48 protein-coding genes are annotated in these 57,671 nt (G+C 62.5%); 38 read left to right on the top strand and 10 right to left on the bottom strand.

Going from position 1 to position 57,671, the window contains the following annotated elements; genetic code table 11:
* Positions 1 to 188: 188 nt before the first annotated feature.
* On the bottom strand, positions 189 to 2,201 hold the full coding sequence (ftsH, locus tag JSS27_00240) for an ATP-dependent zinc metalloprotease FtsH (protein MBS0207355.1): 2,013 nt from the start codon (positions 2,199 to 2,201) through the stop codon (positions 189 to 191).
* 267 nt (positions 2,202 to 2,468) lie between these two features.
* On the opposite strand from ftsH, the gene JSS27_00235 reads away from it, so the two are divergent.
* The 6 genes from JSS27_00235 to JSS27_00210 all read left to right on the top strand — a co-directional run bounded on the left by JSS27_00235 (position 2,469) and on the right by JSS27_00210 (position 8,441).
* Positions 2,469 to 2,927, top strand: a complete 459-nt coding sequence (locus tag JSS27_00235) for an NUDIX hydrolase (protein ID MBS0207354.1) — start codon at positions 2,469 to 2,471, stop codon at positions 2,925 to 2,927.
* A gap of 104 nt (positions 2,928 to 3,031) precedes the next feature.
* Positions 3,032 to 3,349: a hypothetical protein gene (locus tag JSS27_00230; GenBank protein ID MBS0207353.1), complete on the top strand. Its 318-nt coding sequence runs from the start codon at positions 3,032 to 3,034 to the stop codon at positions 3,347 to 3,349.
* 137 nt (positions 3,350 to 3,486) lie between these two features.
* The gene (locus JSS27_00225; GenBank protein ID MBS0207352.1) at positions 3,487 to 4,449 is read left to right on the top strand and encodes an aspartate carbamoyltransferase catalytic subunit; all 963 of its coding nucleotides are present in this window, start codon (positions 3,487 to 3,489) and stop codon (positions 4,447 to 4,449) included.
* Positions 4,450 to 4,615: 166 nt separating this feature from the next.
* Entirely contained in the window at positions 4,616 to 5,920 is a 1,305-nt protein-coding gene (locus JSS27_00220) for a dihydroorotase (GenBank protein MBS0207351.1), read from the top strand.
* 42 nt (positions 5,921 to 5,962) lie between these two features.
* Positions 5,963 to 6,544: an NYN domain-containing protein gene (locus JSS27_00215; protein MBS0207350.1), complete on the top strand. Its 582-nt coding sequence runs from the start codon at positions 5,963 to 5,965 to the stop codon at positions 6,542 to 6,544.
* Positions 6,545 to 7,088: 544 nt separating this feature from the next.
* The gene (locus JSS27_00210) at positions 7,089 to 8,441 is read left to right on the top strand and encodes a VWA domain-containing protein (protein ID MBS0207349.1); all 1,353 of its coding nucleotides are present in this window, start codon (positions 7,089 to 7,091) and stop codon (positions 8,439 to 8,441) included.
* Between the two features lie 227 nt (positions 8,442 to 8,668).
* On the opposite strand, the gene purD is transcribed toward JSS27_00210, so the two are convergent.
* Together purD and JSS27_00200 are read right to left on the bottom strand one after the other, a co-directional pair.
* Positions 8,669 to 9,961 (bottom strand): phosphoribosylamine--glycine ligase, encoded by a 1,293-nt coding sequence (gene purD / locus JSS27_00205; GenBank protein ID MBS0207348.1) that lies wholly within the window; start codon positions 9,959 to 9,961, stop codon positions 8,669 to 8,671.
* A gap of 318 nt (positions 9,962 to 10,279) precedes the next feature.
* Positions 10,280 to 11,371, bottom strand: coding sequence for a DUF4392 domain-containing protein (locus tag JSS27_00200; protein ID MBS0207347.1), 1,092 nt, complete (start codon positions 11,369 to 11,371; stop codon positions 10,280 to 10,282).
* A 1,149-nt stretch (positions 11,372 to 12,520) separates the two neighbouring features.
* Here JSS27_00200 and JSS27_00195 point away from each other — a divergent pair.
* From JSS27_00195 to JSS27_00105, 19 genes are all read left to right on the top strand, one after another.
* Positions 12,521 to 13,084: a ubiquinol-cytochrome c reductase iron-sulfur subunit gene (locus JSS27_00195; protein ID MBS0207346.1), complete on the top strand. Its 564-nt coding sequence runs from the start codon at positions 12,521 to 12,523 to the stop codon at positions 13,082 to 13,084.
* A gap of 60 nt (positions 13,085 to 13,144) precedes the next feature.
* Complete coding sequence (locus JSS27_00190) at positions 13,145 to 13,921, top strand: cytochrome b N-terminal domain-containing protein (GenBank protein MBS0207345.1); 777 nt, start codon at positions 13,145 to 13,147, stop codon at positions 13,919 to 13,921.
* A 106-nt stretch (positions 13,922 to 14,027) separates the two neighbouring features.
* A complete protein-coding gene (locus JSS27_00185; protein MBS0207344.1) occupies positions 14,028 to 15,428 on the top strand; it encodes a hypothetical protein in 1,401 nt (466 codons plus the stop codon).
* Between the two features lie 118 nt (positions 15,429 to 15,546).
* Entirely contained in the window at positions 15,547 to 20,043 is a 4,497-nt protein-coding gene (locus tag JSS27_00180; GenBank protein ID MBS0207343.1) for a c-type cytochrome, read from the top strand.
* Positions 20,044 to 20,080: 37 nt separating this feature from the next.
* The gene (locus JSS27_00175) at positions 20,081 to 20,296 is read left to right on the top strand and encodes a hypothetical protein (protein MBS0207342.1); all 216 of its coding nucleotides are present in this window, start codon (positions 20,081 to 20,083) and stop codon (positions 20,294 to 20,296) included.
* 1 nt (position 20,297) lies between these two features.
* Positions 20,298 to 21,053, top strand: coding sequence for a hypothetical protein (locus JSS27_00170; GenBank protein MBS0207341.1), 756 nt, complete (start codon positions 20,298 to 20,300; stop codon positions 21,051 to 21,053).
* 40 nt (positions 21,054 to 21,093) lie between these two features.
* Complete coding sequence (locus JSS27_00165; protein ID MBS0207340.1) at positions 21,094 to 22,023, top strand: hypothetical protein; 930 nt, start codon at positions 21,094 to 21,096, stop codon at positions 22,021 to 22,023.
* Between the two features lie 69 nt (positions 22,024 to 22,092).
* Positions 22,093 to 23,394 (top strand): c-type cytochrome, encoded by a 1,302-nt coding sequence (locus tag JSS27_00160; protein ID MBS0207339.1) that lies wholly within the window; start codon positions 22,093 to 22,095, stop codon positions 23,392 to 23,394.
* 119 nt (positions 23,395 to 23,513) lie between these two features.
* A complete protein-coding gene (gene coxB / locus JSS27_00155; GenBank protein ID MBS0207338.1) occupies positions 23,514 to 24,263 on the top strand; it encodes a cytochrome c oxidase subunit II in 750 nt (249 codons plus the stop codon).
* A gap of 140 nt (positions 24,264 to 24,403) precedes the next feature.
* Positions 24,404 to 26,203, top strand: coding sequence for a cbb3-type cytochrome c oxidase subunit I (locus JSS27_00150; GenBank protein MBS0207337.1), 1,800 nt, complete (start codon positions 24,404 to 24,406; stop codon positions 26,201 to 26,203).
* Positions 26,204 to 26,251: 48 nt separating this feature from the next.
* Positions 26,252 to 27,265 (top strand): COX15/CtaA family protein, encoded by a 1,014-nt coding sequence (locus JSS27_00145; GenBank protein MBS0207336.1) that lies wholly within the window; start codon positions 26,252 to 26,254, stop codon positions 27,263 to 27,265.
* Positions 27,262 to 28,236 carry a protoheme IX farnesyltransferase gene (cyoE, locus tag JSS27_00140; GenBank protein MBS0207335.1) on the top strand — a complete coding sequence of 325 codons (975 nt, stop codon included), beginning with the start codon at positions 27,262 to 27,264 and terminating at the stop codon, positions 28,234 to 28,236. The genes JSS27_00145 and cyoE overlap by 4 nt, the downstream gene beginning before the upstream one ends.
* Positions 28,237 to 28,572: 336 nt before the next feature.
* Positions 28,573 to 29,283: a heme-copper oxidase subunit III gene (locus JSS27_00135; protein ID MBS0207334.1), complete on the top strand. Its 711-nt coding sequence runs from the start codon at positions 28,573 to 28,575 to the stop codon at positions 29,281 to 29,283.
* Between the two features lie 93 nt (positions 29,284 to 29,376).
* On the top strand, positions 29,377 to 29,850 hold the full coding sequence (locus JSS27_00130; protein ID MBS0207333.1) for a cytochrome C oxidase subunit IV family protein: 474 nt from the start codon (positions 29,377 to 29,379) through the stop codon (positions 29,848 to 29,850).
* 3 nt (positions 29,851 to 29,853) lie between these two features.
* Complete coding sequence (locus JSS27_00125; GenBank protein MBS0207332.1) at positions 29,854 to 30,792, top strand: ATP-binding cassette domain-containing protein; 939 nt, start codon at positions 29,854 to 29,856, stop codon at positions 30,790 to 30,792.
* A 152-nt stretch (positions 30,793 to 30,944) separates the two neighbouring features.
* The gene (locus JSS27_00120) at positions 30,945 to 31,808 is read left to right on the top strand and encodes an ABC transporter permease (protein ID MBS0207331.1); all 864 of its coding nucleotides are present in this window, start codon (positions 30,945 to 30,947) and stop codon (positions 31,806 to 31,808) included.
* On the top strand, positions 31,805 to 32,611 hold the full coding sequence (locus JSS27_00115; protein MBS0207330.1) for an SCO family protein: 807 nt from the start codon (positions 31,805 to 31,807) through the stop codon (positions 32,609 to 32,611). Before JSS27_00120 ends, JSS27_00115 begins: the two co-directional genes overlap by 4 nt.
* Positions 32,612 to 32,640: 29 nt before the next feature.
* Positions 32,641 to 33,090: a DUF420 domain-containing protein gene (locus JSS27_00110; GenBank protein MBS0207329.1), complete on the top strand. Its 450-nt coding sequence runs from the start codon at positions 32,641 to 32,643 to the stop codon at positions 33,088 to 33,090.
* Between the two features lie 47 nt (positions 33,091 to 33,137).
* Positions 33,138 to 33,416 carry a hypothetical protein gene (locus JSS27_00105; GenBank protein MBS0207328.1) on the top strand — a complete coding sequence of 93 codons (279 nt, stop codon included), beginning with the start codon at positions 33,138 to 33,140 and terminating at the stop codon, positions 33,414 to 33,416.
* Positions 33,417 to 33,473: 57 nt separating this feature from the next.
* Here JSS27_00105 and JSS27_00100 read toward each other — a convergent pair whose 3' ends face one another.
* A complete protein-coding gene (locus JSS27_00100) occupies positions 33,474 to 34,298 on the bottom strand; it encodes an alpha/beta hydrolase (GenBank protein MBS0207327.1) in 825 nt (274 codons plus the stop codon).
* A 323-nt stretch (positions 34,299 to 34,621) separates the two neighbouring features.
* On the opposite strand from JSS27_00100, the gene JSS27_00095 reads away from it, so the two are divergent.
* Complete coding sequence (locus tag JSS27_00095) at positions 34,622 to 36,220, top strand: PQQ-binding-like beta-propeller repeat protein (protein ID MBS0207326.1); 1,599 nt, start codon at positions 34,622 to 34,624, stop codon at positions 36,218 to 36,220.
* A gap of 61 nt (positions 36,221 to 36,281) precedes the next feature.
* Here the strand turns inward: JSS27_00095 and JSS27_00090 are convergent, their stop codons facing one another.
* Positions 36,282 to 37,430 (bottom strand): ACP S-malonyltransferase, encoded by a 1,149-nt coding sequence (locus JSS27_00090; protein ID MBS0207325.1) that lies wholly within the window; start codon positions 37,428 to 37,430, stop codon positions 36,282 to 36,284.
* Positions 37,431 to 37,641: 211 nt separating this feature from the next.
* Here JSS27_00090 and JSS27_00085 point away from each other — a divergent pair, with 211 nt between their 5' ends.
* The 6 genes from JSS27_00085 (at position 37,642) to JSS27_00060 (ending at position 44,132) form a co-directional block, all read left to right on the top strand.
* Entirely contained in the window at positions 37,642 to 38,424 is a 783-nt protein-coding gene (locus JSS27_00085) for an SDR family oxidoreductase (protein MBS0207324.1), read from the top strand.
* A gap of 24 nt (positions 38,425 to 38,448) precedes the next feature.
* Complete coding sequence (locus JSS27_00080) at positions 38,449 to 39,861, top strand: dihydropteroate synthase (protein ID MBS0207323.1); 1,413 nt, start codon at positions 38,449 to 38,451, stop codon at positions 39,859 to 39,861.
* On the top strand, positions 39,861 to 41,294 hold the full coding sequence (locus JSS27_00075; GenBank protein MBS0207322.1) for an anthranilate synthase component I family protein: 1,434 nt from the start codon (positions 39,861 to 39,863) through the stop codon (positions 41,292 to 41,294). Before JSS27_00080 ends, JSS27_00075 begins: the two co-directional genes overlap by 1 nt.
* Positions 41,291 to 41,971: an aminodeoxychorismate/anthranilate synthase component II gene (locus JSS27_00070; GenBank protein ID MBS0207321.1), complete on the top strand. Its 681-nt coding sequence runs from the start codon at positions 41,291 to 41,293 to the stop codon at positions 41,969 to 41,971. The genes JSS27_00075 and JSS27_00070 overlap by 4 nt, the downstream gene beginning before the upstream one ends.
* Before the next feature lie 42 nt (positions 41,972 to 42,013).
* Positions 42,014 to 43,585 carry a DUF447 family protein gene (locus JSS27_00065; protein ID MBS0207320.1) on the top strand — a complete coding sequence of 524 codons (1,572 nt, stop codon included), beginning with the start codon at positions 42,014 to 42,016 and terminating at the stop codon, positions 43,583 to 43,585.
* 292 nt (positions 43,586 to 43,877) lie between these two features.
* Positions 43,878 to 44,132, top strand: a complete 255-nt coding sequence (locus tag JSS27_00060) for a BON domain-containing protein (protein ID MBS0207319.1) — start codon at positions 43,878 to 43,880, stop codon at positions 44,130 to 44,132.
* 58 nt (positions 44,133 to 44,190) lie between these two features.
* On the opposite strand, the gene JSS27_00055 is transcribed toward JSS27_00060, so the two are convergent.
* The 3 genes from JSS27_00055 to JSS27_00045 form a co-directional block, all read right to left on the bottom strand.
* A complete protein-coding gene (locus tag JSS27_00055; protein ID MBS0207318.1) occupies positions 44,191 to 44,586 on the bottom strand; it encodes an STAS domain-containing protein in 396 nt (131 codons plus the stop codon).
* 173 nt (positions 44,587 to 44,759) lie between these two features.
* The gene (gene yacG / locus JSS27_00050) at positions 44,760 to 44,927 is read right to left on the bottom strand and encodes a DNA gyrase inhibitor YacG (protein MBS0207317.1); all 168 of its coding nucleotides are present in this window, start codon (positions 44,925 to 44,927) and stop codon (positions 44,760 to 44,762) included.
* Positions 44,928 to 44,981: 54 nt separating this feature from the next.
* Positions 44,982 to 45,323, bottom strand: a complete 342-nt coding sequence (locus JSS27_00045; GenBank protein ID MBS0207316.1) for a zinc ribbon domain-containing protein — start codon at positions 45,321 to 45,323, stop codon at positions 44,982 to 44,984.
* A gap of 458 nt (positions 45,324 to 45,781) precedes the next feature.
* Here JSS27_00045 and JSS27_00040 point away from each other — a divergent pair, with 458 nt between their 5' ends.
* The 5 genes from JSS27_00040 to JSS27_00020 all read left to right on the top strand — a co-directional run bounded on the left by JSS27_00040 (position 45,782) and on the right by JSS27_00020 (position 55,365).
* On the top strand, positions 45,782 to 48,025 hold the full coding sequence (locus tag JSS27_00040; protein ID MBS0207315.1) for a peptidyl-prolyl cis-trans isomerase: 2,244 nt from the start codon (positions 45,782 to 45,784) through the stop codon (positions 48,023 to 48,025).
* A 45-nt stretch (positions 48,026 to 48,070) separates the two neighbouring features.
* Positions 48,071 to 48,583, top strand: coding sequence for a class IV adenylate cyclase (locus JSS27_00035; protein ID MBS0207314.1), 513 nt, complete (start codon positions 48,071 to 48,073; stop codon positions 48,581 to 48,583).
* A 235-nt stretch (positions 48,584 to 48,818) separates the two neighbouring features.
* Complete coding sequence (locus tag JSS27_00030) at positions 48,819 to 50,105, top strand: citrate synthase (GenBank protein MBS0207313.1); 1,287 nt, start codon at positions 48,819 to 48,821, stop codon at positions 50,103 to 50,105.
* A 391-nt stretch (positions 50,106 to 50,496) separates the two neighbouring features.
* Positions 50,497 to 51,570 carry a WD40 repeat domain-containing protein gene (locus tag JSS27_00025; GenBank protein MBS0207312.1) on the top strand — a complete coding sequence of 358 codons (1,074 nt, stop codon included), beginning with the start codon at positions 50,497 to 50,499 and terminating at the stop codon, positions 51,568 to 51,570.
* A gap of 63 nt (positions 51,571 to 51,633) precedes the next feature.
* Positions 51,634 to 55,365 carry a carboxypeptidase regulatory-like domain-containing protein gene (locus JSS27_00020; GenBank protein MBS0207311.1) on the top strand — a complete coding sequence of 1,244 codons (3,732 nt, stop codon included), beginning with the start codon at positions 51,634 to 51,636 and terminating at the stop codon, positions 55,363 to 55,365.
* Between the two features lie 112 nt (positions 55,366 to 55,477).
* Here JSS27_00020 and JSS27_00015 read toward each other — a convergent pair whose 3' ends face one another.
* A complete protein-coding gene (locus JSS27_00015) occupies positions 55,478 to 55,651 on the bottom strand; it encodes a hypothetical protein (protein ID MBS0207310.1) in 174 nt (57 codons plus the stop codon).
* A gap of 175 nt (positions 55,652 to 55,826) precedes the next feature.
* Here JSS27_00015 and JSS27_00010 point away from each other — a divergent pair, with 175 nt between their 5' ends.
* Positions 55,827 to 56,219: a DUF983 domain-containing protein gene (locus tag JSS27_00010; GenBank protein ID MBS0207309.1), complete on the top strand. Its 393-nt coding sequence runs from the start codon at positions 55,827 to 55,829 to the stop codon at positions 56,217 to 56,219.
* A 108-nt stretch (positions 56,220 to 56,327) separates the two neighbouring features.
* Here the strand turns inward: JSS27_00010 and JSS27_00005 are convergent.
* On the bottom strand, positions 56,328 to 57,671 hold a 1,344-nt coding region (locus JSS27_00005; protein ID MBS0207308.1), incomplete at its 5' end, for an ATP-dependent Clp protease ATP-binding subunit.

The raw sequence follows: 57,671 nt of genomic DNA, 5'->3' as shown, positions 1-57,671 counted from the left end.
TCAAGAGGCGTTTGCCCCGCGCGTCGGAAAAAACGCCTGCACTTCTGAACCTGGCTGGAGCGCAATCCCCCCGTCCGTCATTCCCGCGCAGGCGGGAATCTAGGGGGCAAAAGTCTCCACGCTAGATTCCCGCCTGCGCGGGAATGACGGAAGAATTGCGGGTGTTACCTGCCTGCGAGCGTTGTGCGCTACGCCTGCCCGCTCGCCTTCGCCCCCACATTGGCGCCGGTGGCGACGGGATCCAGGCTGCCGCCGGGGGCGATCACCGCGGTATTCCGGCCGTTTCGCGCCGCCGCGGGGCCTAGTAATAGCTCCAAGTCCCGTTCGTCCAGAATCTCGCGCTCTTCCAGCGTCTTGGCCAGCAGGTCGAGTTGCGGGCGCTGCTCTTCGAGCATCTTGAACGAGCGATCGGCCGCCTCGTGGAGTATCTTGGAGACTTCTTCGTCGATCACCTGGGCCATGTGCTCGCTGAACTCGCGCTGCTCGATGATCTCGCGCCCCAGGAACGGGTTTTCTTCGCTCGAGCGATAGGCCACCGGCCCCACGCGCTCGCTCATTCCCCAATGCGTCACCATCCGGCGGGCCAACTGGGTACACCGCCTCAGGTCGTCCTCGGCGCCGGCGCTATACTCGCCAAACACCAGCTTTTCGGCCGCGCGACCACCGAGCATGAACACCAGCCGCGAATGCAACTCTTCCTCGCCGATGTTCATCCGGTCCTCGGCCGGCAAAAGTTGCGTCACGCCGAGCGCGCGTCCGCGCGGAATGATCGTCACCTTGTGGACCTTGTCGGTGCCGGGCAGCAACCACGCCAGCAGCGCGTGCCCCGACTCGTGATAGGCGGTCATCGTCTTTTCCTTGCCGGCCAGCACTTCCTCGCGCTTGGGGCCCATCAGCACCCGGTCCCGGGCAACTTCAAAGTCCTCCATCGTGACGCGGTCTTTTCCTTCGCGCGTCGCCCACAGCGCCGCTTCGTTGACCAGATTGCGAATGTCGGCTCCGGTGAGCCCCACCGTGCCGGCGGCCAGGCGTTCGATATCGACATCGTCAGCCAGCACCACGTTCCGGGTGTGAACCTTGAAAATGGCCACACGACCCGCCAGGTTCGGCCGGTCGACCGTGATGTGCCGATCGAAACGTCCCGGCCGCAACAGCGCCGGATCAAGCACGTCGGGCCGATTGGTCGCGGCCAATACGATCACCGATTCAGTCGGCGTGAAGCCGTCCATCTCGCTCAGAATCTGGTTCAGTGTCTGCTCGCGTTCGTCCTGGCCGCTGCCCAGGCCAGCGCCGCGGATGCGCCCCACGGCGTCGATTTCGTCGACGAACAAAATGCACGGCGACGATTCTTTGGCCGTTTTGAACATGTCGCGCACTCGGCTGGCGCCGACGCCGACGAACATTTGAATGAACTCCGAGCCGCTGATCGAAAAGAACGGCACGCCCGCCTCGCCGGCGACCGCCTTGGCCAACAGGGTCTTGCCGGTTCCCGGCGGCCCCATCAAGAGCACCCCCTTGGGAATGCGCCCTCCCAGGCGTTGGAACTTCTCGGGGTTCTTCAGGAACTCGACCACTTCGGCCAGGTCGTTCTTGACGTTTTCCAGGCCGGCCACGTCGGCGAACGTGATCCGCTGCGCGTTGCTCTCGTAGCGCTTGGCGGGGCTCTTGCCAAAGGCTGACAAGATGCCGCCCCCCATGAACTGGTCGCGCATCCGCCGGACCATCATCCAGACAATGGCCAAAAAGATCAGCGGCACAACCAGATACAAGATCATCTGGGGCACCGTGTTGTCCGTCGGCAAGTTGGCTCGATAGTGCTCGCCCAACTCGTTGCGCAAAATCTCGTCCAGCTTTTCGCCGGCCAGCGGGCTGAGCACCACGGCGAACTTCTGTTGCAGCGGCTGAGTGGCCTTGGACTTCCCTTCGGCGTCGACTTCCTCGGGCGTGGCGGGGATCTTTTTGAACTCGCCGAGCGCTTTGCTGTAGCTGACCAGTTCGACCTGGGCGACGTTATGGTCCTTCAACTGTTGCATGAAGAAGCCATAGCTGATCAGCGACCGGCTGGACCACTCGCTGTAGTTCATGCTGAAGTAAATGGCCATCAGCATCGCGATGGCAAACAGAATGGGCCACATGCCCGACCGGGGGACCGAGGACCGGTTCTTGGATCCCGACTCAGGGCCGGTCGAAGGTTCGCTCATGCCAATCCTTTCCAAACATTTCGCTGCCGAAGGCCATCGTTCACCAGGGTGATCCCTGACCAAGCCGGGGCAAACGTGGTACTTTGCGTAATCAACCGGGTGCCACGGGTGGCTTGTCCATCAGTGCGATGTGGCACCAGGCCGGAACTTGTCATTTGATCCGTAGGCATTCTACTGTCGGCATCGAGACCGATGAACCCGCACGGCGAGCCCAAACCAATGAAATCTGTGTCATCCCGCCACACCGAAGCCCCCCGAGATGATGCCTTGCCCGACGACGAAACGGTGAAAACGCCGCAGCTAGCCTCAGCGTCCGGCGACAAGCCGGTTCGTCGCGGCGTGGTAGCGGTCATCGCCGAGGGGGAGAAGCTGCTGGTGATCCAGCGCGCCCTTTACATCCCTGCGCCGGGGGCCTACTGCTTTCCGGGCGGCCACATTGAACAGAACGAAACCGAAGAAGTCGCCCTGGCCCGCGAGCTGCGCGAAGAGCTGGCCCTCGACGTGCGGCCAACGCGGCAACTGTGGCGCTGGACCACATCGTGGGGCGTCGATCTCAGTTGGTGGAGAGTCTCGGTCGCCGACCTGGCCGTGATGAAACCAAACACGAACGAGGTGCAGAAGGTCGTCTGGTGTACGCCGGCCGAGATTCTGACGCTGCCGAACTTGCTGGAAAGCAACCGGCGATTTATCGACCTGGTAATGACCGGCGAAGTCACGCTGGAATAATTGCCGAGCGTTTTACGCTCTCCAAAGATTCCCGGCGTCAACTTGCCCCAATACCGCCGCCTGGCGTTGGCAAGCAGTTTATGTACCGTAGTAGAATCGGGGGCATGGAATGGTGGAAACTTCAACTCTTGATCTGGTTCTTTTGGATTTTATGGGTGCTTTGCGGCACTGTCGATAAGGGTATCGAGAACATCCGCGATCCGCTGCCAGATGGCAGCCGGCGTGGTTTTAGTTGGATGCCAATTATTCCCGTACTCCCGCTCGCGTTTTGGGGCGTTGCGGAATTGATTGACATTGCAGTCGCGCCGTGGGGTAGCCTCGCGATCGGGCTGCTACATGCAATTCTAGGCGCTTATGCACTCGCCTATTTCATCCTCCGGGCGGCGACATTGCGCACGCTCGCAAAAAATCATTCCGCTTAACAAGGCCAGCTACTGATTCGACTGCCCCATTACCACCAGCCTGCATTGCTTGCAGCCCACGGCTAGATTGTTAGAATCGTTTCCCGGCGATTCGCTCTTGTTTTCATGTTTGGCCCAACCGGGGAGATACTGCGCCCATGAGCCTCGAGACCAGCGCTTGGGAGTCGGCCGCGGCAGCTTGGACGCATCGTCATTTATTGGGCCTCGAAGAGCTGACGGCTGACGAGATCACCCTGATCCTCGACACGGCCGAAAGTCTGAAAGACGCCACCGGCGGCTGTCGCCAGAAGCTGCCCATTCTGGCCGGCAAGACGATGGCCAATCTGTTCTTCGAGAACTCGACCCGCACGCGGATTAGCTTCTCTCTCGCGGCCCGGCGGTTGGGGGCCGACACCATCGACTTTGCCGCCAGTGGCAGCAGTCTTTCCAAAGGCGAAACCTGCATCGACACGGCCAAGAACATCGAAGCGATGGGAGTCGATGTGATGGTCGTCCGCCATCGGACCCCCGGCACGCCTCATCTGCTGGCCGACAATTTGGACTGCGCCGTGATCAATGCCGGCGACGGTCCGCACGAGCACCCGACGCAGGGGCTGCTCGACTTGCTGACTATCCGCCAGCAGCGCGGTTCGATCGCCGGCTTGACCGTCGCGCTGGTCGGCGACATTCAGTTCAGCCGCACCGCCCGCAGCAACATCTGGGGGCTCAAGAAGCTGGGCGCGCATGTGATCCTCTGCGGGCCGGCCACCCTGGTCTCGCCGCGCTGGCGGGAGCTGGGCGTCGAAGTTTCGCACAACCTGGATGAAGTTCTGCCGCGCTGCGATGTGTTGAACCTGTTGCGGATACAATTCGAGCGACAGACGACGCGGCCGTTCCCGTCGGTTCGAGAGTACGCGCTGCTGTATGCGATGAACCGCGAACGGATCGCCCGGGCCAAGGACGACATCCTGATTCTGGCCCCCGGCCCGATCAACCGCGGCGTGGAAGTCACGCCCGAGGTGGCCGACGGCCCCCACTCGGTCATCCTGGAACAAGTCAGCAACGGCCTGGCGGTGCGGATGGCGGTGTTGTGGCTGATTTGCAAACGGCTTGAGATGTAAGACGGTGGCGATAAGCGTAGGTCAGGCCTTGGCCTGACATTATTGTGTCCTGCGGAACAAGCGGTATCGCTGTAAGAAATGGATCCCACATTGATGTCAGGCCAAGGCCTGACCTACAAAGACACAAGCAGACACGTCACTACCGACCCCGAAGGACGGCAAGCGAATGACCAGCATCCTGATTGAAAACGGCCGCGTGATCGATCCCAGCCAATCGATCGACCGCGTGACCAGCGTGCTGATCGTCGACGGCAAGATCGCCGGCTTCGACGTGGCGCGGCAAGCGCACCACGAGGTAATCGACGCTACGGGCAAGATCGTCACGCCGGGCCTGATCGATATGCACGTCCACCTGCGCGAGCCCGGCCGCGAGGAAGACGAGACGATCGCCACGGGGACCGCGGCCGCGATCGCCGGCGGGTTCACCAGCATCGTCTGCATGCCCAACACCGAGCCGCCGATCGACACCCAGGGGACCGTCGAGTTCATCCAGCACCAGGCCGCCCTGGCCGGTAACTGTCACGTTTACGTGGTGGCTTGTGTCAGCAAGGACCGCGAAGGGAAGGAATTGGCCGAGATTGGCCAATTGGTCCAGGCCGGCGCCGTCGGCTTTAGCGATGACGGCGCGCCGGTCCACAACGCCGAGCTGATGCGCCGCGCGTTTGAATATGCCCAGATGTTCGACCGCCCAATCTTGAACCACGCCGAAGTGCCCGAGCTGACCACCGGCGGCGTGATGCACGAAGGGCTGGTGTCGATGATTCTCGGCTTGCCGGGCATGCCCTCGGCCGCTGAAGACGTGATGGTCGGTCGCGACCTGGAACTGGCCGCCACGACGGGCGGGCGGATTCACGTCATGCACATTTCGACCGAGGGGGCCATCGACATCGTCCGCCGGGGCAAGCGGCGCGGCGTGCGCGTGACCACCGAGGTGTGTCCGCACCATTTCGTGCTGACCGACGAAGCGCTGCGCTCGTTCGACTCGAACTTCAAGATGAGCCCGCCGCTACGGGCCGAGAACGATCGCGCGGCCTGTGTCGAAGGCTTGAAGGACGGCACGATCGACTGCATTGTCACCGACCACGCCCCGCACGCGGCCGAGAAGAAGATGCAAGAACTTGACCGCGCCCCGTTCGGCATCGTGGGGCTCGAAACGGCGCTGCCGCTGGTGATCACCCACCTGATCGAGCCGGGACACCTCGACTGGTCGCAGGCGATCGCCAAAATGACGATCAACCCGGCGCGTATCCTGGGGCTCGATCGCGGCACGCTCCGCGCGGGTGCGCCGGCCGATGTGACGATTATCGACCCCGGCTACGAGTGGACGGTCGAGCGCGAGCAAATGCGCAGCAAGAGCAAGAACAGCCCGTTCCAGGGTTGGCGCGTGCGCGGCCGGGCCGACGTGACAATCGTCGATGGCCAGGTCAAGTACCGCGCCGGCGTCGAGAACCTGGCGCTAGCGGGGCGGTAATACGTTTTCGCTCGTTCATTGCTGGCCGGGGAGCACCAGCGGATGGCGTTGCTCATCGACGGCTACAACTTGATCTACGGGGCCGGCATCGTCGGTCGCGGCTTTGGTCCGGGCGGGCTCGAACGCTCGCGGATGGCCCTGCTCAACTCGCTGGCCTCGGCTCTCAGTGACGCCGAGTGCCGCATCACGACGGTCGTCTTCGATGCGTCGCAAGCCCCGCCGGGTCTACCCGACCGGTTGCAACACCGCGGGATCGAAATTCGTTTCGCGCGCGATTACGCCAGCGCCGATGAACTGCTCGAAGAGTTGATCCAGGCCGACACCTCGCCCCGCCGGCTGACGGTCGTGTCGAGCGACCATCGCGTGCAACGGGCCGCTAAACGCCGCCGGGCCATCGCCGTCGACGCCGATGTTTGGTTCGGCCAGTTGCTTTCGCAATTGCCCCACCCGCGCGAGGAACAGTCGTCATCCAAGCCGAGTCAGCCGCACGTTTCGGCAAGCGAAGTGGAATACTGGCTGCGCGAGTTTGGCGGCGAAGTCAGCGAGGCCGCGCCAGACAAAGAACCGAGCGACAGCGACCGCATCTTCCCCCCCGGCTATGGCGAGGACGTCGAGGAGAAGTGAGCGAACGGACGGCGTTCGCTTTTCCCAAGCCGGCGGCTCGGCCGCCACCCAACGGCGACAGAGTCGCCGGCTTGGTATGCCAGAGCGCGCGGCGATGATACTACGAAGGATCACTTCTTCGGCGCGAGTTGCCAGGTAAGCTGCCCGCGGGTCACCCGCGGCTCGATGCCCGACTCAAGAATCAAGTAATGCCCCCGCGAGACGACGAGCGGCTCGGCTCGGCCGGGGACTTCAAGCGGGGCATCTCGGCACTCATCGGCGGGTGTCAATCAGAGGGCGTCGGGCGAGCACAGGCAAACGTCTCACCTAAAGTCCGCCCTTCACGGCCAAACCCAACGGACGAAACGCCCTTTTTTCACGTGCCGCTCGATACGGCGTTGGGTTTTGTACGTCGGGACGGAATATACTACATCATCAGCCCCTGGCTCGGCCCATTCAATTGACAACTTGGCGCAGTTGCCGGGACAATTGGCCGTAGGTTGGGGCGTTACGGGAACAGATTGCCGCTGGGCTAGCGAGCAACGGAGATGCGGAGGCGGAAGTGATGCGAGCCCTCAGGTTAGCGCTAGCGGTCTGGCTGGCGGCATTGGTCATTGGCACGTCGTGGGCCGCTCCTCCGGCCAAGCCGACCAAGCCCAGCGACAAGGAACGCGCCCAGGCGATCAACAAGCTGCGCTCCAAGACCGAGGCCACGCGCCACGACGGCGTGCTGCAGCTCGAAGCCTTCAAGGATCCCGAAGCAGCCAAGCTCCTGTATCAATACGGCCTGCACGACCCGACCGAACGGGTGCGGCTGGCGGCGTACGAAGTCTTGATGAAGTTCAAGGACGAGCGCCCGGTTTGCGACTGGCTGGTCGAGCAATTGAACCAGGAGTCGCGCCGGCCGACGCCCAATCAGTATTCGCCGCTGTTGCTCAGTGTGCTGTTGAGCAGCGATCTGGCCGAAGTGCAACAGACGTCGATGCGCTACTTGAATGACCACCTGGCCAACGCCCGCGGCGGGGACTTGTTCATCGTCTCGATGATCGACCTGCTGGGGGCTCGGGGCGATGCCGGTGACGTCGTGCCGCTGGAAAAAGTAGCGCAGTCGAAGCTGTTCAACGACTTTTTCGTCCGCCGCGCAGTGGTCCAAGCGTTGGTCCGCATCGATCGCACCGAGGCGGTCGAAGCGCTGGTCAAGCTGGTGGCCAAGACCGACGGCGAAGCCCGGGCCGACGCCATGGAATACCTGGGGCTGGTCAGCGGTCAAAAGCAATTGACCGAACCGGACCAGTGGGTCCAGTGGTGGGCCGACAACAAGGCCACCTTCAAGTTCCCCGTACCCTTCATGCGGCCGGCGATTCGCAAATTCGAAAACATCGTCATGCGCGGCACGTCTGACTATTACGGGCTGCCCCTGTACGCCAAGAAGATGGTATTCGTGCTCGATAACTCAGGCAGCATGTCCGGCCCGCGGATCGTGGCGGCCAAGCGCGAGCTGATTAACGCGGTGACGGGGCTGAAGGACGATGTGCAGTTCGGCATCGTCATATTCAACAGCGGGATCAGCACCTGGCACAAGGAGTTGGTGCCGGCCGACACGGCCCACAAGATCGACGCGTCGAAGTACATCGAACGGATCATTCCCAGTTCGGCGACAGCCACCTACGACGCGATCAATGCGGCGTTCTTCTACGACGCCGAGGCGATCTATGTCTTGACCGACGGCGCGCCGACGACGGGGCGTTATGTGCTGCCCGACGATATCGTGGCCGCGGTCGGCAAGCAGAACAAAACGCGCCGAGTCTCGATCTATACGATCGGCATCGCTCCCGGAGAACCGGAGAGCATGATGGAGACGTTCCTCCGCACGCTAGCCGAGCAGAACCACGGCCTGTATCGACGTGTGGATGAGTGAGTGTCGTGTTTCACCTCGCCCTTTAAGGGAGAGGTCGCGAGCGCAGCGAAGCGGGTGAGGGTAAATGCGTTGAAGGCCGTGGGATGTTGCGATTGGTGAAGGCAGAGCGAGCCCAATGTCGAATGGCAAGTGCCGTCTTTACCCTCCCCCTGCCCCTCCCTGAAAGGGAGGGGTGTTCATCGCGCCCGTCGCAATGATGAACGATTAAGCAACGGTGAACGATTGCGTTATGCCTTCGCCGCTTTCATCGCCTTGTCCGAGATGTCTTTGCGGCACCAAGCCCCTTCCCAGCGGATGGCCTTCACGGCGGTGTAAGCCTGGAGCTTGGCCGCGGGGATCGTGCTGCCGAGCGCGGTCACGCCCAGCACGCGGCCGCCGTCGGTGACGGCCTGGCCATCGGCTACCGACGTGCCGGCGTGAAACACCTTCACGTCTGGAATCCGGGCCGCCTCGTCGAGCCCGCGGATGATCTTGCCGCGCGGATACTTGCCCGGGTAGCCCTCGCTGGCCATCACCACGCAGACACTCGGCCGCTCGTCCCACACCGGCGCGAGAATTGATTCGAGCCGGCCATCGACCGCCGCGTCGAGCAACTCGAACAGGTCGCTTTTCAACCGCATCATCAACGGCTGACACTCGGGGTCGCCGAAGCGGACGTTGTATTCGAGCACCTTGGGCCCCTGGTTGGTCAGCATCAGACCCGCGTAAAGAATGCCGCGGAACGGCCGGCGGGCACGCTTCATGGCGTGGACCGTTGGCACCAGCACGTGCTCCTCGATCCAGTGCATCATCTCTTCGTTCACCAACGGCGCGGGGCAGTACGCTCCCATGCCGCCGGTATTGGGCCCGGTGTCGCCGTCGAAGGCGCGCTTGTGATCCTGAGCCGCCGGCAAGGTGATGATGGTTTGTCCATCGGTCAGCGCCAGCACGCTCGCCTCTTGCCCGTCGAGGCGTTCTTCGATCACGATCTGGTTGCCGGCCTCGCCGAACTCGCGTTCGCCGCCAATTCGTTCGACCGCGTCAAGCGCTTCGGCCCGGCCGCTGCAAACGATCACACCCTTGCCGGCCGCCAAGCCATCGGCTTTGACCACCACCGGTACGTCTTCGCGATCCTTCAAGTAAGTGATCGCGCGATCGACTTGCTTGAACACTCGGTAGTCGGCCGTCGGCACGTCGGCGTGGCGCAGCAGGTTCTTGCAGAAGACCTTGCTTCCCTCCAACTCGGCGGCCAGCTTGTTCGGGCCAAAGACACGCAGCCGGGCGGCCTGAAACGCGTCGACAATGCCGGCCACCAGCGGGACTTCGGGCCCCACGATGGTCAGGCCGACGTCGTTCTGCGACGCGAATTGAATCAACCGCGCGAAATCGGTCGGCGCAATGTCGATGTTCACGGCATCGACCGCCGTGCCGGCGTTGCCCGGCGCGACGAACACCTGCTTCACGTGCGGGCTTTGCCCCAGCTTCCAGGCCAAGGCGTGTTCGCGGCCACCGTTGCCGATAATCAAAATGTTCGTCGCCATATTTCAGGGGCCTGCTGCTTGGGTGGTTCGATTTCGTTGGCTTAGTTTCGCGAGACTCAAGATTTTACGGCAGTCGGGCCGCTGCTGGAATGGGCTGAAACGGGGCAATTGAGTTACGCCGTCCGAGATGCGAACAGGGTAGCCCGGACAACTTGTTGTCCGGGTCGCATTAGCGACAAGAGGGATCGTGCGCCGTGTCGATCGAGCGGTAAAGCCTTCCCGCGCCCTCTGGTTGCTGCGCAACCCCGACAACAAGTTGTCGGGGCTACCCGCTGAAACGTGGCAATGCGCGCTACGATGGCCGACAGGCCAAGCCGTCTAAGGAGATAAGCCCAACGAAGTGCGCATTTGCCGCAAAGGTTCCAGGTAGTCGTCGAGCTTAAGTCCATCGACGGTGGCGACAGCTTCAAGTGTCAAGCCATCGACCGCTTCGCCGCGCCGGACCAGGTGTTCAATCGCGGCGCGCTCGCTATCCGCGTCGAGCGTACGGACGGCCGCGGTTTGTCCGCGCAGCGCCGCCACTCCCAAGGCCAGCGCGTAGCCCCCCCAGTTGCTCACGCCGGCCAATAGCAAAAAGTCAGTGGCGATGCGACAAGCAATCCGGTCCATCGCCTGCGAAGTACCCGCGCGCAGGATCGTGTCCCACGCGATCGCTCCAGCGCCGATTTCGTTGCCGCCGTCGGCGATGCCGATGGTGGTGATGGGCAGGCGGCGTTCGGCAATGGTCTCGAACAGCAGGTGCGTTTTAGCCATCAGCGGCGTGATGTCGTGGCCGCGCATGTTATGACACCGGTCGCGCGCTTCGGCGGGGACCAGTCGGGCGAATTCCGCCTGGGTCGCGGCCGAGTGTTGATAGCTCGCTGCGGCCATCGACGATAGCGTATGGCACGGCCCGCAACGCTCGATGGAAATCAAGTGCGTCCAATCGCGCGCCGGTCGCGTGTCGAACACCTCGTCGCACCAGGCCAGGCTGCGCCGGCTCGATGCGGCGTCGTTCGCGTGGCGCTCGGGCACCATTGGCGCCAAGCCGTCGAACGGCATGACCAGCACCGACTCGGGGGACAGGCCCGCCGGGCGACAACTTGTCCGCAGCGCGTGCGCGCCGTAGGCGTCGGTGACAATTGTTGTGTGAACGTCCAATTCGTTGAGCACGCGCGCCAGGTAGATCGCCCCCGGCGGGCCATCGGTCTCGATGGTCATGCCGTTCGGGCCGCGCACCGAAAAGCCGGTCAAAATACCGACATGTCGGGCATGAGTTGCCAAATGTTCAGCCGCAGTGCGCAATTGCCCCTGATCGAGCCAACGACCATCGGGCTGGCGAAACGCGGGGAGTCCTCGCGCCGACGGATCGGCGTGGAGGATCGCCTCCCAGCGGTCCCAATCGACGTTGATACGTGACCCAGTGGACACCGTGCGACCTTTGATTGGATTAAGGAATCGAGAAACGCGCGTCGGCCTATTGAATACCGCTGGCGCGAGCGTGTAGGTTATGGCCACTCGCTGAAAATGAAAGATGCATGCGTTGTTTTGCTCGGGAAAAATGGAGCGGCGGAGCGTGCTCTTTCAGGGTCGCGGGTTGCGAACGACTGGCCGACGTTGCGACAGGAACGTAACTCGTCAGGTTGGGTTCTTGCGCACTTCTCCTCAGGCGGTTCGCAGACCAATCGCTGGCGGCCCCCGCGCCGCACGCTGGATCACCGTGCGCCGCTGCCAGCGCCAGCGAAAAAGTGCTAGTTGTCGAGGGTAATGCAGGTTGACAGGGCTAGGGAAATGGCTAAAAAGAGCGGTTGCGAGTTCGTGAAAAATGTCACAATATCGCGCCGGTCTTCGGGCTCCTTTTCTAAGCCCCACAAGGCAAGGAAGTTAGTGATTTACGGCGCGATCGGGTTGCTGGTCGAAATCGACGGGTTTCGATGACGGCAGCGTGGTTCATTTTCGTCGGCGAGTGCGCGCATGGCTGAAAAGAAAAGACCTTCGGTTTCCGAGATCCTCGCATTGTGTCGTCGCATGGATGGCGGCGGCGGTGGCGACGCCCCCGAGACACCTGCGGCAGAGTCCCAGGCGGCAGCGCCCGAGCCCGAAGCGGTGGCTGAAGCGCCCATAGAAGAAGCCGTTGAAGAGGCGCCGGCCGAAGAGCCTGCCGCGGCTGAGGAAGCGCCCCCTGCCCCGGTGGCTGAGGCCGCGGCGGCCAAGAAGCCTGCCGGCGCGCGACCAAGCGTGGCCGATATGATGGCCATGGCCCGCGCGAACAAGCCAGGCGGTGCAGCTCCCGCCGCGCCAAAAGCGGGCGAGGCGAAGACCAGTCCCAAGCCTGCGGCCGCCGCCAAGCCAGCGCCTGCAGCCAAGCCTGCCGCCGCGGCCGGTAAAGCGCCGCTTCCGGATAAGACCAAGCCCGCCGCTGCCGCAGCGCCCAAGGTGGGAAGCGCGAAAGACACCGCGAGCATTCTGGCCGCAGCACGCGCGGCCACGAAGCCTGGCCCGATCTCGAAGGAAGAGTCGGCCAAGCAAGCCGCCGGCAAAGAGATCAAGGTCACCCAGTCCAAGGTGACTGTCCCGCCCATGCCGGTGAAGCCCGACTATGCCAAGGTCAAGCCGGCCAAGGCCGAGGCGGATGAAGATCGCCGCGGCTTCATGGAAATTATCTTTGGCTCGTTCTTGGCCGCTGGGTTCACGTTCCTGGCGACGGCGACGGGGCTGATGGGCCTGGCCACGGCGCGGTTCATGTTTCCGAACATCCTCACCGAGCCTCCCAGCCGGTTCAAAGTCGGCTTCCCGAGCGATTTCCCGCCGGGCACGGTCGACGAGCGGTTCAAGGCGCTGAACGGTGTCTGGGTCGTAAACGCCGAATACAACGGCGTTCGCGAGATCTTCGCGCTGCGGACGGTTTGCACTCACCTGGGCTGCACGCCGAACTGGCTCGAAGGGGAGCAGAAGTTCAAGTGCCCCTGCCACGGCAGCGGTTTCTACAAAGACGGAATCAACTTTGAAGGTCCGGCTCCGCGACCGCTCGAACGATATGCCATCCGCCTGTCCGACGACGGCCAGTTGGAAGTCGACAAGAGCAAGCTGTTCCAGGAAGAACTGGGACAGTGGGTGGACCCGGCCTGTTACGTGACGGTCTAAGAGCGGCTGAATAACTGAACCAGCGACTGAGCAACCGAAGAACGTGGGAAAGCGGCGATAATGGCCACGATCGGCGAGACGATTCGTAATTCGCAACTTTGGAAGAGCATCTTTCGGCACCCCATGCCGATCGATCGTCGTAACCGCATCGTCGTGATGCTGACGAACTTCTTCCTGCACCTGCATCCGGTCTCGATCAAGAAGCAAGGCATCGCGCTCTCGTACACCTGGTGCATGGGTGGCGTGACGTTCTTCCTGTTTCTGGTCGAAACGATCACCGGCGTGCTGCTCATGTTCTATTTCCGGCCGACGCTCGAGTGGGCCTATAACGACATCCTCGCCTTGCGCGACGTGACGAGTCTGGGGGTGTTGCGCGAGCTGCACCGCTGGGGCGCGCACGCCATGGTGATCACCACCTGGTTGCATATGTACCGGGTGTTCTTGACGGGCAGCTATAAGCCGCCGCGCGAGTTCAACTGGGTGATCGGCGTGATTTTGCTGCTGCTCACGCTGCTGTTGTCATTCACCGGCTATTTGCTGCCGTGGGACCAGTTGGCCATTTGGGCCATCACGGTCGGTTCGAACATGGCCCGCGCCACGCCTTTGTTGGGTCACGAAGGCCCCGGTCAGCAACTGCTGCAGATCGGCGGCATCGACATGATCACCAACGCCAGCGACGCGCGGTTCGGCTTGCTCGGCGCGCGGTTCGTCGGCGAGGAAACGCTCAATCGGTTTTACGTATTGCACTGCGTGGCCATTCCGCTGGCCGCGTCGTTGTTGATTGCGATTCACTTCTGGCGCGTGCGCAAGGACGGCGGCATTAGCGGGCCGCTGTAAGCGACGAAAAACGATAAACGCGAAACGATAAACGCCGGCAAGAGCATGGTGGCTTGCGTCGGAGTGCCGGACTGCGAGTAACTCTTGTCCGTGGAAGTACGAAGCTATGCACGGTGACGAACTACATTTTCTGGTGACGGCGGCCAAGCCGCTGGGCTGGTTCTATCTGCTGTTGGCCACGATGAACTGGGTGACCGCCCTGTTGTTGTGGCGCCGCGGGCCGTCAAAGACTTACTTCCATCTGTTCGGCCTGCCGGTCACCAACGTGGCCGCCTGGTTTGCCTTTGGCTCATTCTTCCTGTTGTTGTCCCCCATTGCCATGGACGGGGCGCCGTTCCCGATCTGGCACTTCTGGCCGTTCGAGCCTTGGCTGCCGAGCGCTTGGGTCAAGATCAAGGAATTGGCCAATGCGTTCATCGGCGGTGCCAATGGTCCGGTCGTGCTGACCGGCGGCTCGCTGCTGGGCATGATCGTGTTCTATGTCTTCCGTCGCCCGTTGACCAAGCCAGCCGTGGCTTGGCTGGTGTTCAACCTGTCACTGTTGGGCATGGGCATGGCCATGACCGACCCGAACTTCGCCGCCATTGTGGCCAAGCCCGACAACGTGCCGATCGTTGGTTTGATTTTCTTGCTGGGTTTCTTCACCTGGCTGGCCACGTACAAAGCGGTGTTGAACGACGACCGGATTGCCGAAGGGCTACCGCCGCTGGAAAAGGTGGACGACGAAAAGGTGCTGGTGTGGCCCGACCTGGTTTACACCGAAATGATCTGCATGATCGCGCTGACGGCGTTCCTGTTGTTCTGGGGGCTCGGCCTGCAAGCCCCGCTGGAAGAGCCGGCCAGCAGTGTGAAAACCCCCAATCCGTCGAAGGCGCCGTGGTACTTCCTGGGGTTGCAGGAGATGCTCGTTTACTTCGATCCGTGGATGGCTGGCGTCGTGCTTCCCAGCGTGGTCGTGGGGGGCTTGATGGCGATTCCCTACTTGGACTTCAACAAGAAGGGGAACGGCTACTACACGATCGTGGAACGGAAGTTCGCTTACATCATCTTCCAACTCGGCTTCATCGAATTGTGGGTCGTGCTGATCATCCTGGGCACGTTCCTGCGTGGACCGAACTGGAACATCTTTGGTCCTTTTGAGTTCTGGGACGCCCACAAGGTGCTGGCCATGAACAATATCGACCTTTCCGAGTATTTCTGGAAAGGGTTGATGAACACCGGGCTGCCCAAGGCGCCCGCCGGCACCGGCAAGGGAATGGAGTTGCTCTGGATTGCCTATCGCGAAGCGCCGGGCATCATCCTGACGCTGGGCTACTTGATTGTGCTGCCGCCGATCATGGCGACGACCATCTTGCGCAAGTTCTTCGTCAAGATGGGCTTCATCCGCTACATGATCCTGGCCAACTTGCTGCTGCTGATGGCTTCGCTGCCGGTGAAGATGATTCTGCGCTGGACGGTGAATCTGAAATACATCATTCACATCGACGAATACTTCCTGAATTTGTGATCGCCGGCGGCCCGCTCGCGTCGCGTCGCCCCGGCTGACGACGATCGCGGGCGTATGCAGGTGGTGAAAAGTTTACGCTACATCGGGTTGGATCCCGACGGAACGAAGGCAAGCTGATATGCCCGCTAATGAACAAACTTGGCGCAGTCTGTCGCTGATGCACGTGGTGTTCTGCGTCTCGGGGTTGGTGATGTTGATCGCCACCATCTGGATGCTGGCCAAGGACCACGATCGGGAGTGGAAGAACTACCAGCGCGACTTCCAGAAAGTCGAAATCTGGACGGCCGAAAGCCGGGTCGACGAGTCGGACAGCCCCGCGTTCCAGGCTCGCAAGGCCGAGTTGCAAAAGGAAGTCGCCGCCGCCGCGGCCGAGCACCCGTCGCGTGAGTTGGTCGACGACTTCCTCAAGCGAGCCACGGCGTACGCTTCGACCAACGGTTACGACTTGAAGGCGGTCCAAGATCAGATCGATGTGGCCTTGCCCAAGGGGACGCCCCCTTCGCCCACGGAAGACAAGTCGCAAGTCACGACCAAGCGGGCGGCGCTGCTGGCGGCTATGCAAGCCGTCGTCAACAAGGCCAAGTTCGACGAGGGAAAACGTCAGAGCGAGTTGAAGTTCAAGCGCGCCGAGTTGGACGTCGAGCGCAGCAAGTTTTCGATTGCCGTCGACGAGGGGAAGGACGACGCCGACTTGAAGTCGATCGAGGACGGGGTGCGCAAGGTCGAGAACCTGGTCAATGACTTGAACTTGGCGTATCAGGCCGCCAAGACGCACCGGCTGGACCTGGAAGGCGTGATCGGTCAGATCAACGCTAACGAAGCGGCCAAACAGAAGGAACTGGCCGATTACGAGACTCCGCTCAAGCAGCGTGAAACGGCACTCACTGAGCGCCAGCCTCCCGATGCCATTGGCCGCATCGGCCGCAAGCTGCTCGAAGCGCCAATCATCGACGCCTTTGGCCGGCCGCTCAAGATCGAGCAAATCTGGCTGCCGCAACTGACGCTGAACAACAACTTCCGCGATGTCGCGCGATTCGACCGTTGCACGACCTGCCACTTGGGCATCGACAAGACCGCGCCCGGCTCGGCCGTTGACGCCGGCTATGAGCCGGCCAAACGCGAAAAGCTGACACTGAGCACGCCGAAGCAGGCGCCCCAGCGTGAAAAAGACAAGGATGGCAAGCCAATCCCCATCACGACCGATCTGGTCTATGGGTTCTCGCTGTCCGCCGAGGGACAGTTGAACCCCAACGACGCGACGGTCGACGTGGTGTGGCCGCGCTCGGTGGCCGCCAACGCCGGTCTGAAACCCGGCGACGTGATCGAGCTGATCGAAGACGCCCAGATCGTCGACCGCGCGACGGCCGAAAAGTTTCTGGTGGACCTGGTCACGTGGGGCAAGCCGCTGACGCTCACTGTCCGCCGCGGCATTCCGCAGCCGTTCAGCTCGCACCCGAAGCTCGACTTGTTCGTCGGTTCGCTCAGCCCGCACAAGATGGCCGACGTGGGCTGCACCATCTGTCACGATGGCCAAGGGAGCGCCACCGATTTCAAGTGGGCTTCGCACACGCCGAACAATCCGAACGAAGCCGACGAATGGTCGCGCAAGCACGGCTGGTTCAACAACCACCACTGGATCTTCCCGCAGCAGCCCACTCGGTTTGCCGAGAGCACCTGCTTGAAGTGTCACCACGAAGTGATCGAGTTGGAGCCGAGCGAACGGTTCCCCGATCCGCCGGCGCCGAAGCTGGTCGAAGGCTACAATCTGATCCGGCAATACGGCTGCTTCGGTTGCCACGAGATCAACGGCTACGACGGCCCGTCGAAGCGCAAGGGCCCCGATATGCGGGCCGAGCCGACGTACTTTGCCGCGGCCCAGTCATTGCTGGCCTCGCAGGGGTTGAGCGACGAGATGAAGTTGCTGGCCCGCGACGTGGTCGCCCATCCCGAGGTGACGTCCCAGCGCAAATTGCTGGCCGAGTTGATTGCCGCCGCGCCGCAAAGCGGCGAAGGGACCGTGACGCCGGCGATGAAGAAGCTGGCGGGCCTGCTCGGCGCCGACGATGAAACACCGGGCCAGTTGCGCAAGGTCGGCCCCAGCCTGCGTTACGTCGCGTCGAAGGTCGACAAGGACTTCTTGTATCACTGGATTCGCAACCCGAGCGATTTCCGCCCCTCGACCAAGATGCCCAGGTTCTTTGGCTTGTGGGATCACCTGACCCCCGAGGAAAAGGTGGTCGAAGGACGTCCGATTAACGACGCCAGCGGCCACCCGGTCATGCAACCGAGCCCCGGCTTGACCACGGCCCAGCGTTACGAGCCGCTAGAGATTCTGGCGATCACCGATTATCTGCTGGCCCGCAGCGACAAGTTCGAATACGCCGCTCGCCCCAAGGGAGCCGTCGAGCCGCCGTCGGTCGAGCGCGGCAAGGTGATGTTCCAGACTCGCGGCTGTTTGGCCTGTCACCAGCACGGCGATTTCCCCGCGGCCAAGGACACGCAAGGTCCGGACCTAAACCGCCTGGGCTCGAAGCTCAAGGGGCAGCGCGGCCGCGATTGGCTGTATAGCTGGGTCCGCGAGCCCAATCGCTACCACGCTCGCACGGTGATGCCGAACCTGTTCCTCGAAACGATCAAGGGCGCCGACGGCAAGACGACCGATCCGGCCGCCGACATTGTCGAGTACCTGCTCAAGTCGCAAGGCTGGTCGCCGAAGGAACCGGCCGCTTTGCCCACCGCCGCCAGCAATGGCGACGCCCTGACCGAGTTGACCAAGCAGTATCTAACCGGCGCGTTCACGGTGGTCGACGCCGAGGCTTACGCCAAGAACGGCATCAGCCCCAAGCTGGGCGCGGCCGTCCGCGGCGACGAGACGATTTTGGTCGGTGAGTTCTCGCCTGAAGAACTGGCTCGTCGCAAGTTGCTCTACGTCGGCCGCCGCTCGATCTCGCGATTGGGTTGCTCGGGTTGTCACGACATCCCAGGCTTTGAAGACGCCAAGCCGATCGGCACCGCGCTGGCCGACTGGGGCCGTAAGGAGCCGTCGAAGCTGGCCTTCGAGCAGATTGTCGCTTACCTGTCACAACGTCAGGCCGAAGGGAAAGACCCGGAGATCGCCATCCACAAGAGCGAAATCCACGGCATGAAGAGCCAGCACGCAGGTGACGACCACGAAGAACTCGCTCACCTTGACTCGCACGATGCGCACGGACACCTGACCACGCGCGACGTCAATCAAGACGCGGGCTTCTATCTCGATGCCATGATGCACCACGGTCGTGAAGGCTTCATCTGGCAAAAGCTGCGCGAGCCGCGGAGCTATGACTATCGCAAGACCGAGAACAAGGACTACTTCGACCGGCTGCGGATGCCCAAGTTCAACTTCACGCCCGAACAGCGCGAAGCGGTGATCACGTTCGTGCTGGGTTTGGTGGCCGAGCCCCCCGCCGCGCGCTACGTGTACAAGCCGTCGCCAAATCGGGCCTGGGAGCTGAAGGGTCAGCAAGTCGTCAACAAGTTCAACTGCGCCGGCTGCCATACGATGGAGATGGAGCAGTGGACCTTCGACTACAAGCCGGCCGACAGCAAGGATCCGAACGCGCTGCCCCCCCCGCCGCCGTTCACTGACTTTGCCTTCTTGAACCCGCACTTCACGCCGGCGCAAATGGTGGCCTCGACCAAGGTCGACCGTCGCGGGTTGGGTCGCGCCACGATCACAGGCATGCCGCGCCCCGAGACGATCGAAGACGACGACGGCAAGCCGATCAACATCTTTGAGCTTTGGAAGCCGGCGGCCATCGATGGCCACGTCTGGCCGGTGGGCGGCTTGGACGTGCCAGTGCCCGACACGATGATTGTCAACAAGCGGGCCCCGGTAGGCGGCAATTTGGCCCGCATGTTGCACCCGGTGGCGATGGAACTGGAAAGGCCGAACAACGCGAACGTGAAGGGGAGCGACGCCTGGGGCTGGGTTCCGCCGCCGTTGGTGGGCGAGGGACGCAAGGTACAGTCGGCCTGGCTGCACAACTTCCTGCTCGATCCTTACCCGATTCGGCCGGCCGTGATCCTACGGATGCCCAAGTTCAATATGTCGAGCGACGAAGCGACCGCCCTGGTCAATTACTTCGCCGCCCGTGACAAGGTTGAATACCCGTATGAGTTTGATCCGCGCACGCGGAGCGAGTACCTGTCGACGGCCGAGGCCAAGCACCCGGGCCGGATGAAGGACGCACTAAACGTGATTACGAACAACAACTACTGCGTGAAGTGCCACTTGATCGGCGACTTTGTGCCGGCCGGCAGCGAGAAGGCGCTGGCGCCGCAGTTGGATCGTGTTTCGCAGCGGTTGCGCCCTGACTTCCTGCAACGCTGGATCGCCAACCCCAAGCGGCAATTGCCGTTTACGGGCATGCCGGTGAACTTTCCGCCCGACAAGCCCGCTGACCAGGCCCTGTACCACGGCACCAGCGCCGAGCAGGTGTCCGGCGTGGCGGACTTGTTGTTGAACTGGCCGGAAGTGATGCAAGGCAAGACGTCGATCAAGGCGCTCGTTCCGCCGCCCGCTCCGGCAGTGCCGGCGAGTGGCGCGGCTCCGGCCGGAAATCGTCCGCAGTAATCGACCGCACGCCCGATTCAAAGAAGGACTCCGAATCATGAGCAAGCAGTTTTCAGCAACGATTGCCGCCGCCTGCCTGGCGGTGGCGCTGGTTGCCGGTTGTGGTCGGAACGACGGCTCGCCTCCTCCGGGAGCGCCGGCCGCCGTGCCCGACATGAATGTCCAGATCGACGCGCCCAAGGAACCCGCGGCGCCCAAAACCGAATCGACGCCCGGCGCTGGAACGCCGGCCGGCGATAAAGGAGCCAAGTAGCATGTTATTTCGCGTTGCTCGCCCTGCCCTGTTGTTCTCGGCCGCGTTGGCTGTTTTGGCCGGCGCTTCGACCGCCCAAGCGCAATGGGGCGATCTGAAGATCAAGTTCAAGTACAAAGGCGCGGCCCCCGCTCCGGTGAAGATCAACGTCAACAAGGACATCGAGGTCTGCGGCCCGCACAACCTGGTCGAAGAAGACCTGGTCGTCGGCGCCGACGGCGGCGTGGCCAACATCATCGTTTATCTGCGCACCAAAGGTGTGATGGTCCATCCCGACTACGCCAAGACCGATAATGACAAGCTCGAATACGACAACAAGGGCTGCCGTTTCGTGCCGCACATTCTGCCGATCCGGCTGAGCCAGTCGCTAGTGCTGCACAATTCGGACCCGGTGGGCCACAACAGCAACCTGCAGCCGATGCTGGACGCGGGCATCAACCCGCTGATCCCCTCCAATCAATCGGTCGAGCACAAGTTTGCCCGGGTCCAGACCGTGCCGGTGAAGATCACCTGCAACATTCATCCCTGGATGGTGGGTTGGGTGCTGCCGCGCGATAACCCGTATATGGCCGTGTCGGCGGCGGATGGGACGTTGACGATCGAAAAGTTGCCGGCCGGCGAGTTGGAGTTCCAGGCCTGGCACGAGAAGAAGGGCTACTTGAAGGCTGGCTCGTGGGCCAATGGTCGCTTCAAGCAGACCATCAAGGATGGCGCCAATGACCTGGGGGTCATCGAGCTGGACCCGAGCCTGTTCTAGTGAGCTCGTTTGAACAAGACCCGTTGTGAGTAGGACCGCCATGATGGTTGGGAAGTCGAGTCGAGTGATCGAATCGCCGCGCCGGCGCGCGGCGCGTGGTGGGGCGCTGGGGTTCAGCGCCTTGGCCGCGTTGATGCTGGGGGCAGTAGCGCTGACCGCAGTATCGCTGACAGGTTGCGGCAAGCGACTGAGCAATGATGCCCAGCCGGACAAGGCGCTGGCCGAAAAGCTTCGCGCTGGCGGTGGCGCTGGCGCGGCGGCGGCCACGGCCCAGGCGACCGGCACCGGTTGGTGTACGCTGAAGGGGAAATTCACCTTCGACGGCGCGCCGCCAGCGGCCGCTTTCATGTCCACGGCCAACAAGGACGCCGAAGTCTGCGGCGCGCAGGTTCCGGTCGAATCGTTGGTGGTCGACGCCGCCAGCAAGGGGATTTCCAATGTGTTCATTTACGCCCGCAAGGTCTCGCGGGTGAAGCCCGACGCGCCGGTTCCCGGCGGCAGCAAGCCCGAGTTCGACCAGAAGAAGTGCCTGTTCTCGACGCACTTGTTTGCCACGATGATCAAGCTGCCGATTGTGATCAAGAACAGCGACAGCGTCGGCCACAACACCAACATCGCGCCGCCGGGAAATCCGCCGGCGAACTTTCTGTTACCGGCCCAACAATCGGACTCGTACACGTTCACTCGCGAAATGGGCGCGCCGTCCGAAGTGACGTGCAACATCCACCCGTGGATGAAGGCCTTTGTCGTGGCCCGCAAGGATCCTTACTTCGCGGTCACCAGCAAGGACGGCTCGTTCGAGATTGCCAATCTGCCGGCGGGAGAAACCATCGAGTTTCAGGTCTGGCACGAACGCGCGCCGGGTGGCCTGACGGCCGGGGCGGTGAGCAAGGGACGATTCAAGTTGAAAATCGGTGAGAACGAAACAAAGGACGTGGGCGAAATCAAGGTGCCCGCTGGACAGTTCTAAGTTCAAAGTCAAGTCAAGCTGGTGCGAAGGTCGCAAGGTCGTCGTGCTGAACTGGGTGATAGGGTATTCATGGTGAGCATTTCTTTGATCCAAAACCGTTCGACCCGTTGGCTCGGCACTGCGTGCGTGGCGCTGGTGTCGGTCGCCCTGGTGGCCGGCTGTACTAAGCCGCTGCCAGTCAGCTTCCGATTGGACAAGCAAGGTCGCGATCCCAAGCTGTTCGATCCCAAGGCCGAAGGCAATCAAGTCGCCGCCGAAAAGAAGATTTCGACGGCCCTCTACGCCTTGTTCGGCACGCCGGACGATCCTTGGGTATTCGCCGAAAGCGGCTTGGACATTTACAAGATTCGGCTCGCGTCGGGGCCGGTGTCGAGTAACGAAAACGGTGAACAGCGCGGGTTGTATCGTCAGCACTGTGCCCACTGTCACGGCATCACCGGCGACGGCGCTGGTCCGACGGCGGCGTTCCTCACGCCTTACCCTCGCGATTACCGCAAGGGTGTCTACAAATTCAAGGCCAACGAATTGGCGCAGAAGCCGTCGAATGACGACCTGCACCGGACTCTGCGTGAAGGGATCAACGGCACCGCCATGCCGTCGTTCCTGTTGCTGCCCGAGCAAGAACGCGACGCGCTGATCGAATACGTGAAGTATCTGAGCATGCGTGGCGAGATGGAGATTCTGCTCGCGTCGCAGGTCTTTGACGACGACTCGATTGAGTTGACACGTGACTTCCTCGTCACCGAGGGATTGTCGCCACTGGCCGAGAACTGGGCCGACGATAAGACCGGCCCGATCCAGATTCCCCCCAAGCCGGAAATCACCGACCACGTGGCCTGGGCCAAGGCGGGCGCCGAGTTGTTCAAGGGGCCCAAGGCCCAATGTGCCAAGTGCCACGGGCCGAATGGTCTGGGTGATGGCAGTGAAGAATTGCTGTTCGACGAGTGGAACAAGGAAAAGAAGCAAACGGTCCTCCCCAAGGAAATCGCCACACTCGAACACGACCTGCGGAACTTCCAGCCCCCGCCAGGGATGAAGCCCGCGGACGAGGCGGCGGCTCGCGAGGCGCTGCGCAAGCAGATCGATGGCAAGCGCGAGCTGTTGAAGATTTCGCACGAAACTTACTTGCTCCCCGAGCAGCAGATTCAACCACGCAACTTGCGGCAAGGGCTGTATCGCTTTGGCCGCAACATGACGGACACCTATCGGCGGGTTCACGCTGGCATTGCCGGCACCCCGATGCCCGCCGGTGGCAAGTCGTTGACGCCGACCGAAATTTGGCAGTTGGTCGATTACGTGCGGCTGCTTCCTTATGACCAGCGTTTGACGTCGGCTGCGGCGAGCCCGACCGCCGGACGGGCACACAACTAATTCCTTGGATTAACTAGGACCGCTTCGCGCGCCACGGCGCTCGACAAGAGAGAACACCCCGAGAAACCAGCCGCCTGGGTCAACCGCCGGGCGTGACGAACTTTTTGCGGAGACTGACGGTGGGACGTTATTGGAGCTTGCTGTTCTTGCTGGTGCCGGTGCTCGGCGTGGGCTCATTTGTCTGGGGAGCCAGCGGCGCCATGTGGCTGCCGGTCGATATCTCGGAGCACGGCTGGCAGATTGACCACCTGTGGAACTTCATTCTGATTCTCACCGGCCTGGTGTTCATTGTCACCGAGGGCGCGCTGGTTTGGTTCTTGTGGAAGTACGATGCCAGCAGCAACCCCGAGCCGGTCAAGTTCACCCACGGCAGCCACAACCTGGAAGTCGTCTGGACGATTCTGCCGGCGGCGACGTTGCTGTTCATTGCCATTTACCAGATGAACGCCTGGGCCGACGTGAAGATGCGCCGGCCGAATGTGCCCGCCACCTTGGAAGTGATGGCCCGGCAGTTCGAGTGGCGGTTCCGCTACCCCGGCCCGGACAACAAGTTCGACACGCCCGACGACATCTACGCGGTCAACGAGTTCCACTTGCCGGTCGACGAGGATGTGGTTGTGAACCTGAAGAGCATGGACGTGCTGCACGACTTCTTCCTGCCCAACTTGCGCGTCAAGCAGGACGCCGTGCCGGGCATGATGATTCCGGTCTGGTTCCGGGCCAAGCAAACGGGCGAGTACGACCTGGTCTGCGCCGAGTTGTGCGGCTGGGGCCACTACAAGATGAAGGGGCGGCTCAAAGTCGAGTCGCGCGACAAGTACAACGCCTGGCTCGAGAACATCAGCCGGCAGCAGACGGCGACGAAGTAAGCCAGATAATCTCGTAACGAATCGCAATCAAGTAACCACGGACAAACATTCAGCGTCAGCGTTCGGCAGCTTGCCCACGATCAGTCCGCTGTGCGGCGGAACCCACAGGTGCAAGTGTCCGAGCGCTGTTGAGGATAGCCATGAGCGACGCAGCGGTTAGCACCCACGGTCACGATCACGCCCAGCAAGGTTCGTTGGGTCACTTCGTGCGGACGTATGTTTTCTCGCTCGATCACAAGGTGATCGGCATCCAGTTCCTGTTCTCGACGCTGCTCTGGTTGATCGTCGGCGGGTTGCTGGCCCTGGGCGTGCGCTGGCAGTTGGCCTGGCCCTGGTCGAACATGCCGGGCGTCGGCCCGACGGTGTTCCCCGCCGAAGGGGGCCAGATTTCGCCCGAGTTCTACACCATGCTCGTCACCATGCACGCCTCGGTGATGATTTTCTTCGTGATCATTCCGATTTTGGCCGGCGCGTTCGGCAACTTCTTGATCCCGTTGATGATCGGCGCCGACGACATGGCGTTTCCGACACTCAACATGCTGAGCTACTGGTTCATGTGGCCGGCCTTCATCGTCATGATTTGCAGCTTTTTCACCGCCGGCGGCGCGGCAGCGGCCGGCTGGACCGGCTATCCGCCCTTATCGGGACACCCCGCGGCGGCGCCGGGTAGCGCCATGGGACAAACCTTCTGGCTGATCGGCCTGATCTTCGTCGGCATCTCGTCGATGATGGGTTCGGTCAACTACATGACCACGATCATCCAGATGCGCGCGCCGGGCATGACCATGTTCCGGCTGCCGATGACCATCTGGGGCATGTTCATCACCGCCGTGCTCCAGGCCTTTGCCTTGCCCGTGTTGACCGCGGCATTGTTCATGCAGTTGCTCGATCGCGTGGCGATGACCGGGTTCTTCCTGCCCGAAGGTCTGATCGTCAACAACGCGCCGCCGGTTAGCGGTGGTGGTCAGGTTCTGCTGTGGCAGCACTTGTTCTGGTTCTACAGCCACCCGGCCGTGTACATCATGATTCTGCCGGCGATGGGCATGGTCTCGGACATTATTAGCTGCTTTGCTCGCAAGCCGTTGTTTGGCTACAAGCCGATGGTCTACTCGATCTCGGGCATCGCCGGGCTGGGTTTCATCGTCTGGGGACATCACATGTTCATGTCGGGCATGAACCCGGCCTTGGGCATGACGTTCATGGTGTCGACGATGATGATCGCGCTGCCCAGCGCCATTAAGACCTTCAACTGGCTGGGTACCTTGTGGGGTGGCCGCATTCAGTTCACCACGCCGATGCTGTTCTCGTTGGCGTTTGTGTCGATGTTCATCATCGGCGGCCTGTCGGGCATTTTCATGGCCGCCACGCCCGTCGACGTGCATATTCACGACACCTACTTCATCGTCGGGCACATTCACTATGTGTTGTTCGCCGGCACGGCGATGGCGGTGTTTGGGGCCATCTATTTCTGGTTCCCCAAGATGTTCGGCCGGACGATGAACGAGACGTTGGGGAAGGTGCATTTCTTCCTGACGTTCATCTTCCTGAACGGCACGTTCTATCCGATGCACATCCTGGGGGCGGGCGGCTTCCCGCGCCGCTATGCCGACCCGTACCACTTTGAACTGTTCGCCCACATGAAGGGGTTGAACCAGTTTATGTCGATCTGCGCCATCGCCATGGGGCTGACGCAATTGATTTTCTTCGGCAACTTCATCGTCAGCATGTTCTTCGGGCCCAAGTGCGGCCGGAACCCCTGGCACGCCAACTCGCTCGAATGGTTCGCGCCCAGCCCGCCGGGGCACGGCAACTTCGACGCCCAACCCATCGTGTACCGCGCCCCGTACGAGTACGGCTCGCCGCTCACCGACAAGGATTACTACCCGCAGTGGGAACCGCCCAAGAATCCCGAGGCTGAAGGGGAATCGCACGGTCACTGATCGTGTACCGGTCGTCTTAACTGAGTCTGCTTGTTCCGTGTTGAACCTATGCCCTCCGTCGTCCCGCAAACCGATTCGCCTTGGCTTCACCGCTTGAGTGTGGCCCTGGTTTGCGCTACGTTCCCGCTGATTTGGGTGGGGGCGATGGTCACCACGCACGAAGCGGGCATGGCGGTTCCCGACTGGCCCACGACCTATGGGTACAACCCGCTGCGGTATCCTTGGGTCACTTGGCTGACCGGGCCGTTCGATCTGTTCATCGAGCACGGCCATCGCTTGTTGGTCACGCCGGTTGGGTTGATGACGATTGCGCTTGCTTGGCTAGCCTGGCGTCGCGATCGTCGCAATTGGGTCCATTGGTTTTCGCTGGCGCTGTTGGGCGTCGTGTGCGTGCAGGCCGTGATTGGCGGCATGCGCGTGACGCTCGACGCCCGGACGCTGGCTCGCCTGCATGCCTGCGTTGGGCCGTTGTACTTTGCCCTGGCGGCGGCGATGGCGGCCTTCACCTCCAAGTATTGGCGGAGTGAGGCGCAACCGGTGATAAATCACGCCGGTGGCAAACTCCATCGACTGGCGTCGTTGACCGCCCTGCTTGCTTATCTGCAGATTATTGTCGGCGCCCACCTGCGGCATTTGTCGTTGGGCTTCACTCCCAGCCAGTTTGAAGTCATTGTCTGGTTCCATTTGCTGCTGGCCTTGGCCCTGACGGCGCACATCGTATTGGCCTTTGTCTGCGTGCGGCGCAGCTTTGCCGGCGAGCGGTTGCTGGCGCGACCGGCCGCGGCGCTGGTTGCCTTGTTGCTGGTGCAATTGGTGCTGGGGTGTGCGACCTGGGTGACCAATTTCGGTTGGCCCACCTGGATGCATTGGCTGAGCCTGGCCGAGGATTACGTGATTGCCCAGGAAGGGTTGCTGCAAGCCACCGTCACCACGGCCCACGTGGCCGTCGGCTCGTTGATTCTGGCCACCTCGGGCGTGTTGGCGCTCCGTTCGTTCCGCCTGGTGCGTGGCGATGCGCCGCACATTGAACTGCGCTCGCTCAAACTGGGGGTGGCGCTATGAGCAATGCCTCCTCGCTGCTCGAATCGAGCGCCATCGAAGCTGGCATGTTGGACTCTCGCGAAATGCTCGCCGGCCACAGTCCCGCGGTCGACGCGCGGTATCCTTGGTCGCTCCGCGTGCGCGATTACGTCGAACTGTGCAAGCCGCGGATCGCGATCCTGGAACTGTTCACGGTGCTGGTGGCGGGCTTCCTGGCGCGCTGGAACGCGCCGGACTTGACGCTGCTGGTGCATGCCCTGATCGGGACGGCCCTGGTGGCCAGTAGCGCCAGCGCCGCCAATCACTGGCTTGAACGCGATTTGGACCGCCGCATGCGGCGCACGGTCGATCGACCGCTGGCGGCGGGGCGGTTGTCGAGTGCCGAGGGATTGTTCTTCGTCGCGCTCACGGGCCTGTCGGGCGTTGGTTACCTGTGGCTGATGGTGCGGCCGACGACGGCGCTTCTTGGCCTGATCACGTGGCTGCTGTATGTCGTTGTCTATACGCCGATGAAAGTGCGGTCGACGTTGAATACCGCGGTCGGTGCGGTCGCCGGCGCGATGCCGATCCTGATGGGTTGGTCGGCCGTTGATGGACATTGGAACCTGGCCGCGTTTGGCTTGTTCGGCGTGGTGTTGCTCTGGCAGTTTCCACACTTCATGGCGATTGCCTGGCTGTATCGCGAGGACTACGCCGCGGCGGGGATGAAGATGTTGCCGGTGGTTGACCGCACCGGGCGCGCCGCCGGCTTGCAGGCCGTCTGTGCCGCGCTCTTGTTGGTGCCGGTTAGCTTGTTGCCGGCGGTGACGCATCTGGCCGGGCTGCACTACGTGGTCTGGGCGCTGGTGCTCGGGCTGGCGCAGTTGGCCTGTGCCGTGACGTTTTTGGTCCGGCCCGACGAGCGGTCGGCGCGCTGGCTGTTGCGGGCCTCGCTGGTTTACCTGCCGTCGCTGTTGTTGATGTTGATTCTGGGTCCGTTTGGCACTCTGTAAAGAATTCTTATGGCAACGATCGCTCACGATACTGGACACGGCCACGGGGATCATGGACATGGTCATTCCGATGGCCACGATCATTCGGGTGGACATGGGCATTTGAAGTTGCAATACCAGCCGGCCCTGCCGTTGCCGAATGGCAAGCTGTTCATGTGGCTGTTCCTGTCGACGGAAATCATGTTCTTCGCTGGCCTGATCGGCACGTACATCGTGCTGCGGTTCGGCGCCGCCACGTGGCCGGTGCCACATGCGGTACACCTCAGCGAGCCGATCGGCGCGTTCAACACGTTCGTGCTGATCTGCTCCAGCGTGACGATCGTGCTCTGCCTGGAAATGGCCCGCTCTGGCAAGGCCCAGGCCGCCAAGGGGTGGATGGCGCTGACGTTGGCGCTGGGGTGCGTGTTCTTGGGGGTGAAGGGCTACGAGTACAACGCCAAGTTCGCCCACGGCATTCACCCGGCCTATCCGCGCAGCCCGATCTACGAGAAGGCCGACCTGATGTATGGTTCGGCCGTTCGGACGCGCGTTGATGTGTTGATCAAGGATCGCACCAATAGCGTCGCGCCTTTGCTCAAAAAACAAGAAGAGTTCGAAGCCGAGGCCAAGACGCTCAAGCCGGGTGAAAAGGCCACGAAGCCTGCACTGACCGATGCCGAGCAGGAAGAGGTGGCGCAATACAAGATGTTGTTGAACCTGAAAGATCGTGGCGGCTCGTCCGATCTTGGCGAGATGGTGCGCCTGGCGGCGGAGATCATGCCGCTGCCCCACCACGGCTCCAAGGAGTCGCTGCACGGCTTAAATGACAAGTACCATTGGCTCAAGCTGCCGATCGTGATTCCGGGGGGCAACATGTGGGCCAGCACCTACTTTGTGCTGACGGGATTTCACGCTGTTCACGTGCTGGTCGGCCTGATCGCCTTTGCCCTGATGCTGACCTATCGGATGGATGAACACTTTGCCGGCGCGATCGAGAATGTTGGTCTGTACTGGCACTTTGTCGACCTGGTCTGGATCTTTCTGTTTCCTTTGTTGTACTTGTTCTAGTGTTGCATTGACCCCCGGTCATTGACCGGAGGCTAAAGAAAAACTCAATACACAAAACTCGCTCACCATCGGCTTGTCCGAGGACTTTGTATTATGGATTCGACTCACGATCACGGTCACCACGACGCTGGGCACGACGCGCACGGCCACGGCGGCTTGGCCAAGTACATTTACGTCTTCATTGCGTTGTGCGCGCTGACAACTTGCTCGTTCATGACCTATTCCGACTTCTGGCACGAGCGCTGGGGCGACACGCCGGCGGTTGGCTGGGTGTTCATGATGCTCGTCTCATGCACCAAGGCCCTGTTGGTGATGCTGTTCTTCATGCACTTGAAATCCGAGGCCGACTGGAAGTACGTGCTGACGATTCCGGCTTCGATCATGTCGCTGTTCCTGGTGTTGGCCCTGGTGCCGGACGTCGGGTTGCGCATGCGCCGTTACTCGCCCGAACGCCGGGCCCAGATCGGCACCCTGAAAGACGCGACGGCGATCGAGAACGCCGCCCCGGTTCATCACGACGAAGCGGGCAAGGGACCTGCCGCCGCCGGCGGACACTCTGGTCACTAAGTAATGCCTGCTGCCGCGATTCACGCTTGCCAGGTGGTGCATCAATACGGTTCGCGCCGCGCGCTGGTCGGCATCGATCTGCGGATCGCGGCGGGCGAGTTGTTCGCCTTGCTTGGACCCAACGGCTCGGGCAAGACCACGCTGTTTCGCCTAATCTCGACCCTGCTGCCGGTGCAGCAAGGTTCGATTACCGTGGCGGGTTTCGATGTGGCGCGCCAGACGACGCAAGTCCGTCAGCATCTGGGCGTGGTGTTTCAGGCGCCGAGCCTGGACCGCAAGTTGACGGTTCGCGAGAACCTGACGTTCCACGGGCCACTGGTGGGGCTGACGGGGTCGCGCTTGCGACAAGCGACCGACGCCATGCTCGAGCGATTCGGCGTGGCCGATCGAGCGGGCGAACTGGTCGAGCGATTGTCCGGCGGCCTGCGGCGACGCGTTGAGTTGGCCAAAGGGCTGCTCCACCGCCCGGCTGTATTGTTGCTTGACGAGCCGAGCACCGGGCTCGATCCGGCGGCGCGGGCCGATCTGTGGCAGTTGCTCGTCGAACTGCGCGAGCGGGACGGGACGACCGTGGTGCTGACGACGCACCTGCTCGAAGAAGCCAACCAGGTCGATCGTTTGGCGATCATGGACGGTGGCAACATCGTGGCCCTCGACACGCCCGACGCCTTGCGAGCCACGGTCGGCGCGGACCTGATCACGATCGACGCGGCCGATCCCGCGCGGCTGGCCCGCGACATTCGGCAACAACTCGGGATCGAAGCCGTCGTGGTCGATGGCCAAATCCGCGTGCAGGCTGACGGGGGCGAGCAACTGTTGCCACGCCTGATCGCTGAGTTTCGCGAGCGGCTGACGTCGATCACGCTGGGCCGGCCCACGCTCGAAGATGTGTTCATCAACCGCACGGGGCATCGCCTGGAAAGCCCGGCGTTACCGACATGAAAACGCCAACCACGAACCCTTCTCCCCCCGGGAGAAGGTGGCGGCGCTAGCCGCCGGATGAGGGTCACGCCGCAAGCTGGTGCGGCGCTGCTACCCTCCCCCCTGCCCCTCCCTGCAAGGGAGGGGTGTTGATCGTTGCCGCCTGAGACAACATGCCGACACTAACCGCCGAACAACCTGCGACGACGACCACTCCGCAAGGAGTGCAGCCGGTGAGGGCTGCGCTGGCGCTCGCCGGGCGCGAGATGTTGCGCTTTGTGCGGCAGCGCAATCGAGTGTTCGGCGCGCTGGGGCAACCGATCATCTTCTGGCTATTGTTTGGCGCTGGGCTGAGCCCGACGTTCAAAATGGCCGACGCCGGCGGCGCCTCGGGAGCGGCCGACGCCGTCAGCTACACGGAGTATTTCTTTCCCGGCACGTTGGTGCTGATTCTGCTGTTCACCGCCATTTTCGCCACGATCTCGATCATCGAGGACCGGCGCGAAGGTTTTCTGCAAGCCGTTCTTGTCGCGCCGATTCCGGGTTGGTCGATCGTGGCTGGCAAAGTGCTCGGCGCCGCGTCGATCGCGACGCTGCAAGCGTTGATTTTTCTGGCGCTCGGTCCCCTGCTGGGTTTGCGCTACACGTTGCAAAGCGTGGCGCTGATTGGGCTACTGACATTTGCCATCTCGTTCGCCTTGGCGGCGGTCGGTTTTATCATGGCCTGGCGGATGGACTCGACCCAGGGGTTCCATGCTATGATGAACGTCTTCCTGATGCCGATGTGGCTGCTGTCGGGAGCATTTTTCCCCGTCGAGCATGGCAGCCTGCGTTGGCTCGGCGCGGCGAACCCATTGACCTACGGCGTGAGCGCGCTTCGACATTTGATCTATGGATCGCAACCCCGCGCGGCTGGCTTGCTCGCCGATCTGCCGAGCGCCGCCACGAGCTGGGGGGTGACGTTCCTGTTCGCGGCAATCGCGTTCGCCGTGGCGTGTCGCATGACCCGCACGCGAACCAAAGGAGACTTGTTATGAGCACGATGGTGCGGGTGTGGCTGACGGTGCTGGTGCTGGCCGTGGGAGCGTATGGCTTCTATTCGGCCTGGCGGATTCGCAACCTGGCCCAGGAAAAAACCACGGCCGACTCGGGACGTTACACGCCCGAGGACGCGCTACGAGCATTCGGCCCAGGCAGCACTTCGCCGATCGCCGTGGTCCCGGCCAGCCACACCACGTCGGCTCCGGCCGCCGAGGTCAGCGCCGAGGCCGTCAAACCGGCGGCATTGCAGGATCTGGCTGCTTTGAAGTTCACCGAGCGCTCGGGGCGTGAGTTTAGCGTGGCCGAACTGAAGGACCGTGTCTGGTTGGGAAGCTACTTCTTCGCCAGTTGCACGGGGCCTTGTCGCCAGATCAATGTGGCTCTGTCCGATTTGCAAAAGGAACTATCCGACAAGGACGTGCTGATTGTCAGCATCACGGTCGACCCCGACAACGACACTTCCGAGGTCTTGCAACGCTATGCCAAGGCGTTCGAGGCCGACGAGCGGCGCTGGCTGTTTCTGACCGGCGATTTTTCGGACATCAAGCAGTTGTGCCAGTCGGTGTTCCAGATGCCGATCGACAAAAAGGTTCACACCGAGCGGCTCACGCTGTTCGACCGCCGGGGCAAGCCGCGCGGCACGTTCAACACCGCGGTGACGGCCCAGATGATCACCCTGCGCAAGCAACTTGAGGTGGTGCTGAAAGAGCCGAGCGGCGACGTGGCAGGCACGCAAGCTTCGGCCGGCGATGCCGAAGCCAAGCCAGCGCCGGCCGCCGGGTCGGAGAAGCGCTCGTGATCGACGCCGGCTGGTTCACGCTCGTCGGCTTGTCGGTCTATCAATTGCCGGCGGTGAACGCCGGACTCAATGCCCTGTCGACGGCGCTGTTGCTGTTCGGCTGGTTCGCCATCCGCCGCGGCCGCGTCGACGCCCATCGCCGCAGCATGCTGTCGGCCTTCGCGGTCAGCGCGGTCTTTCTTGGTTGCTATCTGTATTACCACCGCCACGCCGGGCATGTGCGTTTCACGTATGATGTGCCGGTAATCAAGTATGGCTACTACGCCATGCTGTTCTCGCACATTCTGCTAGCGATCGCGGTGCCGCCGCTGGTGATTTGGGCGATTTACCTGGGTTTGAAGAATCGGCTCGACACGCACCGCCGCGTGGTGGCTTGGGCCTGGCCGATTTGGCTGTATGTGTCGGTCACCGGCGTGCTGATTTACCTGGCCCTCTATCATTTCTGGCCGTCGACCGATCTGCCCGCTATAATGCCGTGACGTTCTCCGGCTGGCATTTCATTCTCTGATTCGCATGGGTTTGAACGATGAACCTCACGAAGCGCTCGTGGCTGATGTGGATCGTGGCGCTGGCCATCCTGGCGGTGGCGACCGACGTTTGGGCCTGCCCAGGGTGCAAGGAAGCGATCGAAGGGAACAACGGCCAAGGGGACGTCGTCTCGGGCTACATGTACAGCATTCTGTTCATGATGGCCATGCCCTTCACGCTGTTGGCGTCGTTCGTGACGTATATGTACTTCCAGGTCCGCAAAGCGCGGGCCGTGGCGGCGGTGGCCCCGATTCAAGTCATTCCGGGGCTTGAGTGATTCACGTTTAGCCGCAATGCCATAGGCATGCGCGCAACGGAATCACTGGACGACCTTCTAGCGCCCCGACGGCGGTGGCAGTGACGCGATGAACTCGTCGAGCGCCTGGAAATACTCTGTGCTCTGCGCGTCGTTATGATCGCCGCCAGTGATGGTCACGAATCGCTTCGGCCCGGGCGCGGCCTCGTGTAACTTACGACCCATCGCATAGGGAATCAATCGGTCGGCGTCGCCGTGGCTTTGCAACAACGGGCCGTGGTAATCGGCGATCTTGGCCAGCGAGTTCAGCCGTGTGCGCATCACGCTTCGCAGCGGCAGCACTTTGACGTGCTCGGCCGCGACCTCGGGCATGGACGTGAAGGTGCTCTCCAGGATCAAGCCCCGCGCGCCGTCCTTGGCGGCCAGGTCAACCGCCACGCCGCCCCCCAGCGAGCGCCCCATCAGAACGATCTCGCGCTCGCCTATACCCGCGTGCTCGGCCAGCCAGGCCCTTGCGGCTCGCGCGTCGTCGAGAATCCCTTGTTCGTTGGGAATCCCTTCGCTCCGCCCATAGCCGCGGTAGTCGAACGCCAACACCGTCAATTGATGATTCAGCGTCAGGTCTTCGAGCATCGACCGCAGGTAACTGATGTTCCCCGCGTTGCCATGACAATAGAGGACCACGGCCCGCGGCTCGGCGCACCGGGCCAGCCAGCCGTGCAGCGCGGTGCCGTCGGCCGACTCGAACCAGGCGTCTTCCATCGGTACGCGCCGCGCGGCTAACTCTTCGATCCCCTCGGTGGCGCTAACCGCGGCGGCCCAGGCGTCTTTAAGCTGTGCGTCCATCGGCTCGTAGGCTTCGGGCACGTACGGAACCGGATGGAAGACCATGTATTCTTCCATCGCACCGAGCGGTCCTTGCACCGGCCCGCCGCGCACACGACAGCCCGACTGGGCGGCCAGCAGCAGACTAACCAGCAAGAGGTTGGTGAAGACTGCCCGCATGTCCGCACACTGGAAAAAGCGCACGTTGGCCCGAACCGGGAACCCGCTAAGATTGGGGGCAGGACGATAGATGATCGCCCGCCGAGCGTCAATCACAGCTCGACCCTTCGCGGCGCGCCAGCAGGGTCCGCAATCAGGCCCAATTCGCTATACTCTCGGCTAGCTTCGAGGAATCATCCCCCGAGGTCTCATCCGCACTCGCGTCTCAGTGACCAGCCCTCATGCCTGCATCAATCCAATCGCCGCGTCCGCGTCGCTGGTGGCCCTTGTTTGCCATTGTGGCCTTCGGCGTCTGTCTGGCCACGGGTTGTTACATCGCCTTCCAGGACGACAGCGCTCCCCAGACCCTGGCCACGCTGATTTCGATTTGGCTCACCATGGCCTGGGTGGCCGCCTGGTTGATCTTCTTTTCGCCGTTGTCAGCCTCGACGCGGCGCGGCCTGGGCCTGGCGGCGGTTGTGTTACTGGTGGTGCTGTTCAGCACGGTGAAACTCGAAGGCTGCCGTGGCGACAACAGTCCCGTCTTTGCCTGGCGGTTCAAGGCTCGGCCGGCCCCTCCCGCCCCGCCGCGTGCCAAGCCCGACGAGAAAACGCCCATTGCCGTCGATCTGACCAAGACCACTTCGGCCGATTGGCCGCAGTTCTTGGGGCCAAACGACAATCTTCAAGTGACCGGCGCGAACCTGGCGCGCGATTGGACGGCCCAGCCGCCGAAAGAACTCTGGCGCGCGACGGTCGGCCTGGGTTGGGGCTCGTTTGCCGTGGTCGGCGACTATGCCGTCACGATGGAACAACACGGCGAAGGCGCTCAAATTGAAGAATGGGTCGTCTGTTACCAGAAAACCACTGGCCGAGTCTGCTGGACTCATGTTGACCCGCACTCGTTCGAATCGGTCGTTGGCGGCAAGGGCCCCCGTTCGACCCCCACGATTCGCAACGGTCGGGTCTATACCTTTGGCGCGCTGGGGCGGTTGAACTGTCTGGACGGCGCGACGGGCCAGCCGGTATGGAGCAAATCGCTCTACGACGAAAGCATCGAAGAGCAGAAGAAGCTCTTTCCCGAGTGGGGCAAAAGCTGCTCGCCCCTCGTGGTCGACGATCTGGTGATCATTAGTCGCGGCGTCCACCCGTTCAATTCGCTCGAGGCGTACGACGCGGCAACCGGCGACCTGCGCTGGTCGGCCGGCGGGGCGGCCTCGGCTTATGACTCGCCGGCGCTGGCCACGTTTGACGGCACGCGGCAAGTGGTGATCGTCAATGCCGAGAGTGTCGACGCGCACGACCTGCTGACCGGCAAGTTGTTGTGGCACTACCGCTGGGAAGGGGCCATGCCCAAGGTGCCGCAGCCGGTGCCGATCAACGCCCAGGAACTGTGGGTCGGCGCCGGCTATGGCGTCGGCTGCAAACTGTTAAAGGTGCTCCACGTGCGCAATGAATGGAGCACGGAACAGCTTTGGCAAAGCAAGCAGCTCAAGCCCAAGTTCACGAATATCATCGTTCGCGACGGCTTTGCCTATGGCCTGGACGATGGCAAGACACTCGTCTGTTTGGACCTGGGCAACGGCAAAGCGAAATGGCGCTCGGGCCGTTACGGCCACGGCCAGGTACTAGGCGTCGATGGTTTGCTCTTGGTGCAATCGGAAGACGGCGAGATCGTGCTGGTGGACGCCACGCCTGAGAAGGCAACGGAACTGACCCGCTTTCAGGCCCTGCATGACAAGACCTGGAACCAGCCGGTCTTGGCCGGCAGGTACTTACTGGTTCGCAACGACCAAGAAGCGGCGTGCTATGAATTGCCGGAAGAAGTTGCAAGTCGTTAGCGGCTAGTTGCAAGAGGTTTTCTCTAGCAACACGCAACTAGCAACCAGCAACTTTCCCCCCTCACGCCGGCTTCATCTCGAGCAGCCAATCCTCCAGCACCACGTGCTGCACGAATGGTGCGCGCAGCAAAGCCACGCGCGCGGGCAGCACACGTTGCAGCCACGGCCGGCGTGCCATGCCGCCGAGCGCTTGCAGTTCCAATTCGCTGAACCGCGTGGCGCCAAATTGCCCGCGGACGTTGTCGGCCAAGCGCTTGAACGTGGCTGGCACCAGGTTCGGTCCCGGCCCGACGTGAATCACCACTTCGACACCGCCGGACAGCAACTCATAAATCGCATCCCACAAAAACAGCGGGTGGTCGAGCCAACGCATCATCAGCTCGCGACTGTTGTAGTCGTTGTAGCTGGCCTTGCCCGTGACCAGCGACACGATCGTGGGACGCGGGGTCTTGAACCCGCCGGGCATGTTTTGCATCAGCAGGCCAGCGCGGTTCGGCACGTTCTTTTGCCACAATAGCGGTGTATGCAGCGGCGGCCAGCGTCCGCTGTTCTTGCGCACATGAACCGGGGCGCTCAACTCCTCGCTGACTCGATCTTTGAACCGATCGACGGTCGTTCCCTGGCCCAACACCAAGGCCGCGTTCGGCCCCAGTCGCGACGAGACCGCGATCACCCCTTTGGCTTCGGTTGTGATTTGCAGGCAGAGCCGATCGACACCCTCGAAATCGAGGGCTGGCCCGCGCGAAAAGACGACCCCCATCGTCACATCATGCGACAACTCGGCACAATCTCCGGCCAGCGCCGCCAACGGCCGCAGCACGGAGCCCAGGTCGTAAACCCCGCTCGCTACCAGCGCCGTGATCTCGCCCAAGCTATAGCCGAACGAGGAACGAACCCGTTCATATTCGACGCCGAAACAGGTGCGCAGAATTTCCAACTGGGCCAGTTCCATGCCCATGATCAGGCCGATGTCCTCGGCGAAGCTTTCGATGGTGCTTTCGCGACCGGCGCGGACGCGCTCGACCAGATCGACCTTTTGGCTCGTCGCTTCCGCGACATGCTCCGAAGCTTCTTTCAGCCAGCGCGCGACGATTGGACCGTATAGCGGATGCGCCAGGCACTCGGCGCTGCGCCCCAGATTCGTGGTGTTGTAGCCGCGAAAGGCCACCGTGGTGGTCAGCAGCCGGGATTTGAGGTCGACAATCGCCATGAGCGCGGCACACAACGGCGGAACAAGAAAAGGGCCGAGTAATCATATCTCTTGGCGTCCGTCGAGTCAGCAGCAGTACAAGCCCGCGTCGGCGGTCGATTCACAGGCCAGTTGCGGCCTTTTCTGGGGCCAAGACTCTCGCTCGCCGTCTGTGTATAACTGTCTATAACGCAATCTTTGCCCTGGTTCCCGCCTTAATCTCTCACCGCACATGACGACGCCCACCCACGAACTCGCTGGCCAGACGGCCGTCGTCACCGGAGCGTCCAGCGGCATCGGCCGCGCCACCGCGCTGGAATTGGCGTCGGCCGGAGCGGACCTGATTATTCACGCCCGGCGTTCGCAGTCGGCGCTCGACACCTTGGCTGCCGAGCTACGCGGTCGAGGCGTGCAAGTCAAAGCACTTTTGGCCGACCTCGGCGACCCGGCTGAACAAGACCGGCTAGTCGCCGAGGCTTGGGCCTGGCGCGGCCGCGTCGACGTCTGGGTCAATAACGCCGGCGTTGACGTGCTGACCGGCGAGGCGGCGCGCTGGAGCTTCGAGCAGAAGATCGCGTCCCTGTGGCAGGTCGACGTGGTTGCCACGTTGCGGCTGTCGCGCGACATTGGCGGGCGGATGAGCTCGCAAGGGCACGGCGTGATCATCAACACCGGCTGGGACCAGGCCGAGCAAGGAATGACCGGTGACAGCGGCCAGATCTTTGCGGCCGTCAAAGGGGCCGTCATGGCCGCCACGCGCAGCCTGGCCCAAGCGCTAGCGCCGCAGGTGCGCGTGAACTGCGTCGCGCCGGGCTGGATACAAACGGAGTGGGGGCACGGCGCGTCGAGCGACTGGCAGAACCGCGCCCGGAAGGAATGCTTGCTCGAACGCTGGGGCCAACCCGACGACGTGGCCCGCGCGACTCGGTTCCTGGCCTCTCCGGCGGCCGCGTTCATCACCGGGCAAACGCTCAACGTCAACGGCGGCTTTCGCTTTGGATCGCCACAGCAATGAAGTCGTCGCAATGAACTGGTTGCCATGCCGCGCGAGCACATTCATTTCGTCACGGGAAAACTGGCCGAGCCGGCGCTGCGCAAGGTGCTGGCGATACTTTCCGAGCGCGCCGGCTTCGACCATTCGATCAGCGTGCTGAAGATTTCGGTGGCTGCCCTGATGACTCCCGATTGGATTTCACGCCGGCTGCATGTGCCACCAGAAGCCACTCGCGTGGTCGTGCCCGGCTTGTGCGCTGGCGACCTGGCGACAATCGTCACATCGGCCGGCAAGCCGGTGATCCGCGGCCCGAAAGATTTACGCGATCTGCCCGAGTTCTTTGGCGACCGCCGCGAAGACGAACTAGATGGGACGTTCGACATTGCGATTCTGGCCGAGATCAATCACGCGCCGCGGCTAGCGCGCGAACAAATCCTAGACTTGGCGGCGCGCTATCACGGCGACGGGGCCGATCTGATCGACCTGGGTTGCGATCCCGGTGGTGGCTGGACCGGCGTGGCCGACACGGTGCGCGCGCTGTGCGACGCCGGCCATCGCGTCTCGATCGACACGATGGACCCGACCGAGGCGGCCAGCGCCGTCGCGGCCGGCGCTGAACTGGTCCTTTCCGTGAACAGCGGCAATCGCGAGGTGGCGGCCGAGTGGGGCTGTGAAGTGGTCGTCGTGCCCGACGAGCCCAAGAGTCTGCAAGGGCTCGACGAGACGATCGAGTTCCTCGTCCAGCGCGGTGTGAAGTTCCGTATCGACCCGATCTTGGAGCCGATCGGCTTTGGCTTTGCCCACAGTCTGGGGCGGTATCTCGCGGCGCGGCGACGCTACCCCGATGCCGAAATCATGATGGGGATCGGCAATCTGACCGAGCTGACCGATGCCGACAGCGCCGGGTTGAATGTCCTGCTGCTGGGCTTCTGCCAAGAGCTAGGCATTCGCAGCGTCCTGACGACCGAGGTGATTAACTGGGCTCGGACCAGTGTGAAGGAATGCGACCTGGCTCGACGGCTGGTACATCATGCGGTCACGCACCAGACCTTGCCCAAGCGGCTGGAACCCCGGCTGGTGATGCTGCGCGATACCAAGGTGCGCGAGTTCGGACCCGAGGGGCTAGAGCAACTGCGCGCCGGTATTCGCGACAACAACTACCGCATCTTTGCCGAAGGGGGCGCGTTGCACCTGATTGGCTCGGGCTTTCACCTGAGGGGCCGCGACCCGTTCGAGCTGTTTGCCGCGCTTTCGGCCACGGGGGCGACGAACTTAGACGCCAGTCATAGCTTTTACCTGGGCTATGAAATGGCCAAGGCACTGACGGCGCTGCAACTGGACAAGCAATACCGGCAGGACCAGGCGCTCGACTGGGGCTTTCTAACCGTGCCGGAGGCGACCCACCGCGCGCCCGCGAGCGGTCAGAACAAGACACCCGCCGAAGACGAGGCGTCCTGATGGCCGCATCGCGAGAAACCATCGCCGGCGCGCCGCTGGTCATGGAACTTTCGCCGGCGCCCGACACCGAGGCGGCCTTTCAGCGGTTTGCCGCGCTGCCCCATTGCGTCTTCTTTGACAGCGCACGGCGCGACACCCAGTTGGGACGCTACTCGTTCCTGGCCGCCGACCCGTACGAGTTCATCGAAGCGCACGAGGCCGCGACCGCGTGGCCATGTTGGCAGACGACGCTCGACGCCTGGCGGGCCGAGACAGTGCCAGGGTTGCCGCCGTTTCAGGGAGGGTTGGCGGGACTGGTGAGCTATGACCTGGGGCGTCAGCTCGAACCTGTGCCAGCCGCCGCGCACGACGAGTTTCGCTTGCCGCTGTTGGCGCTGGGTTGCTACGACGTGGTGCTGGCCTGGGATCATGTGGCCGGCCGGGCGTGGTTGATCTCGCAAGGAGCGCCGGCCCGCGAGCCCGCCGAGCGCTCGCGGCGCGCCAAGGAGCGGCTCGAAACCTTTCTCGACGTGCTTCATCGGCAGCCGTTTCCTAGTTCACCGGCCAATGATCGTCCCAAGGCGAATGCGACAACCATCACCGCGCCGCAATTCGCCGTGCCTGGCTTTCCGGGGTTAACCAGCAATTTCTCGCGCGAGCAATACTTGCGCACCGTCGAGCGAGCCATCGAATACGTCGCGGCTGGCGACATCTTTCAAGTCAACCTGTCACAGCGGTTGCTGTATCCCGCAGTGATGCCGGCCCCGGAACTCTATCGCCACCTACGGCGTTGCAACCCGGCCACGTTTTCGGGTTATTTCGATCTGGGGGCCGAACAGCTTGTCAGCGCATCGCCCGAGCGATTCTTGCATCTGTCGCACGGGGCGGTCGAAGCGCGCCCGATCAAGGGGACACGTCCGCGAACCGCCCGGGCCGAGGCCGATTTGTTCGCCGGCGACGATCTGCAAGCCAGCGAGAAGGACCGGGCCGAGAATGTGATGATCGTTGACCTGTTGCGCAACGATCTGTCGCGCGTCTGTCAACCTGACAGCGTCCACGTGACGCAACTTTGCTCGCTCGAACGCTATGAATTCGTGCAACACCTGGTGTCGGCGGTGCGCGGCCAGGTGCGCGCCGAGTTGGGGCCGCTCGATCTGTGGCGAGCCACGATCCCGGGCGGATCGATCACCGGCGCGCCCAAGGTGCGGGCCATGCAAATCATCTCGGAACTCGAACCGACCGCCCGCGGGCCTTACTGTGGCAACCTGTTTTACCTTGGCTATGACGGGGCGATGGACTCCAGTATTCTGATTCGTACGCTGACCGTCGCCGGTGGTTGGTACCAGTTCCCGGTTGGCGGCGGCATTGTCGCCCAATCGGACCCGCGGGCCGAATACGACGAGACCTGGCACAAGGCGGCCGGCCTGCTCGAAGCATTGCGGCCATTCTCATGATCTTGCTTGTCGACAACTACGATAGCTTCGTGCATAACCTGGCGCGTTATCTGACGCGCCTCGGCGGAGACGTCGTCGTGGCGCGGAACGACGTGATTGACGTCGCGGTACTCGAACATGAGCCACCACAGGCGATTGTCATCTCGCCGGGACCGTGCGCGCCGGACCAGGCGGGCTGTTCGCTTGACGTGATTCGTGAGATGGTCGGCCGCGTGCCAATGCTCGGCGTCTGCCTGGGACACCAGGCGATTGTGCAAGCTTTGGGGGGCAAGATCGTACGGGCCGAGCAACCGCGGCATGGCCGCGCGTCGGCGGTTCATCACACCGGGCGGGGCCTGTTCGCGGACTTGCCGTCGCCGTTGTCGGCTTGCCGGTATCATTCGCTGGTGGCTGATGAGAAGACACTGCCCGCGTGCCTGGAAGTGACTGCCCGGGCGAACGATGGCGTAATCATGGCTGTCGCGCATCGCGAGTTGCCAATCGTTGGCGTGCAGTTCCATCCCGAGTCGATCTTGACCGAATACGGCTATGAAATGCTGGCGAACTTTCTGCGCTTGGCGGGCGTGCGCAGCGTCGCCGGCGGAAAGACGCCCGGCGAGTTGACCGGGGCCATGCGCGAGTTGCGCGTCGCGTCGCGCCCGGCTTACCCGTTGCCGACGGCCCCGGTGACGTTCTGAACGAGTTGACGGCGTGGAATTCCTTTCATCGCGAGCGGCATTGTGATTGTCGAAGGTTTGATCATCACGGTCGATCGCACCGGACAGGTGAACCTGGCGCCGCTAGGCCCCGTGGTCGATGAGGGGCAGACCCACTTCCTGCTGCGTCCGTTCCAGGGATCGAAGACGCTGGCGAACCTGCAAGAGACCGGCGTCGCGACGTTTCACATCATTGACGACGTGGAATTGACCGCGCGAGCGGCGATCAACGCGATAGCCGAAATGCCCAAACTGGAACGAGTCGCAGGGGTCGAAGTTCCTGTCTTGGCCGATACGTGTCGCTGGTTCGCGCTGCGCGTGGTCGAGATCGATGCGTCTCAAGCGCGGGTGGAAGTTCGCACCGAGGTGACGGCCCAGGGGGCGCTGCGCGACTTTTGGGGGTTCAATCGAGCGAAGCATGCGATTCTGGAAGCGGCCATCGCCGCGACGCGGGTGAAGCTGTTGCCGGGCGAGGAGATCGTTGCCGAGTTTCGACGTTTGGCGCCGCTGGTGCGAAAAACCGGTGGCACGGCCGAGCAGCGCGCTTGGGACTTGCTGGCCAATCACGTGGCCGGGACGCTGGGCGTTTTGCCTCAAGAACTCGGCTCAATCAGCGCCGGTCGGCCGCGGCGCGTGCGTGTCGAGACGGGCAGCCGGCTGCACTTTGGCATGTTCTCGTTCGGTCAGCCTAATGTGCCGGCATTCGGCGGGCTGGGCGCGATGGTTAGCGAGCCGAGCGTGGTTGTTGAACTCACCTTAGCCGACAGGCTTTCCGCCGAGGGCCCGCTCGCGTCGGTCGCCGAGGCGGCGCTGCGCCGGGCACAGCAAGCGGGTTGGCTGGCGGACTTGCCGGGTTGTCATGCACAAATCATGGAAACGCCACGGCAGCACATCGGGCTGGGCGTCGGCACGCAACTAGCGCTGGCCGTTGTGGCCGGGGGCAATGCGCTGGCCGGCGGGCCGTTACGGAGCGCCGAGGAATTGGCCACGGTGTCCGGCCGCGCTGGTCGCTCGAGCATCGGCACGTTGGGTTTTGTCTCAGGAGGCTTGCTGATCGAAGCAGGAAAGCCAGTCGACGCGTCGCGCAACGCAACCGCGATCGGTCAACTGGTTGCGCGCGTCGCGCTGCCGGACGATTGGCGATGGATACTGCTGACACCACGCGAGGCGTCGGGCCTGTCGGGCGATACCGAACGGCGAGCGTTCGAGACGTTGCCAGCCGTGCCCGAGGCGGTGACCAATGAGCTGGTGCGGCTGGCTACGCTGGATATCGTGCCGGCGGCCCAGCGCGCGGATGTGAACACGTTTAACGAATCGTTGCACCGCTTCAGCATCCTGGCGGGCAATTGCTTTGCTCGGCATCAGCAAGGGGTTCCGTTCCATGCCTGGACAGCGCGCTGGATTGCCTGGCTGCAACAAGCCGGTGTTCGCGGCGGCGCTCAATCGTCGTGGGGGCCGACGCTGGCACTGGTGGCCGCCAGTGAAACAGCGGCCCGGGATCTGGTCGATCGACTGTCGATTGCCAAGGGCGAAGATGTTGAGGTGGTGATCGCACGGCCCGCGAATCGTGGTGCGCTAATCGCTGTCGACTACTAGAGCGATTTTCAACTCGTTGTGGCGTGCCGATCCAGGCCGTCATCCACGCGCAGGCCGGAACCGGGATAGATAGCCACAACGCCTAGATTCCCGCCTGCGCGGGAATGACGGAAAAGTGCCCTCATCGTCGGCACAACCGTCACGGTCGCCGGCAATCGGCAAAATCTTCGCAGTTTATCGAGTGTTACCTGCGGTCGCCGTGCTGGCGAGGTCGATGGAACCGATGCCGGCCTTAGGACAGCGGGGATTCGCTGTCACCCGCCCGCATCTCCCGCCGACCGAGGTAACGCACATGACTATCGTTTCGGACGCTTCGACTCACGTTGCTCCCGCGGTCGATCAGCAATTGATCGATCGGGCCACGACCGCGATCGTTAACAATCCGCACCTGCCCAAGCGGAAAGTGCGGCTCGAAGCCCGACAAGGGCAAATCACGCTCAAGGGCGTGGTGAACAGCTTCTTTCAGAAGCAGATGGCGCAAGAGGCGCTCCGCCGCATCGAAGGCGTGCGGCAGATCGACAACGAGTTGGAAGTGCAGTGGAGCTGAACCTCTGACTTACGTGAGAGGTTTCTGACTCTTCCGCGTGACGATTCTCGCGTGAGCGCTATTTCGCCGAAGGACGTGGCCGCGGGCGAACATGCCGAGTCCCCATCACCGCCTCGGTTCGATCGAGGTTATGCGGGAAGTGGCGGTCCAGCCGGCAGTGCCGTAGCACAATGCGATTCTCGTCCGACAGCCCGCAGAGGCGCATCGTCCCGCCATGCGCGGCCACGCGCCGATTGAGCGTCATCAACTCGCCAATCAGCATCGAGTGCAACAGATTCAACTCGTCGCACTCGAGGACCACGCGATAGGTCATATGCTGTTCGAGGATCTGCCAGACCGTGTCGGCCAACGGCGGCACGGCCAAAGCGCCTTCGGGCGTGCAGCGGATGTGGACAAACAACCATTCGGGGCCACGTTCGACTTCAAGTTCCCATCCCTGTGCGAGTTGCACCATGACGTTGCTCCTTCAACCTGCGGGGCGTGCGAAAACTGGTGTCTCCTGCCGGGGCGATGCGCGTTCATCTTACGCACCGGAGTCGACGACGCAACGATTTTTGCTTGGTTTTGCGTTGCGGCAGGGGTGCTAGCACTTGCGAGTGGAGCAGGAAGTGCGCCGCCGTCGCCGCGCTAATTGACCGACGCGGGATCGCCGTCGTCTTCGTCGCGTTCGATGGGCAGGCTGTACTCCTCGCCCAGCCAGCGGCCGAAATCAATCTGCTTACAGCGCGGACTGCAAAACGGCAGCGACTTGGACTGCTGCTCGTCGAATTCCGCCTGACAGATCGGGCAAGTCATCATCGCTGGCAATGCTCACGGGGGCTCGGCGTGGACCGGCGCGCGACGCGCAGTCTAGTTCTTCGGCTTGTGCTTCTTCTTGCCGGGGGCGGCCGATTCCCCCTTGGCCGGCTTGGGTTCGCTCTTGGCTTCGGTCTTGGCCTCGGACTTGCTTTCCGCGCTGTTGGTTGATGACGCTGGCTTGTCGGCCTCGGCCGCCTTGCGATACGAGTCGCTCCGGTAGTCGGTCTGGTAGAAGCCCGATCCTTTGAAGACGATGGCCGCCCCGGTGCCGATCAGGCGGCGGAGCTTGTTTTTACCACAGTTGGGGCACTTCTTTTTCGGTTCGTCGCGAATCGAGTGAAACAACTCGAACCGATGGTCACACGCATCACAGACGTAGTCGTAAGTTGGCATGGGGCGACAAGTTCCATAATTTAGTCGGCAAACCTTCAACACTCTCAAGCTATCCAACTTTACGTCCTTTAAGCAAGTGAGAGAAGGGGTTCGGCTCACGGAAGCTATCAGAACCTAAACCGGTGAATCGGCTCCAGTTTCTCGCGTGCCGGGGCGTGTGGCTGGCGGTTAGAACGCTGGACTTGAATCCCTCGCTAGCATTAGCGCCCGCGAGCGCCGCACAGTCACCCCCATCGGAAAAGTCACGGCAAACTGCTCGATTCTGCAATTGCCGTCAGCCGAAGATTTACCTACGATCCGGCCCCCTGCAAAACCTTGTCTCCTGCGGAATTGCGACAAGCCGACGACGACAAGTTGTCGTTCCCAATCGAGTCGCCACCCGCCCCGTCCGACGTCTCGCCCCCCGATCGCGCTCGTTCGAGCGCACTGCGCACCGCTGCGTTTGTAACGGAAAGACTGTGTTGCCGTACCTGATGTTGTCGCGGCTGTTACCACGACCATTGCGCGCCGAGGCTCGTAGCCGGCTGTTTCAAGCCGCGCTCGCTTCGCTGGCGTTGACCGGCGCAACCGAGGCGGTGATTGCTCAACAGCAGTTCAATTCGCCCTACTACGGCGGCACAACGCCGGGCTATGGCGGCGGTTATGCCCAGCCGATGATGCCACGATATGCCCCTGGGTACGCGCAGCCTGGCGTGGTGATGCCGGGCCAGGGCCCAATGAATCAGTCAAATCCCGCGGGCCAACCGGCCCTGATTCCGCCAGCGGCGACACGCCCGGCGGCTTGGCCCAGCACCTCGCCCATTGGTGCGAACGCCGGGGTTCAAGCGGGCGTCCCTCCGCAACCCGCGTATGCGGCGCCTGGAACATCGATCTCGTCCACGAGCGCGCCGGCAGGTTCGCAATCTGGCCCGCCCGGTCGGCCGGTCACCACCCAGCCGGCCAGCGGCTCGGGCTATGTGCCACCATCGTACACATTGCCGCCCTATCAACGACCCGTCGCGCCGGGCTATGCGGCCGCACCCGCAGTAGCGATTCCGACGGGGGTGAGCGTGGAAGCGGCGACAACCGAAACCTCGCCGCCATTATCGCCAGCGGTCACCCAGCCCATGCTTGTGCCGCCGGCCAACACGTTGCCACAGCCTGCTCTCAACACACAGCAGCCAAGCGCGTCGCAGCCGACGACTGCCGCTTATCCGCCAGTGCCCCAGTACCAGGCTGCGCCACCTGCACAGTCGGCGGCATTGATGCCGCCCGCTCAAGCACCGACGAGGCCTCTGCCACCGGCAACTTCTGATGCAGGCGGCGCAGGAGCGCCGAATGGTTATGCCCCCGCAGGTTACGCACCACCTGTTGTTGCCGCGCCCGGCGCCGTGCCTCCGCTCGCGGGACAGCCAGTTCTGGTTGCTAACAACACGCCGCTGGTGCCGCCGAATCAAACGCCGCCGGTGAATCAGGCTCCCCCCCATGCACAGTTTGCGCCTCCCGGGCAACCTGCCGTGCCGAACCAACAGTTACCCCCAGGCCAACCAGTTGTGCCGGGACCACCAATTGCCACAGGTCAGTCCGCTCCCACCGATCAGCCGCCCCAGGTGCAAGCCGAGACGTTCAAAGAAGTCAAGCCGGCCGACATCGTGAACTGGGACGGCTCGCGCATTGTGGCCCGCGTGGGAAACGAAGTCATTCAATGGCGCGACGTGATCGGCACGGTGAATGAACGGCTGTCGAACGCGGCGGGGCGCATTCCGCAGGACAAGCTCGACGATATCCGCATGCAATTGGCCAAGCAGCAACTCGAACAGTTGATCCAGACCAAGGTGATTTGCAACGAAGCCAAGCGCAAGGTGGCGGCGGAAGCGATCAAGAAAATCAATGAAAAGTTGGGCGAAGTATTCGACGAGCGCGAAATACCGCGCGTGATCGTCCGCGCTGGCGCCAAGAACGCCGCCGAGATCGACGCCAAGCTGCGCGAGAACGGCAGTTCGCTCGATCACCAGCGACGGTTATTCGTCGATCGGATGCTGGCCCAGGACTTTGTCCGCCAGAAAGTAAAGAGCGACGAAGACGTTCCGTTGGAGAACCAACTCGCCTTTTACGAGCAGCACAAGGATGAATACGACTATAAGGCGAAGTCACGTTGGGAACAGATCACGATTCGCTTCGATCGCACCCCGAACAGGAACGAGGCTTACCGCATGATTGCCGAGGCGGGCAATCGAGTGCTGCGCGGCGAACCATTCGCCATCGTGGCGCGCACGGCCAGCCAGAACTCGTCGGCTCGTGACGGTGGCGCGATCGATTGGACCACGCGCGGCAGTCTGGCCTCGGAAGCCATTGAGCAGGCGGTGTTCACGCTGCCGGCTGGGCAGATGAGTCCGATCCTCGAAGACAAGCAAGGCTTCCATATCGTGCGAGTGATCGAGCGCAAGGATGCCGGCCGCAAGCCCTTTGCCGACGTCCAGGCCGACATCCGCAAGAACATGAAGAAAGATCGAACCGACGCCCAAGTCGACCAGTACATTGCCGACTTGCAGAAGCAGACCAAAATCTGGACGGCCTTCGACGGCCCCGACCGAAGCGAAACGCTGCCCGGGGCGACGCTGCTCACGCCGTCAAATCTGCCAGTGCCGGTGATCCAGCCGGAAGTCCAGCAGACACAAATGCCAGCCGCCGCGGCGCCTGGCGCCTACCAGCGCAAGTATTAATCGTTGGCTTGCCGGCGCTGCCCGCCTTGGCATAGGCTGGTGGCCATGGCGAGGAACATCGAACTTAAAGCCCGGCTGACCGATCTCGCGTCAGCCCTGGTCACGGCCCAGCGACTGGCCACCGCCGATCTGGGAGTCGAGCGGCAGACCGACACGTACTTTCCCTGCCGCCAAGGCCGGCTCAAGTTACGCGAGATCGAAGGTCGCCCGGCGCAACTGGTCTGGTACGTTCGCCCTGACACCGTGGCGGCCAAGGCGAGCGACTACTCGCTGGTTCCGATCGCCGAGCCGGCGTCGCTCAAAGCGGCTCTCTCCGCCGCGCTGGGGGTCGAAGCCACGGTCGTGAAAGAGCGCCGCATCTTCCTGTGGCGCAACGTGCGGATTCATCTGGATCAAGTAGCGGGGCTGGGGGAGTTCCTGGAATTTGAAGCGGTGCTCGACGCCGATCTTGACGACCGCCACAGCCAGGAACAGTTGGCTTGGCTGAGCGAACAGTTTCAGTTGCGCCACGAACAATTGCTGGCCGGCTCCTATCGAGAACTGGGCGACGCGGAATAAGTCGCGCTAACGTGCGGGCGCGGGAACGACGACATTTTGGCTGACCTGGGCCAATCGGCGCACGATTACATCCGCGTCAGGATTCGATTCATTTCCGCCTTGTTTCATGGCCTTGGCTGGGCGATTGTCGAAGCCTCGGCCAACGGCTAAACTCAGCGTTTCGCGAGCGCGCGAGGCACGCGCGTTGGCGGATATGACGGGGTCGCCTGATTCGAGGAAAAGGAACACCGCTGCAATGAGCGACGACGGCAAGCTGAAACTAGGGAACGAGGAAATCGACTTGCCGGTGATCGTCGGCACCGAGAACGAACGAGGCCTCGACATCTCGAAGCTGCTGGCCCGAACCGGCCATATCACTCTCGACGAAGGCTACGTCAACACCGGCGCTTGTACCAGCAACATCACTTTCCTGGACGGCGACCGGGGGATTCTCCGTTATCGCGGCTATCCAATCGAAGTGCTCGCCGAGAAGTGCAGCTTTGTCGAAGTCAGCTACTTGCTAATCTATGGCGAGCTGCCCAACCAGCAACAGTTGGACGAGTTCCGCGATTCGTTGCGTCATCACACGATGCTGCATGAGGATTTCCGCCTGTTCTACAACGGCTTCCCGCGCGACGCGCACCCGATGGCCATTCTCAGCTCGGTGGTTGGCGCGTTGTCGACGTTTTATCAAGACTCGCTCGACCCGCACGACCCGCGGCAAGTCGAGATTTCGATCCACCGGCTGTTGGCCAAGTTGCCGACGATTGCGGCCATGAGCCACAAGAAGTCGGTCGGCCAGCCGATGATGTATCCGCGCAACGACCTGAGCTATTGCGCCAACTTCTTGCAAATGATGTTCGGCGTGCCGACCCAGCCCTATGCGGTCGACCCCGATTACGAAGCGGCGCTGAATCTGCTGCTGATCGTGCATGCCGACCATGAGCAGAATTGCAGCACGTCGACCGTGCGGATGGTCGGTTCGAGCAACGCCAATCTGTTCGCGTCGATCTCGGCCGGGATTTGCGCCCTGTGGGGGCCGCTGCATGGCGGCGCCAACCAGGCCTGCGTCGAGATGCTGGAAGCCATTCGCGACGACGGCGGGAATGTTCAGAAGTACATCGAGCTGGCCAAGGACAAGAAGAGCAACTTCCGCCTGATGGGCTTCGGCCACCGGGTTTACAAGAACTACGACCCGCGGGCCACGCTCATCAAGAAAACTTGCGACACGCTGCTGGCCAAGCTGCACATCAAGGATCCGATCTTTGAAATCGCCCAAAAGCTCGAAGCAGCGGCCCTGAGCGACCCGTATTTCATCGAGCGCAAGCTGTATCCGAACGTCGATTTCTATTCGGGCGTGATTTACCGGGCGATTGGTATGCCGATTCCGATGTTCACGGTGCTGTTCGCGTTGGGCCGGCTGCCGGGCTGGATTGCCCATTGGAAGGAAATGCACGCCTCGCCGACCAAGAAGATTTGTCGTCCGCGGCAGATTTACACCGGGGCCAAGCAGCGCGATTTCGTGCCGATTGGCAAGCGGTAGGATCGGGCCGCCGCTAAGTCTCTTTCGCTTACCTCTGGTGGCGTTGCTAGCTGTCTTGCAAAGGCGAGCTCTCTTTTCGCTGATTGCAGACTCAACGCTAGCGCCACCTCGTTACCCTCCCCCAGCCCCTCCCTGCGAGGGAGGGGTGTTCATCGCTCGCACCTCAAAAACTCTTTCGCGCAGCGAGTTCTCTTTCTCACATTCCTCTGCCTTTCTCCGTGCTTAACTCCGTGGCACCGTGCCGCCGTGGCTAAGCTTCCAGCCACTTGAGCAAATAACTTTTGCTCAGCCTGCGTTTCCCGCGCAACCGATAAATGACGAAGAGCCAATAGGCGCACCAGTGCGCCCCTTGGCAGCAGCTATCACTCACCTCGCTGGCGGGGATTCACGGATGAACATCGGCCGTCGTGCTTTCATCGCGCGGCTTGCGGCGGCGCTGTCGCTGGCCGGAGCGGCGCGCCTGCGCGCCCAGTCGCCGGCCGACAAGGCGACGGTCATCCAGGCCAGCCGCGTTTTGCAGATTCCCACCGCCCAGCGCCAAGGCCAGACGCCCGTGATCACCGCCGTCTCGCTCAGTAGCGACGGCCAGCGAATCGCCACGGCCGGCGATGATCACGTGATTCGCGTCTGGGACGCCAAGACTGGCGACTTGCTGAAGGAATTCCGCGAGCACATCGACTGGGTCCGCGACGTCGTGTTCGATCCGACCGACGGCTGGCTGATCAGCGGCGGTGATGACCGCGGTTTGAAGTTGTGGCACTTCCCAACGGGCGAAGTCCGCGATCTGCCTGGCTCGATCATGCCCACCTACCAGCTGAAGTGGGCGCCCAATGGCAAGCAAATTGCCGAAGCGGGATTCGAAGACAAGATTCGCATCTATGACGTCGCCTCGGCGCAGATCATCCGCGAGATCGAAGCGCCGTCGGGCGACATCCGCGCGCTGGTCTTCTCGCACGATGGGCGATTGTTGGCGGCCGGGGGGCGAAACGGCAAGATTCGCATCTGGAAAACCGACGACTTCGCCCCCCAGCGCGACATCGACGCCCATCGCCAACGGATTCGCTCGCTGGCCTTTTCGCCCGATGACACTCAATTGGCCAGCGGCGGCGACGACCGGCAACTGATCGTCTGGGATCCCCGCGGTGGCGGCGAAAAGTATCGGCTCCCTTCGCGGACGGGCAAGATTCACGTGCTGTGTTACTGCGGCAACCAGATGCTCGCCGCCGGCAGCAGCGACAACCAGATTCGCGTCTGGGACGTCGCCCAAGGGGCCGAGACATTCCGACTCACGGGGCACACCGGCAGCGTCGTCGCCCTGGACTATCACGCCCCCACCGGCTTGCTTGTGTCGGGCAGTTTCGACACCACGGTTCGCCTTTGGTATCCGCTGACCGGAGCCAAGGTCAACATCGCTCGCCAGCCGGGGGACACCAGCGCGGAACCATCGCTTCCCAATACTCGCTAACGCATTCGCCCCGAGTCACGACCGGCAAGTCGTCAACCTTTTCGTCGACGTGGAGGATAACCAGTGGGCCTGCTGAAACTGCTCTCCCGTCTGCGAGGCCATGAGTCGCGAACCGAGCGCACTGAAATCGCGCCGCGTCCCGACGCCCATCGGCGCTGCCGGATCGAACGGCTCGAATCGCGGCAGTTGATGGCCGCCGACATTCAACTGGGGACGGTTTACTTTGAACCGGCCAGTGGCACCGACAGCGTTGGCAACACGTACACCGTCACTTGGCAGGGTGGCGCGCCGGGCACCGAGTTGACCGAGCTGGACATCAATCTGGACAAGAACCAGAACGGCACGCTCGACGACGGCGAATGCTTCTTCAACACCGCGCTCGGCGGCGGGGGCGTTTATGGCTACACTCCTTTCACGCTGAATTCGCTCTCGGCAGGGGCCAGCCTGACCAGCGTGCAGGTCGCCAATGGCGGCCAATTGCTGAAGATCCAGTTTGCCGGCTTCACGACCGGCGATACGCTGGTTTTCCAGATCGACGTCGACGAAATGGGGCATGACGCATTCGGCAATCCCTCGGTGAGCGCGGTCGCCGAAGGAAAGGAATTCGAGGGCTCGCTCCTGACGGGCACGTTCACCAATCCCAACTATCAAGACGCCACGGGAACCGGTGTGTTCGTGGACCATTTCGACCCGGAACTCGCCGCCAGCGGCTTGCCGCTTCCGCCCGACAGCTACATGCCCCCGTCGCCAGTGGACGAGACGGTATTCACGGCGGGCACAATGTTCCCGCTGACACAGATTCCGCTGCCCAGCAGCATTGCGGGCAATGTTTACTACTCGATCAACGGCGCCTACGGCGATCCGGCCGCCACGCAGTTTCCCATTCCCAGTGTGACGCTGGAACTGGTCGACGCCAGCGGCAATCCCGTGCTCGACGGCTCGGGCCACGCCATCACCACCACGACCGACGCCAACGGCTACTACATTTTCAACAACCTGAACCCGGGCACCTATGGCGTGCGCGAAGTCCAGCCCCATGGCTACCTGGAAGACACCGACACGATCGGCTCGCTGGGCGGCACGACCAATGGAGTGGACGAACTAAACAACATCGTCCTGGTCGCCAACAACCACGGCGTGAATTACAACTTTTACGAACAGTTGCCGGCTTCGATCAGCGGCAACATCGTCGTCGTCACCAACGGCGACTGCGACGATCCAGCGGCCACGCACACGCCGATCGCCGGTGTCACGCTGGAACTGGTCGACGCCAGCGGCAACGCGGTCCTCGACGGCTCGGGCCATGCCATCACCACCTCGACCGACGCCCTGGGGAACTACTCGTTCACCAATTTGTACGCTGGCACCTACGGCGTACATGAAGTCGTGCCGGCGGGCTACATCGCAGGCTGCGATTACGTGGGCACGATCAACGGCGTCAACGTCGGCAATAACCCTGACGATTCGCACCTGACCAACATCGCGCTGACCTCTGGTCAGGACGGCGTTGACTACAACTTCCATTTGCTGCTGCCGGTCAGCATTGCTGGCATTGTCCAGCAAGAGTCGCTGCCGAATTGCGTCACCTCGGTGCCCACTTTCTCGCCGCTGGCGGGGGTGACGGTCGAACTGGTCGACGCCGCCGGCAATCCGGTGCTCGACGGTGGCGGCCATCCGATCACCACGCTGACCGACGCGAGCGGCGCCTATGCGTTCACTAATTTGGCGCCGGGAACTTACGGCGTGCATATTGACTCGCCGCCGGGCTTCTACGCCGGCTATTCGAGCCTGGGCACGGTCAACGGCGTGAGCGACGGCGTCCAGACCAGCGCCACGGCGCTGGATGGTGTGCTGATGTGGTCCAGCCAGAACGGCATCCACTACGACTTTGTCGTCCTGCCCCCCGCCACACTCGCCGGCAAGGTGATGACCGACGTGGACGGCCAGTGCGATACGAACCCCAACGAACCCGGCGTGGCCGGCGTCGAAGTCGACCTGGTCGACTCGTTGGGAAACATCGTGGCGACGACTCTGACCGATGTTAACGGCAACTACGTCTTCACCGGCATCATCCCCGGCACCTACACGGTCGTCGAAGTGACGCCAGCCGGGTACTACGAAGAAGACGCCCACCCAGGCTGTAACGGCGGCACGGTGATCAATACGCACACGATCACCAACGTCACCTTGGTGCCTGGCGACGACCCAGTCAATTACAACTTCTGTTTGAATCAGTATGCAACGCTGTCAGGTTATGTTTTCCAAGATGGCCCGGCGATCACGTTGCCGCTGGGCGTGTCGGACCTGGGCTCGGTCGATCCGGCCGTGCTGGCCACGCACACCGGGGTGCGCAACGCCGGCGACTCGATGCTGGCCGGCGTGACGTTGTATCTGGACGATGCCGCGGGGAACGTCGTCGCGTCGGCGGTGACCGATGCCAATGGGTTCTACCGCTTTGCCAACTTGATGCCGGGGTTGTATACGGTCCAGGTCGTCGAGCCCGGCGGAATCTACATCCCCTGGATCAACACAGCCGGCACCACCGGCGGCGCCGCCACGGCCGTGAGCATTGTCTCGATCAACCTGAACAACGGCGACAACTCGCTCGAGAACAACTTCAGCGTGCTGGTCTTGCAGGATCAACAGTTCTTCCTGCCGCCGCCGAACAGCGTCTCGCCATTGCCCACGCCCCAGATCGTGGCCGCGCCACCGATCAATCCGTTCTTGCCGCCGCCGACGCCCGCGGCCCCGTTGAGCCCACCGACGTTGCTAACGGGCAGCAGCCAGGTGATTGGCTACACCTGGCACCTGAGCGTGATCAACGCGGGCCAGCCGCGCGACATCAACTCCAACGGCGAAGCTCAGGTCCAGCTCACCGGCCAGCAACGCGGCGGCCAGTTGGACGAGTGGGTCGACGGCCCGGGCAACACGGCTCGCTTTCTATTGCGGGCGGGCGAGGGGCCGAACGACGTGCAAGTAATCTTGTTCGGCAACTCGTTCAGCACGCCCATCACGGGGGACTTCAACGGCGACGGCCGGGCCGACGTGGGCGTCTTCTACGCCGGCCAATGGCACGCCGACCTGAACGGCAACGGCGAGTGGGACAAGGACGACCTGTGGGCCAAGCTGGGCTACCAGGACGATCTGCCGACCACAGGCGACTGGGACGGCGACGGCAAGGCCGACTTTGCGATCTTTGGCCGCGCCTGGCCCGGCGATCCGAACGCCATCCTCAATGAACCCGGCTTGCCGAACCCCGACAACGTCGCTCATGGCAAGCAGAAGAACATGCCGCCGACCGTGGCCGAGGCGACCTACGGCCTGCGTCAAATGCGGCGGACATCGTCGGGCACGATGCGCGCCGATCTGATCGACCACGTGTTCTTGTACGGCACGCCGGGCGATCTGCCGATTGCCGGCAACTTCAACGGCGCCGGCATCGACACGATTGGCGTCTTCCGTGACGGCCGTTGGGACTTGGACATGGACGGCGACGGCCGGTTGAACGACCGGGACATCACGCTCTATATGGGCCAAGCTGGCGATCAGCCGGTGGTCGGCGACTTTGACGGCGACGGTCAGGACGAACTGGGCGTCTACCGCGATGGCGTGTGGCTGATCGATATCAACCGCGACTATCGACTGGACGCGGATGACATGACCGTCCGCTTTGGCGGCCCCGGCGACAAGCCGGTGGTCGGCGACTGGGACGGCGACGGCCGCGACGATCTGGGCGTGTTCCAGCCCGGCGGCGGCGAGTTGCGCAACGCCCAGGCGGCCCCTGAGCAGCGGTAACTACTGACGCTCAGCTAGTTTTTTCACCACAGAGACACAGAGTTCACAGAGGAAGAAAACTTCTTTTGTATTCTCTGTGCCCCCTGTGTCTCTGTGGTGAATCTCCTGGCCTTTAATTGCGGGCGAGACCTTCTACTAGCCTGCCGACGCAGAAGACGCACACCGCCCCCAGCAGGAACACCAGTTCCTGCCAGCCCTTGGGCAATCCGCCGGTCATCTGCAGCACCAGCGCCAGCGGAGCCAGGATCAACCCGGCGATTTGCAGCCAACGTCCCAAGGGTTTCATAGGTCAACTCGCATCGCGTCAAAACGTACGCCGCCCCCTCCCCTTAATCCTACGTCCGAAACGACACGGCATGGTGACCGTGCGATCACTGCTGGAGAGGGCGGCGCGATGCAATTCATGGTATCCTGTGAGGGTATCGATCGTCGAGATGCCGAACAACTCCATAGGCAACGCTGTGGCCGCTGAAACCCGTTCGCTGAGCCGGTTCCTGACGCTCTTGGGGCGGGCCGTCCGGCTGCGCTGCCCGCGCTGTGGCGTCGGCAAGCTGTTCAGCGGCTGGCTCAAGATGCACGAGCGCTGCGACCACTGCGACCTGAAGTTCCAGCGCGAGCCGGGGTTCTTTCTGGGCTCGATTTATTTCAACTACGGGCTGACCGCCCTGCTTGTGACGATCGCCTACTTTATTGGTTTTTTGGGCTTCGACGTCCATCCGCAACGCTTGCTCTGGTCGCTGACGGCGTTCTGCGTGTTGTTTCCGCTCTGGTTCTTTCGCTATGCCCGCAGTCTGTGGATGGGCTTCGACGAATTCGTCGACTCGCGGAGCCAATACGAAACGCCGCGGAAGTAGCTCAGACAAGCCCGTGGTCCCCGAAGTCTACTACCGAGCGCAAAGAAAAACGGCTTGCGACTTTTGATCGCGAGCCGTTTTCGTTTCAGGAATTAACCCAGCGAAGGCTTAACCTTCGGCCGGGGGCGATTGCTCGCTGGGGGTGGCAGCAGCCACGGCGGCGGGCTCGGGCTCGCCGACCACGCCTTCGAACTTCAACTGCTTGACCTTCCCCTTCTCGTTCTTGATGCCATCGACCAGGATCGTGTCCTTGCCTTGGAACTCGCCCTTCAGCAATTCCTCGCTGAGCGGGTTCTCGACCAGGTTCTCGATCGCGCGGCGTAGCGGACGAGCGCCGAAATCGGTGTCGGAGCCCTTGCTGATGATGAACGTCTTGGCGTCGTCGGTCAGCACGAGCTTCAGACCCTTTTCCAGAAGGCGGCCGCGGACCTTGCTCAGTTCCAGATCGACCACCTTCTTCAAGTCGTCAACCGTCAGGTGACGGAAGACGATGATGTCGTCGCAGCGGTTGATGAACTCGGGGCGGAACACGCGTTCGATCCGCTCCATCACCCGCGACTTCATGCTGTCGTACGAAGCGTCGTCGTCTGGCTTTTGGAAGCCGAAGCCGCTTTCGTTCTTGATCGCTTCGGCGCCGGCGTTGGTGGTCATGATCAGGATGGTGTTGCGGAAGTCGACGTTGCGACCAAAGCTGTCGGTCAATCGCCCTTCTTCCATCACTTGCAACAACATATTGAACACGTCCGGATGGGCCTTCTCGATTTCGTCGAGCAGGACCACGGCGTAGGGCCGGCGGCGAATTTTCTCGGTGAGCTGACCACCTTCCTCGAAGCCGACGTAGCCCGGCGGAGCGCCGATTAGCCGGCTGACGTTATGCTTCTCCATGTACTCGCTCATGTCGATCTGAATGAGCGAATCGGGATCGCCAAACATAAACTCGGCCAACGCCTTGGCCAGGTGCGTCTTGCCGACGCCCGTGGGACCGGCGAACACAAAGCAGCCAATCGGCCGCTTGGGATCCTTCAGCCCGCTGCGGCTGCGGCGAACGGCCTTGGCGATCGACTTCACCGCTTCGTCCTGGCTGATGACCTTCTTGTGCAGGTCGGCTTCCATTTCGATCAGCCGCGCGCTGTCTTCGGCGGTCATCCGAGTAAGCGGAATGCCGGTCATCTTCGAGATGACCTCGGCGATCACCTCGTCGTCGACCACGCCGTCGGCTTCGCGAGATTTGTCGCGCCAGTCGCGCATGATCTGCTGCTTTTTCTTCTTGAGCTTGTCGGCCTGATCGCGCAGGCCGGCCGCCTTTTCGAAGTCCTGGTTGGCGACCGCTTCTTCTTTTTCCTTGTTCAGCTTCTCGACCTGGTCGTCGATCTCCTTGAGGTCGGGCGGCTTGGTCATCGAGCGCAAACGGACGCGGGCACCCGCCTCGTCGATCACGTCGATCGCCTTGTC

It is taken from the genome of Planctomycetota bacterium (genome assembly GCA_018242585.1).
In the GTDB taxonomy this organism is placed as follows: Bacteria; Planctomycetota; Planctomycetia; order Pirellulales; family PNKZ01; genus JAFEBQ01.
The sequence above is the reverse complement of the archived record's forward strand: the minus strand, read 5'-3'. Positions and strand labels throughout refer to the sequence as shown.

What these genes read in the sequence shown, in the direction of transcription:
- JSS27_00220 (MBS0207351.1), top strand. Translation starts at nt 4,616, where the DNA reads ATGACCAGCATCCTGATTGAAAACGGCCGCGTGATCGATCCCAGCCAA.
- JSS27_00165 (MBS0207340.1), top strand. Translation starts at nt 21,094, where the DNA reads ATGATGGTTGGGAAGTCGAGTCGAGTGATCGAATCGCCGCGCCGGCGC.
- JSS27_00055 (MBS0207318.1), bottom strand. Translation starts at nt 44,586, where the DNA reads ATGGTGCAACTCGCACAGGGATGGGAACTTGAAGTCGAACGTGGCCCC.
- JSS27_00130 (MBS0207333.1), top strand. Translation starts at nt 29,377, where the DNA reads ATGGATTCGACTCACGATCACGGTCACCACGACGCTGGGCACGACGCG.
- JSS27_00120 (MBS0207331.1), top strand. Translation starts at nt 30,945, where the DNA reads ATGCCGACACTAACCGCCGAACAACCTGCGACGACGACCACTCCGCAA.
- JSS27_00125 (MBS0207332.1), top strand. Translation starts at nt 29,854, where the DNA reads ATGCCTGCTGCCGCGATTCACGCTTGCCAGGTGGTGCATCAATACGGT.
- JSS27_00160 (MBS0207339.1), top strand. Translation starts at nt 22,093, where the DNA reads ATGGTGAGCATTTCTTTGATCCAAAACCGTTCGACCCGTTGGCTCGGC.
- JSS27_00075 (MBS0207322.1), top strand. Translation starts at nt 39,861, where the DNA reads ATGGCCGCATCGCGAGAAACCATCGCCGGCGCGCCGCTGGTCATGGAA.
- cyoE (MBS0207335.1), top strand. Translation starts at nt 27,262, where the DNA reads ATGAGCAATGCCTCCTCGCTGCTCGAATCGAGCGCCATCGAAGCTGGC.
- JSS27_00070 (MBS0207321.1), top strand. Translation starts at nt 41,291, where the DNA reads ATGATCTTGCTTGTCGACAACTACGATAGCTTCGTGCATAACCTGGCG.
- JSS27_00210 (MBS0207349.1), top strand. Translation starts at nt 7,089, where the DNA reads ATGCGAGCCCTCAGGTTAGCGCTAGCGGTCTGGCTGGCGGCATTGGTC.
- JSS27_00170 (MBS0207341.1), top strand. Translation starts at nt 20,298, where the DNA reads ATGTTATTTCGCGTTGCTCGCCCTGCCCTGTTGTTCTCGGCCGCGTTG.
- JSS27_00225 (MBS0207352.1), top strand. Translation starts at nt 3,487, where the DNA reads ATGAGCCTCGAGACCAGCGCTTGGGAGTCGGCCGCGGCAGCTTGGACG.
- JSS27_00085 (MBS0207324.1), top strand. Translation starts at nt 37,642, where the DNA reads ATGACGACGCCCACCCACGAACTCGCTGGCCAGACGGCCGTCGTCACC.
- JSS27_00080 (MBS0207323.1), top strand. Translation starts at nt 38,449, where the DNA reads ATGCCGCGCGAGCACATTCATTTCGTCACGGGAAAACTGGCCGAGCCG.
- JSS27_00195 (MBS0207346.1), top strand. Translation starts at nt 12,521, where the DNA reads ATGCCGGTGAAGCCCGACTATGCCAAGGTCAAGCCGGCCAAGGCCGAG.
- ftsH (MBS0207355.1), bottom strand. Translation starts at nt 2,201, where the DNA reads ATGAGCGAACCTTCGACCGGCCCTGAGTCGGGATCCAAGAACCGGTCC.
- JSS27_00185 (MBS0207344.1), top strand. Translation starts at nt 14,028, where the DNA reads ATGCACGGTGACGAACTACATTTTCTGGTGACGGCGGCCAAGCCGCTG.
- JSS27_00045 (MBS0207316.1), bottom strand. Translation starts at nt 45,323, where the DNA reads ATGCCAACTTACGACTACGTCTGTGATGCGTGTGACCATCGGTTCGAG.
- JSS27_00115 (MBS0207330.1), top strand. Translation starts at nt 31,805, where the DNA reads ATGAGCACGATGGTGCGGGTGTGGCTGACGGTGCTGGTGCTGGCCGTG.
- JSS27_00100 (MBS0207327.1), bottom strand. Translation starts at nt 34,298, where the DNA reads ATGGAAGAATACATGGTCTTCCATCCGGTTCCGTACGTGCCCGAAGCC.
- JSS27_00180 (MBS0207343.1), top strand. Translation starts at nt 15,547, where the DNA reads ATGCCCGCTAATGAACAAACTTGGCGCAGTCTGTCGCTGATGCACGTG.
- JSS27_00145 (MBS0207336.1), top strand. Translation starts at nt 26,252, where the DNA reads ATGCCCTCCGTCGTCCCGCAAACCGATTCGCCTTGGCTTCACCGCTTG.
- JSS27_00105 (MBS0207328.1), top strand. Translation starts at nt 33,138, where the DNA reads ATGAACCTCACGAAGCGCTCGTGGCTGATGTGGATCGTGGCGCTGGCC.
- yacG (MBS0207317.1), bottom strand. Translation starts at nt 44,927, where the DNA reads ATGACTTGCCCGATCTGTCAGGCGGAATTCGACGAGCAGCAGTCCAAG.
- JSS27_00150 (MBS0207337.1), top strand. Translation starts at nt 24,404, where the DNA reads ATGAGCGACGCAGCGGTTAGCACCCACGGTCACGATCACGCCCAGCAA.
- JSS27_00035 (MBS0207314.1), top strand. Translation starts at nt 48,071, where the DNA reads ATGGCGAGGAACATCGAACTTAAAGCCCGGCTGACCGATCTCGCGTCA.
- JSS27_00090 (MBS0207325.1), bottom strand. Translation starts at nt 37,430, where the DNA reads ATGGCGATTGTCGACCTCAAATCCCGGCTGCTGACCACCACGGTGGCC.
- JSS27_00060 (MBS0207319.1), top strand. Translation starts at nt 43,878, where the DNA reads ATGACTATCGTTTCGGACGCTTCGACTCACGTTGCTCCCGCGGTCGAT.
- JSS27_00015 (MBS0207310.1), bottom strand. Translation starts at nt 55,651, where the DNA reads ATGAAACCCTTGGGACGTTGGCTGCAAATCGCCGGGTTGATCCTGGCT.
- JSS27_00215 (MBS0207350.1), top strand. Translation starts at nt 5,963, where the DNA reads ATGGCGTTGCTCATCGACGGCTACAACTTGATCTACGGGGCCGGCATC.
- JSS27_00135 (MBS0207334.1), top strand. Translation starts at nt 28,573, where the DNA reads ATGGCCCGCTCTGGCAAGGCCCAGGCCGCCAAGGGGTGGATGGCGCTG.
- JSS27_00030 (MBS0207313.1), top strand. Translation starts at nt 48,819, where the DNA reads ATGAGCGACGACGGCAAGCTGAAACTAGGGAACGAGGAAATCGACTTG.
- JSS27_00025 (MBS0207312.1), top strand. Translation starts at nt 50,497, where the DNA reads ATGAACATCGGCCGTCGTGCTTTCATCGCGCGGCTTGCGGCGGCGCTG.
- JSS27_00230 (MBS0207353.1), top strand. Translation starts at nt 3,032, where the DNA reads ATGGAATGGTGGAAACTTCAACTCTTGATCTGGTTCTTTTGGATTTTA.
- JSS27_00095 (MBS0207326.1), top strand. Translation starts at nt 34,622, where the DNA reads ATGCCTGCATCAATCCAATCGCCGCGTCCGCGTCGCTGGTGGCCCTTG.
- JSS27_00175 (MBS0207342.1), top strand. Translation starts at nt 20,081, where the DNA reads ATGAGCAAGCAGTTTTCAGCAACGATTGCCGCCGCCTGCCTGGCGGTG.
- JSS27_00190 (MBS0207345.1), top strand. Translation starts at nt 13,145, where the DNA reads ATGGCCACGATCGGCGAGACGATTCGTAATTCGCAACTTTGGAAGAGC.
- purD (MBS0207348.1), bottom strand. Translation starts at nt 9,961, where the DNA reads ATGGCGACGAACATTTTGATTATCGGCAACGGTGGCCGCGAACACGCC.